55 protein-coding genes and 5 pseudogenes (2 of these 60 cut by a window edge) are annotated in these 55,587 nt (G+C 59.0%); 34 read left to right on the top strand and 26 right to left on the bottom strand.

The genetic code is table 11. The features are described 5' to 3' along the window. A protein-coding gene (locus ACVWVY_RS38790) for an IS110 family RNA-guided transposase (protein WP_456624786.1) crosses the window boundary here: on the bottom strand, window positions 1-1,000 show its 5' portion. The gene continues 53 nt to the left of window position 1, outside the view; only the first 1,000 of its 1,053 coding nucleotides appear in the window; it begins with the start codon at window positions 998-1,000; its stop codon lies off the left edge, out of view. Between ACVWVY_RS38790 and ACVWVY_RS38785 the strand changes: the two genes are divergently transcribed. Then, window positions 999-1,310 (top strand): hypothetical protein, encoded by a 312-nt coding sequence (locus ACVWVY_RS38785; RefSeq protein ID WP_456631332.1) that lies wholly within the window; start codon window positions 999-1,001, stop codon window positions 1,308-1,310. The two genes, ACVWVY_RS38790 and ACVWVY_RS38785, sit on opposite strands and share 2 nt — an antisense overlap. Here ACVWVY_RS38785 and traA read toward each other — a convergent pair. Then, window positions 1,268-4,231, bottom strand: a complete 2,964-nt coding sequence (traA, locus tag ACVWVY_RS38780; protein ID WP_456631331.1) for a Ti-type conjugative transfer relaxase TraA — start codon at window positions 4,229-4,231, stop codon at window positions 1,268-1,270. The two genes, ACVWVY_RS38785 and traA, sit on opposite strands and share 43 nt — an antisense overlap. 172 nt (window positions 4,232-4,403) lie before the next feature. Here traA and ACVWVY_RS38775 point away from each other — a divergent pair. From ACVWVY_RS38775 to ACVWVY_RS38765, 3 genes and pseudogenes are all read left to right on the top strand, one after another. Continuing rightward, a pseudogene (locus tag ACVWVY_RS38775) lies at window positions 4,404-4,729 on the top strand (conjugal transfer protein TraD). Then, on the top strand, window positions 4,641-4,997 hold the full coding sequence (locus ACVWVY_RS38770; RefSeq protein WP_456631330.1) for a conjugal transfer protein TraD: 357 nt from the start codon (window positions 4,641-4,643) through the stop codon (window positions 4,995-4,997). The pseudogene ACVWVY_RS38775 and the gene ACVWVY_RS38770 overlap by 89 nt, the downstream one beginning before the upstream one ends. 202 nt (window positions 4,998-5,199) lie before the next feature. Beyond that, window positions 5,200-5,298: pseudogene (locus ACVWVY_RS38765) on the top strand (DUF1214 domain-containing protein); the annotation flags it as partial. A gap of 264 nt (window positions 5,299-5,562) precedes the next feature. Here ACVWVY_RS38765 and ACVWVY_RS38760 read toward each other — a convergent pair. After that, window positions 5,563-5,862, bottom strand: a complete 300-nt coding sequence (locus tag ACVWVY_RS38760; RefSeq protein ID WP_456631329.1) for a hypothetical protein — start codon at window positions 5,860-5,862, stop codon at window positions 5,563-5,565. A gap of 297 nt (window positions 5,863-6,159) precedes the next feature. Here ACVWVY_RS38760 and ACVWVY_RS38755 point away from each other — a divergent pair, with 297 nt between their 5' ends. From ACVWVY_RS38755 to ACVWVY_RS38725, 7 genes are all read left to right on the top strand, one after another. Then, window positions 6,160-7,593 carry a citrate transporter gene (locus ACVWVY_RS38755; RefSeq protein WP_456631328.1) on the top strand — a complete coding sequence of 478 codons (1,434 nt, stop codon included), beginning with the start codon at window positions 6,160-6,162 and terminating at the stop codon, window positions 7,591-7,593. A 519-nt stretch (window positions 7,594-8,112) separates the two neighbouring features. Further along, window positions 8,113-8,820 (top strand): Crp/Fnr family transcriptional regulator, encoded by a 708-nt coding sequence (locus ACVWVY_RS38750; protein ID WP_456631327.1) that lies wholly within the window; start codon window positions 8,113-8,115, stop codon window positions 8,818-8,820. Between the two features lie 163 nt (window positions 8,821-8,983). Then, complete coding sequence (locus ACVWVY_RS38745; RefSeq protein WP_456631326.1) at window positions 8,984-9,691, top strand: Crp/Fnr family transcriptional regulator; 708 nt, start codon at window positions 8,984-8,986, stop codon at window positions 9,689-9,691. A gap of 753 nt (window positions 9,692-10,444) precedes the next feature. Next, window positions 10,445-10,717, top strand: a complete 273-nt coding sequence (locus ACVWVY_RS38740) for a DUF3072 domain-containing protein (protein ID WP_456631325.1) — start codon at window positions 10,445-10,447, stop codon at window positions 10,715-10,717. Window positions 10,718-10,727: 10 nt separating this feature from the next. Then, a complete protein-coding gene (locus tag ACVWVY_RS38735; RefSeq protein ID WP_456631324.1) occupies window positions 10,728-10,883 on the top strand; it encodes a DUF3072 domain-containing protein in 156 nt (51 codons plus the stop codon). A gap of 420 nt (window positions 10,884-11,303) precedes the next feature. Further along, window positions 11,304-11,666, top strand: coding sequence for a hypothetical protein (locus tag ACVWVY_RS38730; protein ID WP_456631323.1), 363 nt, complete (start codon window positions 11,304-11,306; stop codon window positions 11,664-11,666). 48 nt (window positions 11,667-11,714) lie between these two features. After that, window positions 11,715-11,948 (top strand): hypothetical protein, encoded by a 234-nt coding sequence (locus ACVWVY_RS38725; RefSeq protein ID WP_456631322.1) that lies wholly within the window; start codon window positions 11,715-11,717, stop codon window positions 11,946-11,948. A 697-nt stretch (window positions 11,949-12,645) separates the two neighbouring features. On the opposite strand, the gene ACVWVY_RS38720 is transcribed toward ACVWVY_RS38725, so the two are convergent. Further along, window positions 12,646-12,876, bottom strand: a complete 231-nt coding sequence (locus tag ACVWVY_RS38720; protein ID WP_456631321.1) for a hypothetical protein — start codon at window positions 12,874-12,876, stop codon at window positions 12,646-12,648. Window positions 12,877-13,338: 462 nt separating this feature from the next. Here ACVWVY_RS38720 and ACVWVY_RS38715 point away from each other — a divergent pair, with 462 nt between their 5' ends. Then, entirely contained in the window at window positions 13,339-13,515 is a 177-nt protein-coding gene (locus ACVWVY_RS38715; protein ID WP_456631320.1) for a DUF2934 domain-containing protein, read from the top strand. A 1,020-nt stretch (window positions 13,516-14,535) separates the two neighbouring features. Here the strand turns inward: ACVWVY_RS38715 and ACVWVY_RS38710 are convergent. From ACVWVY_RS38710 to ACVWVY_RS38700, 3 pseudogenes are all read right to left on the bottom strand, one after another. After that, window positions 14,536-15,269 (bottom strand): annotated as a pseudogene (locus ACVWVY_RS38710) (acetate/propionate family kinase). An 83-nt stretch (window positions 15,270-15,352) separates the two neighbouring features. Continuing rightward, window positions 15,353-15,655 (bottom strand): annotated as a pseudogene (locus ACVWVY_RS38705) (acetate/propionate family kinase); the annotation flags it as partial. 16 nt (window positions 15,656-15,671) lie between these two features. Beyond that, window positions 15,672-18,046, bottom strand: a pseudogene (locus ACVWVY_RS38700) (phosphoketolase family protein). A 535-nt stretch (window positions 18,047-18,581) separates the two neighbouring features. On the opposite strand from ACVWVY_RS38700, the gene ACVWVY_RS38695 reads away from it, so the two are divergent. Beyond that, window positions 18,582-20,348 carry a thiamine pyrophosphate-dependent enzyme gene (locus ACVWVY_RS38695; RefSeq protein ID WP_456632423.1) on the top strand — a complete coding sequence of 589 codons (1,767 nt, stop codon included), beginning with the start codon at window positions 18,582-18,584 and terminating at the stop codon, window positions 20,346-20,348. A gap of 77 nt (window positions 20,349-20,425) precedes the next feature. Here the strand turns inward: ACVWVY_RS38695 and ACVWVY_RS38690 are convergent, their stop codons facing one another. Both ACVWVY_RS38690 and ACVWVY_RS38685 read right to left on the bottom strand, forming a co-directional pair. Then, window positions 20,426-21,343 carry an SDR family oxidoreductase gene (locus tag ACVWVY_RS38690; RefSeq protein WP_456632422.1) on the bottom strand — a complete coding sequence of 306 codons (918 nt, stop codon included), beginning with the start codon at window positions 21,341-21,343 and terminating at the stop codon, window positions 20,426-20,428. 198 nt (window positions 21,344-21,541) lie between these two features. Further along, entirely contained in the window at window positions 21,542-22,036 is a 495-nt protein-coding gene (locus tag ACVWVY_RS38685; RefSeq protein WP_456631319.1) for a DUF4142 domain-containing protein, read from the bottom strand. 409 nt (window positions 22,037-22,445) lie between these two features. On the opposite strand from ACVWVY_RS38685, the gene ACVWVY_RS38680 reads away from it, so the two are divergent. Further along, window positions 22,446-24,263 carry an SDR family oxidoreductase gene (locus ACVWVY_RS38680; protein WP_456631318.1) on the top strand — a complete coding sequence of 606 codons (1,818 nt, stop codon included), beginning with the start codon at window positions 22,446-22,448 and terminating at the stop codon, window positions 24,261-24,263. Window positions 24,264-24,459: 196 nt separating this feature from the next. Here ACVWVY_RS38680 and ACVWVY_RS38675 read toward each other — a convergent pair whose 3' ends face one another. Then, window positions 24,460-24,711 (bottom strand): DUF3551 domain-containing protein, encoded by a 252-nt coding sequence (locus ACVWVY_RS38675; RefSeq protein ID WP_456631317.1) that lies wholly within the window; start codon window positions 24,709-24,711, stop codon window positions 24,460-24,462. On the opposite strand from ACVWVY_RS38675, the gene ACVWVY_RS38670 reads away from it, so the two are divergent. After that, the gene (locus ACVWVY_RS38670) at window positions 24,704-24,985 is read left to right on the top strand and encodes a hypothetical protein (RefSeq protein WP_456631316.1); all 282 of its coding nucleotides are present in this window, start codon (window positions 24,704-24,706) and stop codon (window positions 24,983-24,985) included. The two genes, ACVWVY_RS38675 and ACVWVY_RS38670, sit on opposite strands and share 8 nt — an antisense overlap. A 477-nt stretch (window positions 24,986-25,462) precedes the next feature. On the opposite strand, the gene ACVWVY_RS38665 is transcribed toward ACVWVY_RS38670, so the two are convergent. After that, complete coding sequence (locus ACVWVY_RS38665) at window positions 25,463-26,728, bottom strand: putative maltokinase (protein WP_456632421.1); 1,266 nt, start codon at window positions 26,726-26,728, stop codon at window positions 25,463-25,465. Between the two features lie 157 nt (window positions 26,729-26,885). Further along, window positions 26,886-27,320: a maltotransferase domain-containing protein gene (locus ACVWVY_RS38660; protein ID WP_456631315.1), complete on the bottom strand. Its 435-nt coding sequence runs from the start codon at window positions 27,318-27,320 to the stop codon at window positions 26,886-26,888. A gap of 549 nt (window positions 27,321-27,869) precedes the next feature. On the opposite strand from ACVWVY_RS38660, the gene treZ reads away from it, so the two are divergent. The 4 genes from treZ to ACVWVY_RS38640 all read left to right on the top strand — a co-directional run bounded on the left by treZ (window position 27,870) and on the right by ACVWVY_RS38640 (window position 30,943). After that, the gene (treZ, locus tag ACVWVY_RS38655) at window positions 27,870-29,555 is read left to right on the top strand and encodes a malto-oligosyltrehalose trehalohydrolase (protein WP_456632420.1); all 1,686 of its coding nucleotides are present in this window, start codon (window positions 27,870-27,872) and stop codon (window positions 29,553-29,555) included. Window positions 29,556-29,634: 79 nt separating this feature from the next. Then, on the top strand, window positions 29,635-29,907 hold the full coding sequence (locus tag ACVWVY_RS38650) for a hypothetical protein (protein ID WP_456631314.1): 273 nt from the start codon (window positions 29,635-29,637) through the stop codon (window positions 29,905-29,907). 700 nt (window positions 29,908-30,607) lie between these two features. Beyond that, the gene (locus ACVWVY_RS38645) at window positions 30,608-30,754 is read left to right on the top strand and encodes a hypothetical protein (protein WP_456631313.1); all 147 of its coding nucleotides are present in this window, start codon (window positions 30,608-30,610) and stop codon (window positions 30,752-30,754) included. A gap of 21 nt (window positions 30,755-30,775) precedes the next feature. After that, on the top strand, window positions 30,776-30,943 hold the full coding sequence (locus ACVWVY_RS38640) for a hypothetical protein (protein ID WP_456631312.1): 168 nt from the start codon (window positions 30,776-30,778) through the stop codon (window positions 30,941-30,943). A gap of 43 nt (window positions 30,944-30,986) precedes the next feature. On the opposite strand, the gene ACVWVY_RS38635 is transcribed toward ACVWVY_RS38640, so the two are convergent. From ACVWVY_RS38635 to ACVWVY_RS38620, 4 genes are all read right to left on the bottom strand, one after another. After that, window positions 30,987-31,565, bottom strand: coding sequence for a DUF1236 domain-containing protein (locus ACVWVY_RS38635; RefSeq protein ID WP_456631311.1), 579 nt, complete (start codon window positions 31,563-31,565; stop codon window positions 30,987-30,989). Between the two features lie 94 nt (window positions 31,566-31,659). After that, on the bottom strand, window positions 31,660-31,929 hold the full coding sequence (locus ACVWVY_RS38630) for a hypothetical protein (protein ID WP_456631310.1): 270 nt from the start codon (window positions 31,927-31,929) through the stop codon (window positions 31,660-31,662). 94 nt (window positions 31,930-32,023) lie between these two features. Next, window positions 32,024-32,827 carry a DUF2243 domain-containing protein gene (locus tag ACVWVY_RS38625; protein WP_456631309.1) on the bottom strand — a complete coding sequence of 268 codons (804 nt, stop codon included), beginning with the start codon at window positions 32,825-32,827 and terminating at the stop codon, window positions 32,024-32,026. Between the two features lie 112 nt (window positions 32,828-32,939). Further along, window positions 32,940-33,098 (bottom strand): hypothetical protein, encoded by a 159-nt coding sequence (locus ACVWVY_RS38620; RefSeq protein WP_456631308.1) that lies wholly within the window; start codon window positions 33,096-33,098, stop codon window positions 32,940-32,942. 93 nt (window positions 33,099-33,191) lie between these two features. On the opposite strand from ACVWVY_RS38620, the gene ACVWVY_RS38615 reads away from it, so the two are divergent. From ACVWVY_RS38615 to ACVWVY_RS38605, 3 genes are all read left to right on the top strand, one after another. After that, a complete protein-coding gene (locus ACVWVY_RS38615; RefSeq protein ID WP_456631307.1) occupies window positions 33,192-34,277 on the top strand; it encodes a zinc-binding metallopeptidase family protein in 1,086 nt (361 codons plus the stop codon). Window positions 34,278-34,590: 313 nt separating this feature from the next. After that, on the top strand, window positions 34,591-35,136 hold the full coding sequence (locus tag ACVWVY_RS38610; RefSeq protein WP_456631306.1) for a hypothetical protein: 546 nt from the start codon (window positions 34,591-34,593) through the stop codon (window positions 35,134-35,136). A gap of 84 nt (window positions 35,137-35,220) precedes the next feature. Next, window positions 35,221-35,688 carry a metallophosphoesterase family protein gene (locus ACVWVY_RS38605; RefSeq protein WP_456631305.1) on the top strand — a complete coding sequence of 156 codons (468 nt, stop codon included), beginning with the start codon at window positions 35,221-35,223 and terminating at the stop codon, window positions 35,686-35,688. Window positions 35,689-35,814: 126 nt separating this feature from the next. On the opposite strand, the gene ACVWVY_RS38600 is transcribed toward ACVWVY_RS38605, so the two are convergent. The 4 genes from ACVWVY_RS38600 to ACVWVY_RS38585 form a co-directional block, all read right to left on the bottom strand. After that, window positions 35,815-36,330, bottom strand: a complete 516-nt coding sequence (locus ACVWVY_RS38600) for an inorganic diphosphatase (protein WP_456631304.1) — start codon at window positions 36,328-36,330, stop codon at window positions 35,815-35,817. 85 nt (window positions 36,331-36,415) lie between these two features. Then, the gene (locus tag ACVWVY_RS38595) at window positions 36,416-37,498 is read right to left on the bottom strand and encodes a glycosyltransferase family 4 protein (RefSeq protein ID WP_456631303.1); all 1,083 of its coding nucleotides are present in this window, start codon (window positions 37,496-37,498) and stop codon (window positions 36,416-36,418) included. Between the two features lie 43 nt (window positions 37,499-37,541). Continuing rightward, on the bottom strand, window positions 37,542-38,105 hold the full coding sequence (locus ACVWVY_RS38590; RefSeq protein ID WP_456632419.1) for a glycosyltransferase: 564 nt from the start codon (window positions 38,103-38,105) through the stop codon (window positions 37,542-37,544). 19 nt (window positions 38,106-38,124) lie between these two features. Continuing rightward, entirely contained in the window at window positions 38,125-38,784 is a 660-nt protein-coding gene (locus ACVWVY_RS38585) for a hypothetical protein (RefSeq protein WP_456631302.1), read from the bottom strand. 401 nt (window positions 38,785-39,185) lie between these two features. Here ACVWVY_RS38585 and ACVWVY_RS38580 point away from each other — a divergent pair, with 401 nt between their 5' ends. From ACVWVY_RS38580 to ACVWVY_RS38565, 4 genes are all read left to right on the top strand, one after another. Beyond that, complete coding sequence (locus ACVWVY_RS38580; RefSeq protein WP_456631301.1) at window positions 39,186-39,368, top strand: hypothetical protein; 183 nt, start codon at window positions 39,186-39,188, stop codon at window positions 39,366-39,368. 16 nt (window positions 39,369-39,384) lie between these two features. Beyond that, entirely contained in the window at window positions 39,385-39,609 is a 225-nt protein-coding gene (locus ACVWVY_RS38575) for a hypothetical protein (RefSeq protein ID WP_456631300.1), read from the top strand. Next, window positions 39,606-40,112 carry a hypothetical protein gene (locus ACVWVY_RS38570; protein ID WP_456631299.1) on the top strand — a complete coding sequence of 169 codons (507 nt, stop codon included), beginning with the start codon at window positions 39,606-39,608 and terminating at the stop codon, window positions 40,110-40,112. The genes ACVWVY_RS38575 and ACVWVY_RS38570 overlap by 4 nt, the downstream gene beginning before the upstream one ends. A gap of 79 nt (window positions 40,113-40,191) precedes the next feature. Then, window positions 40,192-40,341 (top strand): hypothetical protein, encoded by a 150-nt coding sequence (locus ACVWVY_RS38565; protein ID WP_456631298.1) that lies wholly within the window; start codon window positions 40,192-40,194, stop codon window positions 40,339-40,341. Window positions 40,342-41,071: 730 nt separating this feature from the next. Here the strand turns inward: ACVWVY_RS38565 and ACVWVY_RS38560 are convergent. Continuing rightward, window positions 41,072-41,314, bottom strand: coding sequence for a DUF6894 family protein (locus tag ACVWVY_RS38560; protein ID WP_456632418.1), 243 nt, complete (start codon window positions 41,312-41,314; stop codon window positions 41,072-41,074). Between the two features lie 285 nt (window positions 41,315-41,599). Here ACVWVY_RS38560 and ACVWVY_RS38555 point away from each other — a divergent pair, with 285 nt between their 5' ends. After that, a complete protein-coding gene (locus tag ACVWVY_RS38555; RefSeq protein ID WP_456632417.1) occupies window positions 41,600-43,189 on the top strand; it encodes an alpha-amylase family glycosyl hydrolase in 1,590 nt (529 codons plus the stop codon). 134 nt (window positions 43,190-43,323) lie between these two features. Next, window positions 43,324-45,009, top strand: coding sequence for an alpha-amylase family glycosyl hydrolase (locus ACVWVY_RS38550; protein WP_456631297.1), 1,686 nt, complete (start codon window positions 43,324-43,326; stop codon window positions 45,007-45,009). Between the two features lie 24 nt (window positions 45,010-45,033). On the opposite strand, the gene ACVWVY_RS38545 is transcribed toward ACVWVY_RS38550, so the two are convergent. Next, on the bottom strand, window positions 45,034-45,531 hold the full coding sequence (locus tag ACVWVY_RS38545) for a ferritin-like domain-containing protein (protein WP_456631296.1): 498 nt from the start codon (window positions 45,529-45,531) through the stop codon (window positions 45,034-45,036). Window positions 45,532-45,747: 216 nt separating this feature from the next. Here ACVWVY_RS38545 and ACVWVY_RS38540 point away from each other — a divergent pair, with 216 nt between their 5' ends. Both ACVWVY_RS38540 and ACVWVY_RS38535 read left to right on the top strand, forming a co-directional pair. Then, window positions 45,748-46,788 (top strand): PAS domain S-box protein, encoded by a 1,041-nt coding sequence (locus ACVWVY_RS38540; protein ID WP_456631295.1) that lies wholly within the window; start codon window positions 45,748-45,750, stop codon window positions 46,786-46,788. A 346-nt stretch (window positions 46,789-47,134) separates the two neighbouring features. Beyond that, complete coding sequence (locus tag ACVWVY_RS38535) at window positions 47,135-47,515, top strand: response regulator (RefSeq protein WP_456631294.1); 381 nt, start codon at window positions 47,135-47,137, stop codon at window positions 47,513-47,515. Window positions 47,516-47,589: 74 nt separating this feature from the next. Here ACVWVY_RS38535 and ACVWVY_RS38530 read toward each other — a convergent pair whose 3' ends face one another. Further along, window positions 47,590-47,997 carry an NUDIX hydrolase gene (locus ACVWVY_RS38530; protein ID WP_456631293.1) on the bottom strand — a complete coding sequence of 136 codons (408 nt, stop codon included), beginning with the start codon at window positions 47,995-47,997 and terminating at the stop codon, window positions 47,590-47,592. A 284-nt stretch (window positions 47,998-48,281) separates the two neighbouring features. Between ACVWVY_RS38530 and ACVWVY_RS38525 the strand changes: the two genes are divergently transcribed. The 4 genes from ACVWVY_RS38525 to ACVWVY_RS38510 all read left to right on the top strand — a co-directional run bounded on the left by ACVWVY_RS38525 (window position 48,282) and on the right by ACVWVY_RS38510 (window position 52,727). Further along, a complete protein-coding gene (locus tag ACVWVY_RS38525; RefSeq protein ID WP_456631292.1) occupies window positions 48,282-49,409 on the top strand; it encodes a DUF305 domain-containing protein in 1,128 nt (375 codons plus the stop codon). Window positions 49,410-49,471: 62 nt separating this feature from the next. Further along, complete coding sequence (locus tag ACVWVY_RS38520; RefSeq protein ID WP_456631291.1) at window positions 49,472-50,413, top strand: NAD(P)/FAD-dependent oxidoreductase; 942 nt, start codon at window positions 49,472-49,474, stop codon at window positions 50,411-50,413. Between the two features lie 284 nt (window positions 50,414-50,697). Then, complete coding sequence (locus tag ACVWVY_RS38515; RefSeq protein ID WP_456631290.1) at window positions 50,698-51,483, top strand: SDR family NAD(P)-dependent oxidoreductase; 786 nt, start codon at window positions 50,698-50,700, stop codon at window positions 51,481-51,483. A 377-nt stretch (window positions 51,484-51,860) separates the two neighbouring features. Further along, entirely contained in the window at window positions 51,861-52,727 is an 867-nt protein-coding gene (locus tag ACVWVY_RS38510) for a manganese catalase family protein (RefSeq protein WP_456631289.1), read from the top strand. An 87-nt stretch (window positions 52,728-52,814) separates the two neighbouring features. Here ACVWVY_RS38510 and ACVWVY_RS38505 read toward each other — a convergent pair whose 3' ends face one another. The 3 genes from ACVWVY_RS38505 to ACVWVY_RS38495 form a co-directional block, all read right to left on the bottom strand. Continuing rightward, window positions 52,815-53,669, bottom strand: coding sequence for an MBL fold metallo-hydrolase (locus tag ACVWVY_RS38505; RefSeq protein WP_456631288.1), 855 nt, complete (start codon window positions 53,667-53,669; stop codon window positions 52,815-52,817). A gap of 412 nt (window positions 53,670-54,081) precedes the next feature. After that, entirely contained in the window at window positions 54,082-54,645 is a 564-nt protein-coding gene (locus ACVWVY_RS38500; RefSeq protein WP_456631287.1) for a cyclase dehydrase, read from the bottom strand. After that, a protein-coding gene (locus ACVWVY_RS38495) for a zinc-dependent alcohol dehydrogenase (protein ID WP_456631286.1) crosses the window boundary here: on the bottom strand, window positions 54,638-55,587 show its 3' portion. The gene runs 247 nt beyond the window's last position; the window shows 950 of its 1,197 coding nt (coding positions 248-1,197); its start codon lies beyond the right edge, outside the window; its stop codon occupies window positions 54,638-54,640. The genes ACVWVY_RS38500 and ACVWVY_RS38495 overlap by 8 nt, the downstream gene beginning before the upstream one ends.

The raw sequence follows: 55,587 nt of genomic DNA, 5'->3' as shown, positions 1-55,587 counted from the left end.
CGGAGCCGTCTACCCACATCCGATGCAGGACCACCGCAAGCCTGCGCGCCAATGCAACGATCGCCTTTTTGGCCCCATGTCGTTTGGCGACATTCATCGCCCACGCTTTCAGCCACGACCATTTCTTGACGCGTATCAGCAGGACCTGCGCCGCTTCATAAAGAAGCCCCCGCAGCATGGCGTCGCCGCACAACGAGACATGACCTATTCGTCTGCTCTCGCCCGACTGGTTGAGTACGGGCGTCAGCCCCAATACAGCCCCCACCGCTCGCGAATGCCGAAAGCGGGACGGAATGTCGATCGTCGAGGTATAGGCGAGCGCGACAATCGGTCCGACTCCGGGCACCGTCATCAACTGCCGGCAGATCGGATCGACCCTGGCCTCGCCACGGACCTTGCGGTCCAGTTTGGCGAACTCCTCGCGCAGCTTTTGTCTGGCAGCGAGCAACGGCTCGATGATTTCCGCCAGATCGGGAGCTGCTTCAACGAGCTCGCGTATCCGCTCATCGAACTTGAATGCTCTAATCGTGCCGACCTTCAGCCCAAAGTTGCGCAAAAGCCCACGCATATCGTTTTCCATGGCGATAGCCTTTTCCTGCAACAGCTTGCGGGCCGTCAGCAAGGCGCGGCGCTTCTGGCTCGTGAGCGTCTTCACGTGCACGTCCTTGAACAGACCGACCCGCATCATGTGCGCAATGCCGCGCGCATCGTTGCGATCGCTCTTGTTTGGCTGTTGAGCCTTCAAGAACGCTTTTGTGTGCCGTGTCTCGATACAGAGTACCGCGAATCCGGCCTTCGCCAGCCCCTCGAACAGCCATTGAGACAGCGGCCCGGCTTCGAGCCCGACCCGTTCAAAGTTGAATGCGGGGTCGCTCAGGACAGCGACCAGATCGTCCGGGTGAGATATCACCTTCTTCTCCCGGCAGACATTTCCGCTTTCATCGACAATGCACACGCTCGTTTCTTTGACAGAGACGTCGAGACCCGCATAATACTTCATGCTGCGCTTCACCTTTCTGATGCTTGTGGCTGTTTCGTTCAGACCACGTTTTATCATCAGCCTGAAGCGCAGCACCTTCCTTCCTTTCCGGTCGGCGAAGATGGGGCACGAAGCCGATTACCCCATCTGGTTCGCGCATGGCCGCGCTGTCTCCTGCTGGCTTTTTCTGACGGCCGCTGAGACCAGACAGGACAAGCAGTTGCAGGTGGGCAAGAGGGGTGTTCGACTCGTCATAGTGTGGCGTAGAGACGGCGGCAAATGGATGGATCAAATTCCGATGCCGCGGCCTCTGCCAATGTCGATGCCGTGAGTGAAGGCCAATTCCTGGCCGAGCCGGCGGTCTGACTCAAATGCGATGCCGAGTTCCTGCTTGCGGTTGGCGAGGATGGATTCCAGTTGCGGATCGCGTTCAAGGCTTTTCGCCATGTCGCCCATCGCCGAGCGCGTCGCCTTGTAGCCGGCGACGTCGCCGCCGTGATACTGGCGCTGGCTGGTGTGGTCGAGCTTCTGCCAGCGTTCCACGAAACGGTCGGCGCGCCGGCTCGGATTGGTGCGCAGTTCGGTTTCGAGCTGGAGCGCGCGGATGGCGCGGGCAGAGTTGCCCGAAGCGGCTTCAAGGGCGAGTTCTGGGTTTTTCTTGTAGGCCGCTTCGGCGTCGTGCGAGCCGTAGGGCCGCACCTCCTCGAAGACCTTGCGGGCCTCCTGCAATTCCTTCACCTGCTCGCGACTTGCCTCGCCGCCTTGGTCCTGCATATCGAAGATCGCATTCACAGCTCGGGCATGACGGATGAGCGCCTTCGTGCGGGCCTTGCGCAGCGCCGCTTCCGGGTCTTCCACCACCTTCCTTGTCGGCGCTTCCCGTTGCGGCCTCCGCGCGCCGCCTGTGCCAGGCACAGCTTCGGCAGACGGGCGCAGGCCATCGAACATGTTGCGCACCCTATCGGGCACGACCTTACGCACAATCTCGGCCACGCGCTCGCGGAAGGTGATTCCACGCCGCTCGGCATAGTTTTGGGCCGGATCGCGGTGCTCGTAGTCTGAGGCCATATCCTTGGGCCGGTCGCGTGACAGGGTGCGGACAAGTCGGTCCTGGCTGGCAAAATCGTCGCCGCCATAATGCAGCTCCAAGCCGTCGCGGTGCCGCGACAGGGCTACATAGCTGCCATGGGCGTCCATCCCGGGCGTTGCCAGCACATGGGCGCGGTCTACCGTCATGCCCTGGGCCTTGTGGATGGTTGCGGCATAGCCATGGTCGATCCGATTATAATCCTTGAGGTCGAAGCGAACGGATCGGCCGTCGTCGGTCTGCACGGCCATGGATTGCGCGCTGACCTGTTCGATGATTCCCAGCGTGCCGTTCTTCACGCCAAGGCTGCGTTCATTTTGCAGGAACATGATGCGGTCTCCGCTGGCGAAGTGGCGATCTCCGCGCTCGACCGTCAGGTGTACCTCATCGCCCAGATCACCTGCTGCCCGCATCCGCCTGCGCGCCGCCTCGTTCAGCGCGCGCACCTCGTCGTTGGTGTGTGTGAGGATGATCCGGCTGCGCCCCGGCGCTGACTGCCGGTCGCGGTCCCAGCGCTCGATCAGATCGCCCCGCGCCTGCTCGCGTGTTTGCGCCTCATGCATCATGCCGCGGGAGCGGTAGGCTTCAAGCGCATCGCCGGGCCTGCCGGCCGCCAGATCGCGCGTGGCGTCCCGCTGCCAGTCTTCCCGCTGGCGGCGCACCTCGCCGATTTCCGCGCCGCCATGACGCCCGTGGACCGACCGGAAAGCCGCGCCTGCTTCTATTGCTTGCAACTGCCTGATATCGCCGACCAGCACCACCTTGGCTCCGGCTTCGGCAGCATGGGACAGCACGCGTTCCAATTGCCGTGTACCGACCATGCCGGCCTCGTCGATCACCAGCACATCGCGGGTCGTGAGCAGGTCGCGGCCCTGGTGCCAGCCATGCTCCATGCTGGCGATGGTGCGTGACACAATGCCCGATCCGCTTTGGAGGTTTTCCGCCGCGATGCCGGAAAGTGCTGCGCCCCGGACCTCGTAGCCCGCCGCTTCCCAGACCTCCCGCGCCACGCCCAGCATCGCGCTCTTGCCGGTTCCGGCATGGCCGACGACGATCCCAAGATCGCGCCCATCCGTTATATGCGCCAGCGCGTCGGCCTGCTCGCCCGACAGGACAAGGCCGCGCTGTTCGGCGCCCGCAAAAGCGGCTTCGCGGTCCGCCCCACGCACCTGATGGCGCTCGCGCTCGGCCATCAGTTCGGCGGCGCGGTGCAGGCGCTGTTCGGCCTCGATCATGGTGCGGGTGGTAAACCGATCTTCGCCGCGAGCGTCCCTGCCGAGTTCGACCAGATCGGGTGCGCTACGCATCGCGCCCATTACCTTGTTGAACTGGTCGATCCCGTCGCTGTGCCGATGCGTGAACTTCGCCATGTCGCGGCGCGTGAAGGTCGATTGCTGATGCGTGATCGCGTCCAGCCCAAGGCAAGGATCGGCGATGATCCGCGCGCCATTGCCACGAGCGATCTCCCGGTGCATCTCGGCGCGGTCAGCCTCGGTGATTTCGCCCTCGATGCCCCCATCCTCAATACGTCTGGCGGGCGCCCCGATCTGGCTTTGCGGCTCCAGTGCGATGCCCTGCGCTTCGAGACTCCGATGGTCGATGCGCGCGTCGATGTCGAGTTCGGCCAAGCGCTCATTGGTGATCTCCGCCCAGCGTTCGCGCCAGCGCTCGACCATCTCCGTGCGGTTCCAGTCTCGCACCTTTTGGCCAAAACCGTTCTCGTCTACCGCGCGCATGGTCTGCATGACATGGGCATGAGGTTTGGGCATGCCGTCCTCGGCCATGTCCCAATGCACATTGAGATCGGCGATCATGCCCCGGTCCACGAACTCAGCCTGCACGAAGTCGCGGGCCAGCTCGATCCCCTGAGCCTGGGTCATCTCGCGGGGAAGCGCGAATTCCACTTCGCGGGCAAGCTGCGCGTCCTTGCGTACTTCGAACGCCTCGACATCGTTCCAAAGCCGTTCGCGGTCGCGCCACGCCTCGGGTGCGTTCTCCGGCAGCATCACCTCGGAATGCACGACGCCGCGCTTGGCCGAAAAGTCTTGGGCACGATCGAGTCGCTCGTCACGCAGACGCAAGCCCGAGCGGTAGGCGGCGGATGCCACCGCGCTTGCGCCGGACTTGCGGCCAATGACCTTGACGTGAAGATGATAGATCGCCATCGCGACCGGATCATTGACACGGCCAAGCGCACGTCGGAACGACGTATAAGCGCGCCCTCCCTCGAAAAATTCTCGGGCGGGATTACACCGTCTCAGGCAGTCCCGGCAGCCTTACAGCATTCTGCAGGCTCCTCAACTATCATCACTCCATCGACGGCTGACGGAGGATATGATGCGCAAGCCACGGGACTTCGACACGGAACTGAAAGCGCTCGAAGACAAGGCGCGCGCGCTGAAAACCCGCAAGGTGCGGCAGCTCGGCGAATTGGTCATCGCCACTGGGGCTGACACACTTACCGCCAATGAACTGGCGGGTGCCCTGATCGTGCTGGCCGAGACAAAAGAAGCCGGAAAGAGGGAGGCTTGGACAGGCGCGGGGCCGCGTTCTTTCAGGGACGGTCGCGGCGAAATGCACCGACAACTGACCGCGACGCGGACGGCGCTCCGGCGCAACCGGGCGGCGCGCAACCGGTGTCAGGCCGCAAGGGCGCGACATGACATGCGCACATGGCAGGTCGAGCGCCGCAAGCGAACGCGGCACCTCATCGAACTCGGCGGCCTCGTCGTGAAAGCCGGACTCGTCAACCTGATCGGCGACGATCGCGCCACCATGCTCGGCGCGCTGCTCTGGATCGCCGACAAGCTCCAAAGCGATCAAGGCGAACGGGCGCGAGCGCTGTGGTCAGCAAAGGGGAAGCAAGCGTTCGAGGCGGACCCGACGACACACAAGGGGATAGATCGACCTGATCCAGCAGCTCGTCGTTGAACCACGACAAGGTATGTCAACTATGCGAAGACCGACGGTTGCAAGCGGGCTTTGAAATGGCGCCCAATATTGCCTCTACAGCGCTGCCACAAGTGCGGTCAGCGTCGCCGTGTGAATCGGCGCCCAACATTGACCCTGCACTTGCAAGATCGATCAATCACTTAGGACGCCGATCGGCGTTCGGACCCCACGCCGAATGACACCGAAAAAAGGCTGGTTCACTATCCTCCGTCTTTACAGTCCGCTTGAACCGTTCTTCAGCAAGGAATGGCGGCCAAGTGAGATTGCGCTGGTAAAATAGCAGACGCCACTACTTCGACCCGCGGCTCTTCTTGAGAAGTATAGCATCGGTGGTAGAAGTTGACGCAGACAACCGGATTGATCCATAACGTGCTCGTAGCTTTTCCTCCCGATCTCTTCAAATGAGCTGGCAGTAAACGCCAGATCACATGCGTCACCGAGATCTCAACAGGTTAGCGTTTTCATGGCGGCTCCGTATTTCAGGGAATTCGAAGCAATCTAACAGCTGTTAGACTGATCATATTCATACTGCTTGGTCGTTCGTTCATTGATGTTTTAGCTCTGGGAGCTCTACCGGATACCAATCGGTTGATGTCGTTTTGCAAACCATGCGGACGTTTGCTTCTTTCCGGTACAGATCGCGTGGCGCAAAAACTAGGATGCTGATTGCAGAGTCGCTGTCACCCGCGCCGAATTCCTTTCGCGCCGCACTTTTGTACGATTTATTGATCAGCAGCAATTCCTCCTGACATTCTTGCAGAGGCGCTGCCCCTTTTTTTTCAGTTATTGCTTCGATGAAAGCAACAAATTTGGAGGAATCGTGGGTAGGACTATGGAAAACCACAGCATCCTTAATGTGTCCGGAAAGTTTTGCCGGCGCAGCGCAAAAATCGCAGCACCGATTACGACAATGAAAAAAACAATGGCACCTTTTCTCACGAAATGATCCGGCATTTTTAGGCCACCCAGGCACTATATAAGCAATGACCCGGCTGTCGAAGTCCGTTCACATATCCTACTGACCTTTTGAAATAAGGTTGCCTTCTTGTCGTGGCTGTTTAGAACGGATTTCGGGTGTTCGCTGCATTTGCGGTGACAGGTCAAGCGATGGTCGGGCCGCCACGCGAAAGGCGTGCGCCCAATGGATGATTCACTGTCACTCAAGGACCTGCCCCGATCCCACGTGGACGTGCCACTGCTGCTTACTGCTGCCGCAGCTGCCGTCGCAGGTGTCCTATTCGCAACCCCAGCCGAAGCAGCATCCACGACCGGCGTTTACTCAGCACAGCCCATCTACCTGGTTGGCATCCCGGTTGAATTCATTTTGTTCGGCCTGACGTTGCTGGGTGTAGCGGTGTTCCACCACAGGACACTTGAGGTGGCGCTGACTGGGCTTGTGGCCGTTACACTTCATAAGCTTCTTTTTACGGGATTCCGACAGGGCGAAAGCCTGACGGGCCTGATGCTCCAGCTTCAGCACGAATGGGTGATCCTCGCGAACTTGTTTTTGCTGCTGATGGGCTTCGCTATCCTGTCGCGTCATTTCGAGAAAAGTCGAATTCCGGATGCTATGCCCGCGTTCTTGCCAGATGGCTGGAGCGGTGGCTTAGTTCTGCTTGTGACTGTATTTGTGATGTCGGCTTTCCTCGATAATATTGCCGCTGCTCTTATCGGCGGCACAATGGCGCGGCACGTGTTCAAGGGCAAAGTACATATCGGTTACCTTGCCGCCATTGTTGCAGCCGCCAATGCAGGAGGTTCAGGCAGCGTCGTGGGTGATACCACCACCACGATGATGTGGATTGATGGCATTAGCCCGCTGCGCGTCGTCGAGGCCTACGTCGCAGCCGTCGCTGGCTTCCTGATCTACGGGATACCAGCTTCGCTCTTGCAGCACCGCTATTCACCAATTGAAAAGGATGCGCCTCGTGGCCTGCACATCGAATGGCCTTACGTAGCAATTGTAGTCGCGATCCTAACCATCGCCATCGTGGCCAATGTCACTGCCAACCTGAAATTTCCGACGGTGCTCGATGCCATCCCCGTGATCGGTCTTGCAGTTTGGATCGTCATTCTGGCAACCACGCCGCTTCGTCGGCCTGATTGGGCGATCATGCCGGAAACGTTCAAGGGTACGGTCTTCCTCCTGGCGCTTGTCACCAATGCGTCCTTCATGCCGGTCGAAGAATTGCCGGTGGCCTCATGGAAAACTGCGTTGGGGCTCGGGTTCCTGTCCTCCGTGTTTGACAACATTCCGTTGACAGCGCTTGCGCTCAAGCAGGGCGGCTACGACTGGGGCTTCCTTGCCTACACCGTGGGCTTCGGCGGTTCGATGATTTGGTTCGGCTCTTCTGCGGGCGTCGCGATCTCCAATCTCTATCCGGAGGCCAAGTCTGTCGGACTGTGGCTGCGGCACGGCTGGTTTGTCGTAGTGTCGTATATCGTTGGCTTCCTCGTGATGTTCGCAATTGTTGGGTGGCATCCCGATGCTCCACACAAAAAGCATGTTGATCTGGATATGAATTCCCAACTGGGCGCATCTCAGCAAGTTTGGCATGAGACACTTGCCTTTTAGACCATGGGCAGGCCCTGCAGACTCGCCGCTGCGCGGCCACTGGGAATTGACGCATCCTGCGCAGCTCCGCGCCACGGCGTTAGCAGCATTGGCTCAGGCGCAAGGCGATGCGCGGCCCCGATCTGCTGGCGAGATGATTGCGCTCGCAGGAACCTTCGGGCCGGACGGCTGGCGATGAGGAACCTGATCCAGCGGTCGGCGCTCCCCACCGCGCGAACAATCGAATGAGGCTTAGCTTTGAGTGAGCAGGTGATCCTGAGGAAGCGCATAACTGCGGTGATCTCATTTTGTCAGGTACCGAACAGACAAGGGAAGGAAATAGCCGTTAACTACTTGTCCATTGCCTCCTGACCGGCGCGCGCCTTTGTCGCCGCTAGAGCACAAAAAAGGGAGCCCTAAGTAAGGTACCCAACTTAATTTACGCGTGCTTTGTGTTAGATTACACCATTGCCGGCCACTATAAGGGGCGTCGGTAACTGAGAGTTCTTGCACTCCCGCCTGTCAAACGGGAGTGTACAGATGCTGCAATCCAACGCGATACTCACATCCCTCGCTGAGAGCGACGCAGCCGCTTTGCGACCGCATCTCAAGGCCACTCATCTCGAGCAGAAAACAGTGCTGTTTGAAGCCGGCGACACGATCAGCGCGGTGTACTTTCCGACAACGGCGGTCATCTCTCTCGTCCTCACGTTTGCAAGCGGCGAGATGACCGAGGCCGCAATGGTGGGTCGAGATGGCGCCGTTGGCATCTCTTCCGCACTGGATGGGAAAGTCGCGATGAGCCGAGCGATCGTCCAGTTGGGGGGCAATGCAATGGTCTGTGAGCAGGCGGCATTCAGGAGCGCAGCGTTGCAGTCGGAGCGTCTAATCGCGCTGGTCATGCGGCATGAACAAACACTATTTGCTCAAGCGCAACAATCGACGGCATGCATGGCCCACCATGAAGTTGAGGCCCGGCTCTGCCGCTGGCTGCTGCGCGCACGGGATTTGTCAGGAAGCAACAAGCTTCCTTTCACGCAAGAGTTTTTAGCCGAAATGCTAGGTGTCCAGCGTACCAGCGTGACCACGGTGGCGCGCACTCTGCAGGAAGCCGGAATGATTAAGTACTCGCGCGGCAAAATCGAAATAATCGATGTTGAAGGCCTGCGCGAAGGCGTCTGCGAATGCTACGAGGCGGTCAAGGACCAATACGGCAAGCTGCTGGGCCCGCCGCCTAGCTTGGCATAGCGAACCGTCCTCCTCAAAAATCCGGGCAAAATCGAAACAAACAACCCAGAAGAGTCATCTACCCGACGGACCAACACTCCCTGACGGTCGTAAGGAAGTCTCATCGCAGCATCGGCGTTGGCAATTGGGATTGCTGCATTCGCGCAAAGCGGGAGCGTGTCCGATGGTTGAACGCAACGCCATTCTATCCTCACTGCCGGAAAGCGACGCAGCCTCAATCCGTCCTCATCTCAAATTCGTACACCTTCCGCAGAAGACAGTACTATTTGAGGCCGGCAGCAGCATCAATGCAGTATATTTCCCGATAACCGCCGTCATATCCCTCGTCATCACCCTCGAAGCTGGCGAGATGACCGAGGCTGCAATGGTTGGCAGAGACGGAGCGGTTGGCATCGCCTCGGCCCTGGATGGAAGGATCGCAATGAGCCGGGGGATCGTCCAGCTCGGAGGCGATGCTTTCGTTTGCGATCCGGCTACATTCAAAAGCGTGGCCATGCAATCTGAACGGGTTATTTCCCTCGTCATGCGCCATGAGCAGACGCTGTTCGCGCAAGCCCAGCAATCGACGGCCTGTATGGCAAACCACGACATTGAAGCCCGGCTCTGCCGATGGATGTTGCGAGCGCGGGATTTGTCAGGGAGTGACGATCTGCCCTTTACCCAGGAATTTTTAGCCGAAATGCTGGGAGTGCGGCGAACCAGCGTGACCACGGTTGCGCACACACTTCAGGCCGCCGGCATGATCAAATACAGCCGCGGCAAAATTAATATTTTGGACGTTGAAGGTCTGAAAGACAGCGCCTGCGAGTGCTATAAGGCTGTCAAGGAAAATTATCGCGAATTGTTGGGCATAGTCTATGACAGACCATGAACTGGGCCTTTCGGACTAGGTCCTGCCTCTATGGCAGCGCAATGGATAACGCTGCTCCCTTCACGACTTGCCGCTCAAGGGCGCGGCTCCTCGAAAAGCTCTGGCATCTGGGGCACGTGGACGATGTCAATCGTTTCACCCTGTTCGTCGCTGATAACGAACGCCTTAGGTACCAAGTTCCTGCCGTGCCGAATGGCGTTAGCCAAAATCTCCCTAGCAGAACGTACCGCTACCTGCCTGGCTTCGATCGTCTCTGAGGTACTCCCCTTCCTCCTCAGGCACTCGCTCGGTGCCTCTAATCAAATGAAAGTAGAAGCGGCGCATGGCAAACTCCTTTGTAGCAGTCTAGACCGGGATAGCCGTCCCGTCTGTCTGGTAATGGACTTAAAGTTCAAACACAGTTTCGCGCGCAGCAGCTATGTCGAGCTTCACTCCGATGCACCGACATTTTCTACCTGTAGTAACTACTAAGCCGCTTAGCCACCCGGTGTCGGGATGCCCCAACACCAGGCTGCAAATTCACATCCAACTCACTGCGCCGCCTCGACAACGACCGGCAAGAACAAGAAACCCGCTGTTGCTAAGGTTTTTCAGCAGACTGCTAGGTTCTGGCCGGTATGAACACCGGTTAACTGACTACTCCTGCGTTACCGACTTCGACCGGCGGCGTCATTTCCTCCATCGACCAGCGCTGTTGCGGCGGCGCGGGGCTGGCGTCCCTGGAGCCCGGAAGGACGGCCGGCGTGAACCGCAATGCCCGTGGAGGAACATGAAGAGAACAAAGGCGTTACCTCTTTCGAAAGGAGCGTGGCCATGAGCAATCCGAAAACTGAACCGACCAACAACACGCAAAAGGATCCCGATCAGTGGGTGTCCGGCAACGACCCGATGACCGGCGCCCAAGCGTCCTATTTGAAGACATTGTGCGAGCAGGCTGGTGCGCCCGAGTCGTTTGACGACGAATTGACCAAAGCCGAGGCGTCCAAGCTTGTCGACGAAATGCGCGAAAAGGCAAATGTAACTTAGGAGGACACCGGTGAACGAGCCGATGATGACTGAAGCTCAACGGGACGAGCTCAAGACCCTATGTCAGAAAGCGGACGTGCCGGACAAGTCGGGTGAACTTTTGACACAAGAGGGCGCGCAGCACTTCATTGATGATCTGAAAGAGCAACTGGCCGAGCGCAAGTAAGCTGCTGGCCCAATCATTCAGTTTGTAGAGGATGCCGTAGGTGCACTCGACGCGTGAGTTGATGAACCCACGGCCGCCTGTACATGTTGGCTTTTCGGTCCCCGCCATCGTAGGATCAGCGTAAACAAGCGGCAATAACTGCAATCACCGCAAAGCCAGCCAATATCATTTCCCCCCGGCAGGGAGTCCTGCCGGTTCAGGTTGTTACTGTCGCGCATCCGCCCTTCTACTTACCCTCAAGAAGAGGACCGAACACAAGAGTTCCTGTGTGCCGCTCGCACCAGCCCGAATGGGCAGCTCTGTTTCCAGTGGGCAGTTCCGCAGGTCCGTCAACGACAATGCGCACGGGCGTTTTTCAAAGCGGCGCTGCTTGACGATATTGATGCTTGCAACCCTCGGACCAGGATTTGGTTGTTGTGCATGACCAAACTCATCTGCGATAAACGAGCATCGAGTTCTTCCCCGCCGGCCGGTTATAGACTTGAGCCGGACACGCCGATCGAAACCGCTGAACAATTGCGCATCGCGATCGATCAAGGTAACGCCGGCGACAAGGTGGATGCGAGCGATCCCGCCGCCGCTCCCCTCGGAACGGATGACGAGGCGGGAGGAACCCCGAACAGCGCATCCCAGGTTCGATTGGCTGCTGCACACGAGGTCCGCGCGCGGCCAAATTCAGGAAGGCAACGAAATGCGGGCATCGGTCATGCTTGGTGGCTGATCGGATTTGCCCTGGTCATGGGATTGTCGATCCTCGCTTCCGTATTTTTTGTGGTTCCGTGAGCGGTAGGAACCAAGCGCCTTCCGCTCCGTTGGGCGGAAGGAGATACCATGAGCGATTTCAGAGACACGCGAGGCGGCACCTACGATCGCATAAACGAGTTTGGCAAGCCCCAGCCGCCGCAGGTGAAGGATACGGCGACGCCGCAGCAGAAGGCACAATGGGGTGCGGATGTTCGACCCGAGCCGTCACCCGGTCCGGAAGGCTACCCATTGCCGGAGGGACTGCGTAAGCCACGAATGGGTCCTCTGAACAAAGATACCGCACGGCGGCCGAAAAAGTAATGTGGCATGTGGACGACCAGTGCTCAGATACCTGCCACGTCGCTGGCATGAATAACCTGAGCATCACTTGTGGGTAAATTGTTGAAGGCCAAACGACACAAAAAGTTGGGCAACAAGCGGATGAGCCAGCAATGTGCGCTCCGACGAACCGGCACCACGGGGATTAGTAGATCTTTTACGCGGTACGTCCGCATGGACAAACCCCCGTGTAGAGCGGCTGCACGGTCCAGCTTCACGGATGGTCATGGTGGGGTGCGCGGACTAATTTGCTTTACAGCGTTTTGTGCGTTCCCTCGTTACTCACCGGCACATCGAAGTGGCTTCGCGAGTTCTCCTGTCCGTCGCAAATTGTATTCACTGAGGCGAGAAAAGACCGCTGAGCACAGGGGACACTCAGCGGCCTCTCGAGCATCACGGTTGGTAGGGCCGTGAACCCGCGACCGAGACGATGGCTGAGAGTGGACCGGACTCTCAGACCTTCCAACACGAAGTACCCGCCTACGTTCCTATTTCTTCCGGCGGGTGAACCGATGCCGGTGGAGAGCCGAACGATTGAATTACGTTTTAGAAACGTTCATTGCCATCCGAGGACCCGCACTTACATCGGCGTCAGGGCTGGTAGTCTCCTAGGCTCACTGCCGGCTCTGGCGTCGCGATCCGAGAATGCCCCCTCGGACGCGGCGTTCCGGGCTTCGCGTCATTCAAGCCGGAGCTGCTCCAGCAGCCGGTGCTCCAGCTTGTCCAGATGCTTGATATATCCGCATTGCATCGCTTCAAGCTGCTCAAGGAGAAGAAGGTCTCCCAAGTCTACGATGCCGTTTTGCTCCATCCTGTCGACTAGGTTGCGTTGAGATGTCAAATCCCGCTGACCATCTGCGACGATTTTGCGGGCTTTCTGCAGGTGATTTAACGTCGTGACCAAATCCATCACTGCGGCTCTGGAAAAAGACCGCTGCGCCCAGAAGGCACAGCGGCGCAAGTCATGCACGGGAGGCGACCCATGGTGCAGGAGGCTGCACGTGGGTCGGTGAGAATCGACGCTCACGGGCCGCCAACAACTCGGCCCATGCATCGTTCCTCAGGATTTGCCGACGATGCGATTTGCTACGTCGCTGTGTCGGGGAGCGGACAGATCCAGGCCACGCGCCTCGACCTGGATGCGGCATCGCGTTGCCCTGCGGAATTCCAATCAGCCCGGCTTCGGTCTTTCATTCGGCGTTAAGCAGACAGGTGGACGCGAGCTTGTGGCAAGACTCGTCCAAAGGAACCAGCCTATCGGGATCGGAATTGGTCTGGCGGGTCGGCTTTCCGGTTAACGCTGGCCTGGGCACGGTCTCCCCTCAAACCCCCAAGCTCCCGGGGCGAGACCGTGCTTCTTACGGAGGAGCATATGAGCAAATACCCAGACGAGCAGATCCGGAACTACGCCCATCAGCTTTGGGACAAAGCGGGGCGGCCGGAGGGCAAGGCCAACGAGTTTTGGCGTCAGGCCGAGATTGAGCTGGATGCGGAAAGTGAAAGCGTCGATCCGAGTGACCAGCCGAATGCGAGTACCATCCCTGGCTAGTCATCAAGCCTGTTTCGCACTCGGCTGCGGTGCGAGCCGTGACGACCGGGCATGCGGAAATGATGCTGAGGGATGTGCCAAAAATTCGCCGCCAGGCTCGAAATGCAACTGTCCCGGCGGCGCCTTGTCTCGAACTGAGCCAAGAAATCTCAGTCGATAATTGCTTTGCAACGCCCATGCCATATGGGCGGGCCGCCTCCAGGGCGCGATGGAAGCGGCCCTAATCGGACAGTACCCAGGCGGGACTATTCGCCACCTGCGCGATCTGCCGCCACGCAGGTGCGTTCAGGGTGCTCGCAACTAAATCCGCTTGTTAAGCTTGATGCTGCCGTTCCGGGGGGTTAACAAGCCGGTGCGGCCACAGGCTCACATAGGTTAACGTGAAGCTGGGCGCCGCATCGTTTATGTGGCGTGGTCTCTCCAGGTCGCCGATGCCCCAAGAGTAGCAATTGTCTCGCGCAGAAGCCGTTAAGTTGACGGGCCGTCCGCGTTCAGGTTCTCAGCCGCATGCGCAGCAGATCCTGATTTGTTTGTGTCGCTTGGAACGGGCGCAGGATCAGTTTCGACCGCCTTGTTCCGGCTCAAGGCAAAACCGATGAGCCCGAATAGGACAAGAAGGGCTCCTGCTATCATCAGCCAATGCGGCAGACCCAAAGATGCCATCGATCTCTCCCGGAGGACAAACTGAAGGCCTTTCTCCGATCCGTCTGTCCGGAGCTCGACTTAGCTTGCGGAACGGCTGACGGCTGACCGGGAAACTCCGCGACTTGGGTCTTAGCCGGAGCAAAGGTCGCTAACTGGACAATCAGCAGTATTGCTCAGCGGGTGGGCGGCCAGCAGCTGTTCGTATTGTTCCCTCACCGTTTCGTAGCACTCGCAGGCGCCTCCGGGCAGACCGTCAACAGGTCGACAGAGCCGCTTGAAGGATGGCGCCAACTGCGAAGCCGCCTCAGTAGGCCCGATGAGGGTCGTAGCCGCAGGTGCCTGAGGAATAAACACATGTGCGGAGACCGGATGAGGTCAGCTCATGACATCAATCGTGTGAAGGGCAATAACGAATTCTTCGTCAGTCGGCATTGAACAGACTTCGATTTGACCGATCGCTCCGGTGTTTGCTTCATCAGCCGAGACGCCGAGCCACTCCAATCGTGCGCATACGTTCCTGCGGATCTCGCGACTGTTTTCGCCGATCCCACCCGTGAAGACAAGCATGTCCATTCCGTTCATCGCAGTCGCCATCGCGGCGATTTGCTCAGCGATGCGCGCACAGAACTGGTTGACCGCTTGCCTCGCTCTTTCATCCTCGCTCGCAACAAGTGTCCGCATATCAGCAGAAATATCAGATACGCCAAGCAGCCCTGACTTTGCATAGAGAAGGTCTTCAATTTCGGGCAGGGACAGGCCCCCGGATCGCTGCAGATACAGAATGACTCCGGGATCGACCGCGCCGCTTCTTGTTGCCATCATGAGGCCATCCAGCGGCGTGAGGCTCATGGTTGTGTTGATGCTTTTCCCTTATAGATCGCGCAAAGGCTGCAGCCGCTTCCAAGGTGAGCTACCACCACGCGGCGGTTCGGCTGGTTCAACTGCCGGGCAATGTATTCGAACGAAAGCCCATGAAAGCCGTAGCGACGAATTCCGCTTGCTTCGAAGCTGAGCGGCAGCGCAAACCGACGGTAAATCGGGTGAAGCTCGTGATGGAAGGCGGTATCGAAACATGCGACCTGGCAGAGCTTCGGCCGGGACGACTGGATGCTGTGAACGAGACCGAGACATCCGGCTGGTGCAGCGGTGCCAAAGGTATCAAGCGTTCCAGCTTTCGAATGATTTCGGCATTGATACGCACCGGGACGTAGAAATCCGGGCCGCCGTGAACGATTCTGTGTCCAACGGCGACCACTTCCTTGTCCTCGAGAAGCGGCTCGATGCGGTCGAGCAGGGTGGTCGCGAGATCGGCTTTGAGATCGCCGGATGACGATTCGCTGCCAACGACCGGCTTTCCGGTCGCATCCTTGATCACGAACTGGCTTTCGTGCGTGTGCCTGTCCAACATACCCCGGAACAGAAGCACTGGTGCCGGTTTGCCTACCTCATAAACAGCGAACTTGACGCTCGACGAACCGGAATTGAGCACGAGCATCACATTCCATACGCCCTCAGTCGATCGTGTCTTTGCCCTGCCAATGCCAGTCCTGGACCTCCGGCATATCCTGGCCATGCTCGCGAACGTAGCGATGATGCTCGATCAACTTGGCATGGAACGACTGCCGGGCGGAGGTGCCCTGTCGGCGAGAACGGGGATTTGTTCAATTGCCGCAATCGCCAGATGATAGCGATCGATCCCGTTGAGGACTGCCATGTCAAAGGGCGTCGTCGTCGTGCCTTTCTCGCAAAAGCCGTGAACATGGATGTTGTCGTGATTGGCGCGGTTATACGTCAAGCGATGGATCATATGCGGATAGCCATGGTAAGCGAATATTACCGGCTTGTCGGATGGAAATATCCTGTCGAAGTCCTTGTCGGAAAGCCCGTGCGGATGCTGCTCGCGCGGCTGCAGCGCCATGAGGTCGACAACGTTGACCACCCGGATTCCGAGATCGGGAAACGCGTCGCGCAAAAGAGCAACGGCGCCCAGCGTCTCCACCGTCGGGACATCACCAGCGCACGCCATCACCACGTCAGGAGCCCCGGCTTTTCCCGTTCCGGCCCACGGCCAAATACCGACGCCAGCGGCACAGTGCGCCTCCGCCTCAGCCATCGTCAGCCATTGCGGCCCCGGTTGCTTGCCCGCAACGATGACGTTGATCCGGTCGTAGGTTCGAAGACAATGATCGGTGATCCAGAGGAGACTATTGGCATCTGGAGGAAAATAGATACGAACAATGTCAGCATCCTTGTTGGCGACGAGATCGATAAAGCCAGGATCTTGATGGCTGAAACCATTGTGGTCTTGTCTCCAGACGTGCGAGCTGAGCAAATAGTTGAGTGATGCGATCGGACGGCGCCAAGGCAGCCGGCGCGAAACCTCGAGCCATTTTGCATGCTGGTTGAACATCGAATCGACGATATGGACGAAGGCTTCGTAGCAGTTGAAAAGACCGTGCCGCCCGGTCAGGAGATAGCCTTCAAGCCAGCCCTGGCACAGGTGCTCACTAAGAACTTCCATAACGCGGCCATCTCGGGAAAGGTGATCATCGTAGGATTCTACCGGCTCCATCCAGACCCGATCGGTAACCTCAAATACGGCGTCCAATCGATTAGATGCGGTCTCATCCGGCCCCATCAGACGGAATATCCTTGATTCGGCGTTCAGCTCGATCACGTCACGTAGATATCCGCCCATGATGCGAGTGGCTTCCGCCATCACAGAGCCCGGCGAAACCACCTTCACGGCGCGGGTCCGATAGTCTGGCAGTTCGAGCTTACGTTTCAACAGTCCGCCATTGGCATGTGGGTTGGCCCCCATGCGGCGTGCGCCACCAGGGGCCAGGGCTTGCAGCTCCGGCAACAGGCACCCTTCTTCGTCGAAGAGCTCCTCCGGCCGATAGCTGCGCATCCAGTTTTTAAGGATCTCCAGGTGGGCTGGATTGGTTCTCACTCCATCAACGGGGACTTGGTGGGCACGCCAGAACCCTTCCACTTTTTTGCCGTCGACCTCCTTCGGACCGGTCCAGCCTTTCGGGCTGCGAAGGACGATCATCGGCCAACGCGGCCTCCCTGTCTGGCCGCCATTCCTGGCGCCGTGCTGGATAGTCGCGATGCGATCGAGGGCATCGTCAACAGCCTCCGCCATCTGCTGATGCATCTTACCCGGTTCGTCGCCCTCAACGGCGAGAGGCTCGTGACCGTAGCCTCGCAGCAAGCTGAACAGCTCATCATGGTCGAGGCGGCCGAGGATGGTCGGATTGGCGATCTTGTATCCGTTGAGATGCAGAATTGGTAGAACCGCGCCGTCATGACCCGGGTTAAGAAACTTGTTCGAGTGCCATGAAGCGGCCAGCGGGCCTGTTTCCGCCTCGCCGTCGCCGATCACGCAGGCGACAACGAGATCCGGATTGTCGAAAGCTGCCCCATAGGCGTGAACAAGCGCATAGCCGAGTTCACCACCTTCGTGGATCGAGCCGGGAGTCTCTGGAGCTGCATGGCTGGGAATTCCGCCTGGGAAGGAGAACTGTCGAAATAGCTTTCGTAGACCGTCGGTGTTGCGGCTGATATCCGGATAGATCTGAGAGTAGGTTCCTTCGAGATAAGTATTCGCCACCATACCGGGCCCACCGTGGCCGGGGCCGCAGACATACATCATGTTCAGATCGCGCGCTTTAATGGCGCGGTTGAGGTGGGCGTAGATGAAATTCAGCCCTGGTGTCGTGCCCCAGTGGCCAAGCAGCCGCGGCTTGATATGATCCGGACGCAGCGGCTCCCGCAGCAGTGGATTGTCCAAAAGATAGATTTGACCCACGGACAGCAGGTTCGCGGCACGCCAATAGCGATCGAGCAGTTGAAGGTTGCTGTCAGGGCAAGAGGTGTCCACGGCACAATCCTGGAGACAACCCAAATCGAACGCACGAAGCGCGTTGGAGTTCATCCCGCCTTGTTGAAAGAGTGAATTCTTGGGGCTTCGGTCGCGGGGCCGCAACGCATCTTAATTTGACGGCCGCGGCGGCAAGTCCCTGGTGTTGGCCGGAACAGGTTTGGCTTCAAGATTGGCTATCAGGTTCTCCATTTCGCCGATCTCCCGGACTCGGGCTTCAACGATGTCATCCGCGCCTTGCGATGCTGGTTCCTAGGTCGGCTAAACGACAATTCGCAGTCGGCGGGCCCCGCGCTGCTCTCGGTGCAAAATGTGGCTTGTCGCGTTTTCGTGAAGCCGATTGAAATCCGGATATCCCTGGATTGTTATCCGGTAGCTGTACGTGCCGGTGTCTCAGCCACTCAAGTGATGCGTTTCCGGTGCAGAACGAGGAACAACCATCTTCTCCCCTCGTTGCCTGCGTTATCTCCTCCACCGCGGTGATCCACGCGACGGAAAGGCATCGGTTTAGTCGTGTCATGATCGATTGAAGGAAGTGAAGATGGCTCGAAACGGCGCGGACATCCTGATTGAAAGTTTGATAGCTTGGGGTGTTGACACAATCTTCGGGTTACCCGGAGACGGTATCAACGGTCTGATGGAAGCGATCCGAACTCGCCAGGATCGTCTCCGGTTCGTGCAAGTGCGGCACGAGGAGTCCTCAGCCCTGATGGCTTGTGCGCACGCCAAGATCACCGGCCAGCTCGGCTGTTGCCTCGCAACGACCGGCCCCGGCGGCATCCATCTCCTGAATGGTCTCTATGACGCGGCAGCGGACGGCGCGTCCGTAATCGCGATCACAGGGTTGCCGTACCATGATCTGATCGACACATACACGCAGCAAGATGTCGACCATACCAAGTTGTTCCAGGACGTCGCGCTGTACAGTGCGCGTGTCATGAGCCCCGCGCATGTCGAGAATATCGTAACCATCGCGTGCAGGACCGCATTGGCCGGGCGAGGGGTGGCTCATCTGGCAATACCGGTCGACGTACAGGAGGAGCCTGAAACCTCAGCCAAGCCGTCATCCCGCAATGTCGCCCACCACGCCAGTTTCGCGCCAGCGCAGGAACGTAGAGTCCCACGCGCCGAGGATATCGAACGTGCGGCAGATCTGCTGAATTCGGCGGAGCGCGTCGCAATCCTTGCAGGGCAGGGCGCCAGAGCGGCGCGTAGCGAGCTTCTGAGCGTAGCTGACGTGCTGGCAGCCCCAATCGTCAAGGCGCTGCTCGGAAAGTCCGTCGTACCGGACGAGAATCCGTTCACGACCGGCGGGATTGGACTTTTGGGCACCCGGCCTTCACAGGAAGCCATGGAGCGCTGTGACGCGCTCCTGATTGTTGGCTCGACCTTTCCTTACGTGGAATACTATCCGAAGCCCGGCCAGGCGCGGGGGGTGCAGGTCGATCGTGATCCGGTCCGTATCGGCCTGCGGTTTCCCACCGAGGTCGGGCTGGTCGGCGATGCCCAGGCGACGCTCGAACTCCTGCTTCCGAAATTGCGGCGCAAAACGAACCGCTCGTTCCTTGAGAATATTCAGGGGAGCAAGAAAAGTTGGCGTGAGCTATTGCAGTCCGCGATCATGCGCGTTGGAACTCCGATGAAGCCGGGCCGCATCGCCTATGAACTTGGCCAGCGGCTTGCGCCGGATGCGATCGTAGCGTGGGACTCTGGCCACAACACGGGGCTGCTCGCGCGCTATGTTGATGCGAAGCCGGATCAACTGTTCTTTGGCTCCGGGCTAATGGCAACGATGGCTTGCAGCCTGCCCTATGCGATTGCTGCCGCGCTGGCGCATCCCAATCGCCAGGTGATAGCCTTTACCGGGGACGGCGGGCTCAGCATGCTGCTTGGCGAACTCGCCACCGTGGTTCGCTACAAGCTCCCGATCAAGATCATCGTGGTGAAGAACAATACGTTGGGTCAGATCAAATGGGAACAAATGCAGTTCCTCGGCAACCCGGAATACCAATGCGATCTGACGCTGATCGATTTTGTGAAAGTGGCAGAAGCGTTCGGAATACCGGGCTTCCGTGTCGAAGATCCCGACGCGTGCGGACGGGCTCTGGATCAAGCGCTCTCTCAAGCCGGTCCGGTCCTGCTGGAAACATTGATCGATCCGAACGAGCCGTTCCTGCCGCCCAAGCGGATCGAGAAGTACGCCAAGAATCTCGAAAAGGTACTGCAAACCGAAACGCCAGGTCGGTCCGAAATCAAGCGCGCTCTCAGCGAAGAGCCGTCTCGCACGCTGCTGCAAGACTAAGTTTCTGCAAGGCTGAAATCGCGAAGAAATCGCGGCCGGAAGTCTGCTATGCTGCTGTCGCGGCAACCACGGAGCAATCAAGGCTGTCCGTTGCCACCTGACGATCCATATATTTGGCCGGTCGCAAAAGTCGCATCCGCAGATGCGAGCTGAACATAAATCGATGCCAGTTCGGCCGGTTGTCCGGGGCGTTTGAATACCGTTTGCCCGCCGAACTTCTCGAGCTTCTCCATGCTGGCGCCCCCCGAAACCTGCAACGGCGTCCAGATCGGGCCCGGCGCTACGCCGTTGACGCGGATTCCTTTCGGGCCTAGCTGCTTTGCCAGCGACTTCACATAGTTCATGGTCGCCGCCTTGGTCTGCGCATAATCGTATAATTCTGCCGAAGGATCATATGCCTGCTCGGACGTCGTCGCGATAATGCATGCGCCGGGTTTGAGATGCGGGAGGGCGGACTTGATGATCCAGAACGGCGCGTAGACGTTGGTCTTCATTGTTGCGTCAAAGTCCTCGTTCGATACTTCTAGAATGGACTCGCGGCTCTGCTGGCGCGCAGCGTTGCTGACGATGACGTCGAGGCCTCCCAACCCCTGCAGGGCGTCCTCAACCAGCTTCGCACAAAAGCGTTCGTCGCGCAGATCACCCGGGATCGCAAGGCCAATCCGGCCTTCAGCCTTGATGTAGGAGATCACTTCCTGCGCATCGGATTCCTCGGTGGGAAAATAGTTGATAGCCACGTCGGCGCCTTCGCGAGCAAAAGCGATCGCTGCCGCCCGTCCCATGCCGGAATCGCCGCCGGTTATGAGCGCCTTGCGACCTGCGAGCCTGCCAGAACCACGATAGGTTCTTTCTCCATGATCCGGCGGTGGATCCATTCTCGAAGCGAGACCGGGCCACGGTTGCGACTGGCGTTTGAAGGGAGGCGCAGGATACTTATCGAGCGGATTGTACACCGATTGAGGCTGCTCGTTGTCCTTTGCCTGACCCACGTTCATGGCAAGAGAGCCGGCCAAGCCCGCCGTTCCGGCCAGTGCGCGTCGGCGTGTGATCGGCGATTTGGTCGCTGCCATTGGAGGCTCCTTGATGAGGTTGTCTGAACGGCTCTCTTGCGCTGACCGATCGGAAACCTTTCCGCTCGGAGCATCGACGCGTCCCGGTTGAATTGACGCAGCTCATTACAAATGGCGAGGCCTTTAGCGATTTGACGTCTTGGTTGACTTCAAGGATTTGGCTGCCTGCAGATGGCTCTGCAAAACGTCAATCTGGCCTTTGGCATACTCGCCGGCGGCGTCGGGCTGCTTGGCGCCCTTCTTGTATTCCGCGATATCCTTTTCGTGATCCATCACCATGTGCGTCGCGAAATCGCGATCGAACTGCGCTCCAGACATTTTCGACATCTTGTTGTAGTCGGCTTTTTGCTTGGCGTTTGGCCCGTCCGGCGGAGTCATCCCCATTGATCTGGCGGCATCCATCGCTTTCTGGTTGGCAGCCGAATGATCATCAATCAACGTCTGGCCGAATTTCTTGACGTTGTCATTCTGGCCGTTCTGCTGTGCCAGCTTGCCCATCTCCACTTCAGCGAAATTGCCTTCGATAGCCTTTTTCAGAAAGGCCTGGCTGGGCTTTTCCGCCGCATAAGCAGTAGAAGCGAGAAAGGTCGCAACGAGCGCGAGGGATGTTGAATTCATGACGGGCTCCCTATGTATTGGTTCAAGCCCTCGTCAACCTTATCCGCCCGAGCGAGTTCCTAACTTCAAACATTGCTGCTCCGGTTCAGCACCGCCGCCGGCCAATCGGAGTCAGATTGTCGGGTAGCGGACATAGCTGGCTCCTGTGGAGCGCACTCCGAGCAGCTCACGCAATGTCGGCGTCCTCAGTAACTTCGCCCAATGAAGGGAACGGAATTTCCCATTGAACTTTGTGTTTCGAGGCGACTCTTGATGCTGCTTGGCGCGGCAAAGAATAAGTTTTGCTCCCAACAAATCTGGAGCGGTGCGAAAGCCATCGCCAGGATTACATCGTTCTCGATGTGCAACTCAAACCTCCACCCTTTCGATGGCGTAATGCTGTCGATCATCTGATCTACACGGAGCTATCGTGCAACAATCCATCAGTCCTGACCATCGTGCCGGCCTGACCCAGGTGACTGAGGATGTCTGGGTGTATGATGACGCCCCCATCAGCGCAGCCGGCCTACCGCTCCCGGTACGCATGACGGTCGTGAGGTTGTCCAGCCGCGAACTTCTGCTCCACTCCCCGGTACGGTATTCGCCGGCCTTACAACGAGAATTGGAGCGGCTGGGGTGCATCAGGTATCTGCTCGCACCCAACACCGCGCATTGGATGTTCTTGAAGAGCTGGCAGAGCGCGATACCCGATGCATTGACGTTCAGTGCGCCCGGTCTTGCAGGTCGAAGCCAGGTTCAAACGGCGGGCGTCCGGATCAATCGCGAGCTCGATGACGGAACTCCAACTGAATGGGCGGAGGACCTTGCAGCCGTTCTGGTGAGCGCTCCCTTCTTCTGCGAGGTCGCGATTTTCGACAAACGAAGTCGAACGCTGATCCTGACCGACATCGTACAAAATCTCGATCCAGAGATATTTCTACGGCCAATCCAGCCTCTGGCTCATCTGCTCGGCATCACGAAACCGAATGGCAGGGCACCGGTCTACTTGCGTCTTCTCCTGCAACTTGGCGGCCGCCCGGTGCAGTCGGCCGCGCGGCGGCTGGTAGCGTTCTCGCCGGAGAAGGTCATTTTCGCGCACGGCGAATGGTTTGATAGTCAAGCGACGGAGCGCCTGCGCCGCTCGCTTGACTGGCTTCTTCCTGCGAGCGGCTCCGGCCGTTTCGCCGCGTCGAAGGAAATGGCGGGAACGCGCGTGGTCATAACCGGCGCTTCCAGCGGGATCGGTCGGGCGGCGGCGATGGCTTTTGCTGAAAAGGGCGCGACCGTGATTTTGGCTGCCCGGCGCGGCCAGATCCTCGAACGTCTCGCATCGGAATGCGAAGCGCTCGGCGGGCGTGCGCTGGCGGTGCCGACCGATGTGACCGACGCGGAAGCCACGATGCGGCTCGCCAAAAAAGCAGACGAATGCTTCGGTGGTATTGATGTCTGGATCAACAATGCGGGAACCGGCGTCTTCGGCGCCTACCAAGACGCCGATATCGCGCTGCATCGCCGAACCGTGGAGGTCAATCTATTGGGCACCATGAACGGCTCACATGCGGTGTTGCCGATCTTCCTGCGCCAGAAGCGGGGGATTCTGATCAACAATATTTCGCTCGGCGGGTGGGCGCCGACACCCTTTGCCGCGGCTTACACGGCAAGCAAGTTCGGCTTGCGTGGATTCACGGCGAGCTTGAGGCAGGAACTCGTGGCGCAACGGGACATCCATGTCTGTGGCGTGTTCCCCGCGATGGTAGACACCCCCGGCTTTGTGCACGGCGCGAACATGTCGGGCCGCACACTTGATCCAGGCCCGCTTCTATATCAAGCCGAGGATGTTGCCGGCACTTTTCTAACTCTGGTCAGACAACCCCGAGACGAGGTCGCGGTAGGCTGGCCGGCACGGGCGGGACAGTTTGCCTATGCGGTTGCTTCCCGTCCGACCGAGCATCTTCTTGGCTCCGCATTTCGCTGGCTTTTGTCTCGGGCAGCTCCTGCGCAAAGAAGTGCGGGTACTATGATCGAGCCGGGTTCACAAGGATCGTCCGTCGACGGCGGCTGGCTAATGCGCAAAAGGCTTCCGCCGGCAGCTCAGGTCAGCAAGTTGCTCGTATTCCTCGGCATCGGAGCTCTGGTGTTGGCTTCGGCATCGCGAAGCGCCGGCAAACGACAAAGGAGGCGAGCAATCAAGTCGACCGCAAGACGTACATATCGAGAAATTCCTCCGTCAACGTATGGAAGACGATGATGAAATTGGAAGATTACCACTGGCGGAATTGCACTAGGTAATTGTAGCAGGTCCCACATCGAATTCGGGCCGCAGCTCGACAGGAACGCGTCCGCGCGCCGGACAGGTATGCCGAACTGCTTGCGCGCAAGATCACGGCTCACCTCCGCGTCTCCCAGGCGTTCATCTGTCCTACGCAGGCGCGTTTTTAGATCCCTCAGTAATTCCGGTAGGTCTGCATCCGCCGTTGCTGTCTTCCATATGCGGCGCGTGGATTGATGTTGCAGTAGAGCCCACGCCCAGAGGCCGCTGCCATGCACTGTGCATAGTTCCTGTAGGAGCAGTCGCCGGGAATGCCGATGCCCCGACCCTGGAGGCAATAGCGATAGTCGTAAGCTGCCGCTGGCGAACTGCCCGCTACTGCGGTTATCGCCAAGAGCGCCAGGAAAACCAACTTTCTATTGTACATCGACAACCTCCCGGGTGAAGTAATGGCCGCGTCCTCGACGCAGGATCGCAACACGATCCGCACGATATCGTTCCTAGTGAACAGAGCGGGCTTGCTTGAGAAGACGAAACCGGCTCAGCAGTCGCCAGGAACGAGAGCCAAGCGGCGAGCTTATTCTTCTATGACGGATGAGAAGCCGACCGACAAAACTGGGAACGAACCCGCGCCGTTGCTGCTGGCTGCGGTGGCGATAGTTCCCCTGCTCGCTGTGGCCGGCTGGCTGTTTTTCGGCTAGCTAGCGTTACAGTCCGTGGCCGGGGAATCAGCGGTTTTCGGAGCGAGTGATCTCACTTCGAAATGAGGTGCGTCCCTGGGCAGGCCAAGCAATCGTCTGGAGGGGATAACCCCCCGCCTAGCCGACAGTCCCTGAAACCAAGCCGGTTACAAGAGCATTGTAGCAAATCACCAGCAGTCAGTCGCAGTCGCGGGGAGCGGATAGCGAGCCCCGCCCCGGTACCGGAGGTCGCGCATGTGCGATTTGTGCCGCGAGCTAGACTCTCAATGATGCCGTAGAATAGAAAGATCAGTCCCGGACGAACTGATGCGCGAAGCTGTCGTTGCGCTGATCACGTCTTATGAGGAGGACAAGGCCAAGCTCCATCGCGATCTGAACGGAGAGGTCATCTATCGGCATACAAGCGATAATCCAAAGCAGGAATAGCGCATTGCGCATTGATGCCGGTAACAGTCTAATATGTTCGCCACCGTCCCGCTACAGCCTTTGGTGGGACATCATTGAATAGCAAATATCGGCTAAGCGATGCCGGTCCAGAACGCGCAGCACGCCCTGCAATGGAAGGGAAACCCAAGCCGGTCGATAGGAAAGTTCGTATTCGACCTCATAGAGCGCCTTTTCGAGCAAAAAGAAGTTCAGCATTGCTTTTGCGTCCTCAGCGCCATCTGGCCAGAGAACCGAGGAGCCTATCGTCTCCTGATAAGCGCTCAGGAAGCAATCTGTGGACTGTTCGCGCCATACGAATAGGGCTCTGGATGCTTGGCTGTTGAGCTTTTCTGATCTCTGGCTCTGCTGGAAGGCCATGGTGGAATAGTCCAGTGAGCGGAGCAACCCAGCTACATCGCGCGCGGCGGGGGCCTTGCGCCGCCGGTCTGCCAAGGGACGGCTGGGCTCACCCTCAAAGTCGATGATGACTGCGTCGTCGTTCGCTACGAGTACTTGACCTAAATGCAAATCGCCGTGATGGCGTATCTTGCAGCGGCCAAGCGAAGGACGAATAAGATCGGCGGCGTACTCACGCAGTCCAGGGTGTAGCTGGAGGAGGCGCTCCGCGAGAGAGCGGTCTTTCGCGTTAAGCGACACATGCTCCAATTTGTGGACGATGCGTGTTGCACGATCCGCGATGTCGTCAATCCAGAAACGGAGATCGCTTTCGTCAATCGGCTCAGGCTTGAACGCCGCTGCATCGTCGCGGCTTGACAACGCGCGATGCATCTCTGCGACACGGCATCCCAGACGCCGAACCCACTGAAGATAATCGCGCCGCGCGGTGATCGCTTTATCGCGTTCGTCAGAACCGTTCGCTGTTGCGTCCAGATATATGCCGAGCCGATCGGCCGACCAAGCCCAGGCATCGCCGCGGTTCGGCACATAGGCGTGAACGATGCCGAGGGCATAGCTCGCGGACGCATGAGCCGCCTCAAAGTGGCCAATGAGTGCGGGCGTATGGGAAAAATTCGTCGCCTCCGTAAGAAGCTCTCCCATTTCGACTTCAGGATTCTGGCCAGGCTCGATGTGGCGATACAGCTTGACGACATAGTCCTGGTCAACCAGGGCGGTACTGTTGGACTGCTCACCTTGAATCGCGCGAATAAGGGAGGCGGTATTAAGAGGTTGGCTCCCGAGCTTGCTGGTCGGCTTGAAGTCCAGCCGCCAACCCGCGCTGGCGATGGAAGCCGCGCGCCGAAGGTGGTCCAGCAGATGCCGATGAAAATCGGGTCGGCGGCGACATCCCGCAGCAATCCTTCGCGCCCGCCTTGGTGTAAACGCGTTACGATGGAGCTAGCCAACTCAGGACTCTCATCAACGGACCAGTCGACTCGCAGAGGCAGGAGATGTCCGTGGTTCTTGATTTCGAGGACAAAGAAGTGAGTTGAGTCCTGGGTGAAAGGCAGGCGTGCTATGATCCTTGGCACGATCCGCGTTTCCGAATAGCGGGAACGCGGGTCAGCAGGGACGCTCCTTCCATGGCGTCCAGCTCGGTCGCTACGTTGGCTTTGTGCTTCAATTCAAAACCATGTCGCCAGGTGGCGAATTCGTCCGTCCATGCTTCGATTGCGTAAGTGAAGCGGCCGGTCCTGCCCGGCACGAAGGATCCGACCCAGCGGTCATTGCCTTGATGGGTCATCGGAGCCCGCTGCCAATCGGATTCGGATTCGCCGCGCCAGATCAATTCGGCGGCGACGATCTCGTGACCGTCGCGATAGATATCCGCCCAGACCGCGATGGTCTCACCCACGATGTGCTTGACGGGAAAGCGACCGCAGTCAACCGAAGGAACTATCTCCTCGATCTGAAAAGGCTGCTTTATAGAAGCGTTTACGAGAGCGTTCATCGGACGGCTGGGTACGCTGCAATAGGAGACTTACGAAGAAATGCCGTAAGTGTCTGATTGGTTCCCGGCCGCCGGTCCCCGCGCGGAGGGAACTATTTGGGATCCGTGTCGGCACATCTACCGAGCGAACTTCGTTCGTTGGAGGAGCCGAGAATGCGCCGAGACAAAAGCGCCGGTGGTGATCCGATGTCCAAGTCATCCTATGCGCTGCCGGCGACACAACTCGCCAGCATTAGGAACGGGTGCCGACAGCCTGAATTGAACTCAGGGCGGATGGGGCAAATGTCCGATCCGCAAACTGCCCACGGTTGCGTCAGCACCGTGAAAGTTGCCGAGCGTGGACGAAGGCTCTCGAGGTAGTGGATTTGCCGACAGAAATCGAAGTAAAGGAACTCGCCGAAGGAATGAGAGCCGCCCCCAAAACCCGGCGGTACGGTCCGCAAATTATGGAAAACGGCGTCCTGTTCAATTTGTGGGCGCCCTCCGCGACCTCGGTGAACTACTGGAAGTCGGACAGTCGCCACGCGCCCTGTCGTGCGATGATGATGGCTGGTACCAGGGGTTCAGTCCAACCGCTCTTCCGGCAGCCGCTACCAGTTCAGGATCGACGGCGAGCTCGTTGTTCCTGACCCTGCCTCCCATTTTCAGCCCGACGATGTAAGCGAGGCAGGCGAGGTCATTGACGTCGCTGCATTGCGCGATGGCGTTCCTTACCTTGGTCGCCCGTGGGCGGAAGCCGTCATCTATGAGCTTCACGTCGGCACGTTCTCAGAGGAGGGAACCTATGCCGGGGTGGAGAGGAGGCTGGACTACCTCCGTGACCTCGGAATTACCGCTATCGAGTTGATGCCGCTCAACGATGTGCCAGGTCGCCATAACTGGGGTTATGACGGCGTTCTACTCAATGCACCGAATGCCAGGTATGGCAGGCCGGAAGACTTGAAACGCCTGATTGGTGCCGCTCACGACCGTGACATGATGGTTTACCTGGACGTGGTCTATAACCATTTCGGACCACAGCTCAACTACCTGCACAGCTATGCCGAGAACTTCTTCACCGATCGGCATTCGACCGGATGGGGTCCTGCCGTAAATCTCGAGGGAGAAGAGGGCGCCTTCGTTCGAGAATTTCTTATATCAAACGCGCTGATGTGGCTGCGTGATTATGGCTTTGACGGCCTGCGATTTGACGCCGTTCATGCGCTCAAGGACGACTCAGAGACAAATTTTCTGGTCGAGTTGGCCGAGATCGTTCGGAGCCAATTGGCAGGCAAGCACGTGCACCTCATGCTGGAAAACGAGGCCAACCAGCCGCATCTGCTGGAGCGGACCGATGGACAGACCAAGCTCTACGATGCGCAGTGGGGTGACGATTTCCATAATGCGCTGCACGTGCTGCTGACGGGTGAGAACGAAGGTTACTATAGCGCCTTCGCGGACAAGCCGCTTGAGCACCTTGCCCGTTCGCTCACCGAAGGCTTCGCTTACCAGGGGGAAATCTTTCCGCTCCACAACAAGTCCCGCGGTCAACCGAGCAGTCATTTGCCCCCGGAGGCCACGATCTTTTTTGCTCAGAATCATGATCAGGTCGGCAATCGCGCGCTCGGGGAGCGATTGGCGAAGCTGATCAGTTCCGAGCAGCTGAAGCAAACCATGGTCCTGCTCATTCTTAACCCGCATGTTCCGATGCTGTTTATGGGGGAAGAATCGGCGGCGCAAACGCCATTCCTCTTCTTCGCCGATTGGAAGGGCGAAGCTGCCGATCTGACCAGGGAGGGACGCCGTAAGGAATTTGCCCGTTTCGAAGCGTTCTCCTCACCCGAGCTGCGCGAAAGAATACCCGACCCCTGTGATGAAGCCACTTTCATGGCCTCAAAACTCGATTGGACCGTGCTCGACCATTCCCCGGTCAGCAGAGCATTTCGCGCGCTGACGCAGGAGCTTTTGAGAATTCGCCAAGATAAAATTGTGCCACTCATCCAGGACGGATTCGTGAGCGCTAAAGCCGAGTTGCTCAGGGCGCCTGCGGCTGCAACGGGCGGCATAAACGTGCAATGGCAGACCGCCAAAGGCGAGGTGCTGCAAATCATGACCAACTTTTCTGCGCAGGCGTTACCGCGGCCGCCTTTGATCATGGGCGAAACACTGTGTCGCGCCGAACAAACGTCCGGACATCTCTATCTAAGCCCGGCGGAAATTCTTGTGAGGCGCGGTGCGGCTCTCACTACCAGATGAAATGTTGCCGCCGAGCCGCGACAAGCCAGCGTAGCAAGCGGGGCGCTCAGCAAATGTTAGACAAACCGAGGAGCTTGAGATGTCGTTGAATTCATCAGCCGGACGAACGGCAGCAAAATTTGCGGCCATTTTTATGTTGGTCATTCTCATTCCTGGCGAGCTGGCAGCGCAAGGGCAGCCTGTCAAAACAGCTTCTCACCTTCCAGTGGCGCTTTGGTTCATCGGCGCGGGCGTTCTGGGTCTCGTGCTGGCCTATGGCATCATGCGAAACCGACAACGAACCCGAGCCGAAAGGCAGATCACCGAACAGGCGACCAAAGATCTCTACGGCAGGGAGAGCCGAAAATCCTGACGCCACGTGCCCTCGTGCCGCAGCCGTTCGCGCTTGGCGTCAGGCCCGGGCGGGCCGAGGCGGCCAGTATGCCGCGTCACCGCCCTTGGCGTCAGCGGCTCACCTGACCCCACTTGAGCCAAATACTCCACTCCGATCTACATGCCTGATGCGCGAAAAATGCTGGCGCATAAGTCGCCCGCCCGACGAACGCCGTTCGATCCGTTGAGTATTGTTGATCATTCTCGCGCGGCCGGTTGTCGGGTTTGAGAACACCGTTCGCGCTCCCATTTCATCTTGCTATGGACCTGCGCATGATCGTCAAGCGTCGCCGTTTCAAACAGACCAAATCACTCGAAGAACGATTGGCCGAGGATACGGCTCGGCTGCGTAAGCAAGCCACGATGCTGCCCGCGGGTCGTATGCTCGAGCTAGTTCAACGAAGGATCGTGCAGAATGAGGCTGCGTCCGATTTGTGCGAACGACTGCGCTCACCGTGACGGTGCCTCACCCGCTTTCGGCTGAATTGTCTGCGTCGCCAATGCCGATGAAGAGCGCTTGGCTGATGGTCGAGGACGAAAACTGCCTGCCGTCATTATGACGATATTGCGGGACGACTGCACGCATAGCGGCTTATTTGATCCGAGGCCTGCGCTTTGATCCTGCCATCGCAGGAACCGGCGCTCTCTTGTGGTGTTTTAATCGGGCATAAGGAGCGGACATGGAAAAGCCTACGCATGAGCAGCTCGAAGAACTCAAGAGACTGAGCAGGGAAGCGCGCGTCAGTGATTGGTCTGAGATAGTTCGATCAAAGGAAGAGGCGGAGATGCGGATTCGCGACCTGAAGGAAAAATCACGGATGGAATGAAAAATCACGGATGGAATGAATATGCCCGATGATCCCATCAACGGCCGAGAGCCGAACTTCTCTGAAGACGATATTCAGCGCGATCAGCTTGGACCGCGAGGCGTTCCGGGAAAGCAGGATCCTGCAAAGATGACGCCGCAGCGGGAGAAGAAGACGCCAAAGGACATCGATCCGGGCCACCCGGCCTAGAGAATTGTCGTGCGGCCCGACGAGCGGTGTACCGCAAGTGAGCTTATCTCTGCACGCCGGCAATAATTGCGGCGACGCGCCGCGAATGCTGGTCCACAACGACCAGGTCCTTCCCGGCTATCAGATACTGGCTTCCCCAATATCCGTTCAGCACTTCGGTTGCTTCCGGCGGCAGGTCGGCCAACTCGGTTTGGCGCGGCACAGCGGTCCCGATCATCATCTCAAAATTAGGCCGATCCACCTTCGGCCCTTTTGCATCCGCGAAAACAGCCAGCAATTTCTCCCGTTTCTCCTGATCGAGCGAGACAGGCTGAGAACTCTGCTTGATGTTCCGGGCCCGGCCGCCCGTCCTGTCTTCTAATCCAGCAGGGTCGCTTTTAGCGACGGCGCTCTCTGCTTCGCGCTGTGTCGGCACACCCGTGCCGATGGTCGTAGCTGCCGTGCCGCGGTCGGCGCCGCTGGGGGGCCGGCCGAGGTTGTCGGCCGTTCCGAAGAGATGCGGTGTCGCAAACCAGCCAAGTAGCCCAACGAACAAAGCGGCCGCCACGGCAGAGCCGGCAAGCATTATCCGTCGCGTGCCACGACGTTCATCATCACGGGATAAACCCTTGACCATCGGCATCTCACTCCATTCAGTCTTGCTGAAAATGAAAGGGGGCGCCCGTTCGTTCCTATAGTACCCGTTATTTGCCGCGGTGAGTCTCGAAGGGTGGAAGCTATGACGGCTCACCTTCGGTAATTTCGGAATGCGAGTCCTGCGTTTTGTGGTCGAAAGAGCGATCCTGCTCCATCGCCCAATCAAGATCGTCGTCGCTCTTGTTATCGACGTCCGGCGCACAAGGCCTGATGGTCAGGTTGTCTTCGAGAGTGGGCTCGCCGCTGCCGCTATCGACCAGGCCGGCTTCGTCGGCCTTCTTCAGCGCCTGTTCCCTGGTCGGAAAAGTACGGCTTATCTTCTCCTCATCCTTGAAGACGGCATAGGCCATGTTCCTGCTCCTTTCGACCGGGATATGCGCTCCGTCGCCCAAATGTTCCAAGGGCTCGCTTGCTCCCAGCCGTTCTGCAGCGCGGTTGGTGGCTCTAGCTCTGTCTGGAAGAGCGCCGATTCCCTGGAAAAACTGGTACGTAGCAGCCGAACCAGGAGGCGCTGGTCACCAGAAGGGCCCCTTTTGCGTAAAGATGGGCATCGCTCCAAGGCGGCAGATCGATGATCATGATTTCTCCGCGGGGCGCGCTCCAGATCACCCGTCCGCCCGCGTCGGCCACCGCTACGAATGCTTCCGCCGCATTCATGCTGTCCTTGAAGATGACGGCGGTCGCAGCGCCACCGAGAGGCAGCGCCGAGAAAGCGCCGGCAGTCGCGACGGCAACGCTCAGCATAGCGCGCGACCGGCCAGCACCATCGGTGCCAATCTGCGCTGCGTTCCTGAGGAGGACACCGGCGATCAGAGGCAATATCCCAAACGCGACGAGCCATCCGATATCCCATGGCAGCGGGTCGGGAACATCGACCCGAACCCGATGCAGCCCGATCGCCCAGTGTACCACTATCACGTCGACAAACTGCCAGGCCGCGAAACCGAAAATGGCCCACGCGAGAATGATTCGGTCTGGTGATGCTGTTCGCCGGCTCCGCCAGAGCAACAGCGTGCCGGCGGCTGCGAGAAAGTAGCTGGCCAGATGAAAAATGCCATCCGCGAGTATCTGTACCCGCATGTCCCTGAACGCCTCGCCCTGGACGAGACTCAACAAATGATGCCACTGCAGAACCTGGTGCAGCAGAATGCCGTCGAAGAAAGCGCTAAAAGCGAAGCCGAGGATGAATGCGCCGGTGATCGGCAGCCCGTTGCCGCCGCCTTGTTGCCTGTTGCTGACCATGGACATGAGCACGTTCCGGGAGAGCTCGTTCAGGTAGTCGGAACAAGGTCGATGATCGATCGTTCCTGCGCTCCGCAAAAGAGGAACGTCGCCAGATTTCGCGCGTTGCCCCGACATGTCACTGTCTCAAATCGCAAAACCGCTCGCCCGCGCGATCAACATTTACCGCTCCATGACCAGGCACGATCTGGACATGCAGACGCAACGCGATCTCGCGAGACATATCAAACGGGTCGCCGAACAGGAAACGCAGGATCCGGGGCGTCTTACCGTTCATGGCCTAAGCTTTTTACGTGCGCGCGAGCGGAACTCAAGAGCGAGGTAGGTAGAAGCACGTCTCCGCAGTTCACATTCCATACCAGAGAAGACCTTGCGCTTATTCGTCTGCTCCGCCTGCGACAACATCGTATATTTCGAGAGCCGCCATTGCGGTCGTTGCGGACGTCGTCTCGATTATGTCACGGAACAATGCGTCATGCGCGCAGTGGCGCCTGAAGGCGAGTGCTGGCGCTCGACGGGCGATCCAGGCCGCCTGTATTCCTTCTGCGACAACGCGCGAACCGATGCGTGCAACTGGCTCGTACCGCCAGGCTCGCAGGATGCCGTTTGCGCGGCCTGTCGGCATAATGGGACGGTCCCCGATCTGTCCGACCCCGCACGGTTGAAGGCATGGCGCGAAATCGAGGATGCCAAGCACCGCCTGATCTATTCGCTGACGCGCTGGAGACTGCCGCTGCACACGCGCGCAGAGGATCCGGAGCATGGCCTGATATTCAATTTCCTGGCCGATGAGCCCGAAGCGGGCCGCAAGGTGATGACCGGGCACGACAACGGTGTGATTACGATCGCCCTATCGGAAGCCGATGACGTTGAAAGAGAACGGCGTCGCTTGCAAATGGGAGAACCTTACCGAACCCTCCTCGGCCATTTCAGACATGAAGTGGGCCACCATTACTGGGATCTGTTGGTGCGTGATGGCGGGCAGCTCGATGCTTGTCGGGAAATTTTCGGCGACGATACGATGGATTACGGCGCAGCATTGCGCCGCTACTACCATGACGGGCCGCCCTCAAATTTTCAGGAGGGCCACGTTTCCGCCTACGCCACAGCCCATCCGTGGGAAGACTTTGCCGAGACGTGGGCCCATTATCTACACATCGTCGATACGCTGGAGATGGCGGCCAATTTCGGCATGCAGATCGCGCCGGGCGCCGACCGGATTGGTGGCTTGCGTGCGACCGTGGATTTTGATCCTTATACAATAGAGGACTTCGATGCGGTGGCCAGAGCGTGGCTTCCTTTCGTGCTCGCGATGAATAGCCTGAGCCGTACCATCGGCGCCCGAGATATGTATCCTTTCGTATTGACCTCACCGGTGATCGGAAAGCTGACGTTCATCCATCATCTGGTTCAGCGGCAACGGTCGTCTGACCTGTCTCGCGCGGTAACGGGGTGAGTGATCGGCGCCTTGCAGCACAGCCGAACGACCAGCAGCTTGGGAAAAGAGCAGGCGCCGCTCCGGTTACAAGTCGGGCGATTGGTAAATTTCAATGATCCCCGGTCCCGCCCGAAGCGGCCTGCGGAGCCAAGTGATCGCCATGCGACAGCGTCTCGCTCTCCCCGGGATGATCGCCTCTACCTGCTCGACCATCTGAAGCTCACAGCCAGTCCGTCGCGCGAATTGTTGTTGCATAACGCCATTAAACCAGCGAGCGCTTCGATAGGAAAGGCCAGAACTCGGCGGGTTGTTTGCCAAGGGAGATCGTCCAATGCTGAATAGATCACGTGCAGTTGTGATTGCTTCGCTGCTCCTCATTCCCATGGGAGCCATTGCTCAAAGTGGCGGAGGAGGGGGTGGCTCGGGCGGTAGCGCCGGAGGCGGTAGCGCCTCCTCGTCCGGCGGTGCGGCGAGTGGGCCTACGGCTGGGACTTCGAGCGCTGCAGGTACCCCAAACGCAGGTTCCGCGGGAGCTGGCTCTGCGGCAGTCAGCGGCGTACCTAACGGTCCGGCAAATCAGGGCGGAATCAATAATTCCGTCAACGATCCGAGCGGCGCGGGCAATTCGGCAAAAGTTCCGACCGCGCCCGGGACCAATAATCTGGGCACCGCCCAATCTGCGGGATCCACTAATGGTGCATCGGGAGAAGCTGGTTCCACGACGACCACCGGTGTCGCGCGCAATCAAGCCGGCGTGAGTGGCAGCCGCATCGATGGTACGGTTCAAAAAGGGCCGGCCATGCAGGGCGACGCCGAAATCAGCGCAGAAAACGCGCAGGTCGATAAGAAGGTCAAGAGTATTTGCAAGGGATGCTGATCTGAGCGCATCCTCTTCGCCGGCGCTTTAGAACCTTTCCGTAAGGGGCGCTTGACCGCCCGGCCGAAGAGGAGCGCTAGCGCTGTGCATCGCATTGGAATCATTTCCGACACTCACGGCCTTCTGCGCCCTGAGGTTAAACAGCGGCTCGCAGGCGTTGCCCATATCATCCACGGTGGCGACATCGGTAAGCCAGATGTAATTGCTGAACTACTGCGGATTGCTCCTGTTACTGCGATCCGGGGGAACATCGACACCGGCCAATGGGCCGAAGAATACCCCGAAACCGAAATGGTGAGATTCGGTGGACGCACCATCTATGTGCTGCACGATGTGCAGGAACTGCGGCTGGACCCCGTAACGTGCGGAGTGGACGTCGTCGTTTCCGGCCACTCGCATCGGCCCCGGATAGAAACGATTGGAGGGGTGCTCTATCTGAATCCCGGTAGCGCCGGGCCGCGGCGTTTCAACTTGCCCGTCACTCTGGCAACTCTCGATCTGACAGCATGTGGCCCTCGGCCGCTCATTCACGATCTTGGCGCGGGCGCGTGACATCTAAAGCTGCAGGAGGGTAGGCGGAAGTGCGGGGAGAGCCGCATCGATCGAATGTGGCACGAGTCACTCTGCCGCGGGCCGACTTGGGTGCTGCCTACCGGGCTGCGTGTTCGCGTTTGCCTACTATCGGGACAGTCGCTTAATGGTCTCGATAGCGTGAACGGGGCCATGCCAACCAAGGAACTCGAGCGACTTGTCCTCGAGCGCGTTCGTGGCGCGGAAGAACTGCTCCAGCTGCTGGCGCGCCTGCAACGAAAGGTGACGGACGTCCTGCAAGTCGGCCTCAAGCGGCGAGCGGTCAGGCACGGCGAACACGCGGTCATTTCTCTCGGTCTTGCCGTTGGAGTTCTGCTCGACTTCCAGAATTCCGACGGGCCTGCAGCGAAGTACCACGCCGGGATAGGTCTTCGCATCGTGGAGGATCAGAACGTCGAGGGGATCGCCATCTTCCGCCTCGGTCGATGGGACGAAGCCCCAGTCGTACGGATAGGAAAGTCCGGTCATTAAAGGCTTGGCAAGTGTAAACACGTGCAGCACTGGATCAAAGTCCAGCTTGCAGGTGCTGCCGCGCGGGGTCTCGACGACGGCATAGATATATTGCTCGTCTGCCCATGTCGGTATCGTCAGAAGGTTCGTCATGTTCAGCCTACGCTGCAACTTCGGTGGTGTTCGTGTCACGCGCAGCCGTAGCATTCCAGCTGTCGTGATCCTGATCAGCCGGCGATCAGGGAACTAAGCCTGAGGCTCGACGGTCCTCGTGCCGGCCTGAACCTCGGAGGGCGCTCGGTTGGACGAGGGCCTCGTATTGGCGGAGATAATCCGGCGCCATGCGCGTCGCGGTGAACCGTTTCTCAAAATGACGGCGTACCTTGCGTCGGTCGAGCTCGGAGAGTCTCCCGATCGCTTCAACAGCTTCTGCTTCCCCCGGCACGACAAAGCCAGTTACGCCATCATCGATGACCTCCGGCACCGAGCCGGACCTGAAGGCAATGACGGGCGTTCCGCAAGCCATGGCTTCAATCATGACGAGACCGAACGGTTCTGGCCAATCAATGGGAAACAGCAACGCCGCGGCGTTCGCCAGAAACTGTTGCTTCGTCCTGTCATTGACCTCGCCGGAGAGCTGAACGTGCTTTCCATCGATCTGCGGCTCCAGCTTTTCCTTGAAATAGCCTCGTTCGCCCCGTGGCACCTTTGCGGCGATGCGAAGCGGCATTTTGGCGGCGCGCGCGATCCGGATGGCAGCTTCCGGTCCTTTCTCCGCCGTCAACCGGCCCAGAAAGGCGAGGTAGGAGCCGGCCTCGAACGAAGGGCGGAACAGCCCGGTCGGCAGTCCATGATAGACCGTGCTCAGCCAGTTTGCCTCACGCAGGGGCAGGCGCTGATTATCCGATATTGAAACAAAAGGCGCATCGGGAAAGCTGCTGACCACCTCAGGAAAGCCCGGCAAGTCCATGCGTCCGTGGCAGGTTGTCAAAAAAGGCACGCCGAGCCTGCTCAGGAGCGGCAGGTGCAACCAATCGATATGCACATGGATGACGTCGAAATCGGTCGCGCGCCGGGCCACGGCTTCCATCAGTGCTGCCTGGACGGCCATCGGGTCGGTCCGGCGACGGCCAAGGCGCAGAGCCTGAGGCCACACGGCATGTAGCTGGGCGGAGGTTTTCGAATCCCCGCTGGCGAACAGCGTCACCTCATGCCCCAAGCTTCCCAGTTCATCGACCAGCCACGCCACCACACGCTCCGTGCCGCCGTAAAGTTGCGGAGGAACACTTTCGGCCAGAGGCGCTACCTGGGCAATTCGCATCGACTTTCCACCATCAGGACATCCAGGCTCAAGCACAAATCGGTCACGTCACCGGCCGTTCGCATTTGGACAGCAGGTCGACCCAATCCTCTAATAGCCGGCTCATCAGAAAGTTCTGCCGCACGCTTTCTTTCGCCCGCGAGCCGATCCGGTCTCGTAGCCCAGGGTCCTTCAAAAGCTGGACTATTCGTGCCGCGGCCTGATCGGGCGTATTCACAAGAAACCCGTTCCACTCATCCCTGATCTGGTGCCGGATGCCCCCCACGTTGCCGCCGATCACCGCGGCGCCTTTCCACATCGCTTCGGTCACCGTAAGGCCGAAACCTTCGCGGGTCGACTTCTGCAGGACGACTGCGGCTGACCGCTGCAACGCATTCACCAATGTCGGATCATCGACTGCAAGAACGATGATGTCCTCATCGGCAATGCTCTCGATGGTCTCGAGGATTGTTCCGCCCTCCGGATCATCGGAGGCGTTGTTGCCGATGAGCACGAGCGTACAGTCCACCTGTTGTCTTGCCTTCCGGAACGCTTCGATGACGCCAACCGGGTCCTTCCATCGGTCGAACCTGGAGATCTGCGTCACCAAGGGACGATCGGCGGGAATTTTGTAGTTGCGCAGGAATTCACCGATCTCCCGGGCCGATAACTCGCGGTTTTTCGCGGAGAACGGGTCGATCGCCGGCGTGACAAAACGCTGGCCGATATCGAGTCGCTGGCCGTAATTCAGGAAGCGAGAAGATGGCGGCATCATACTGTTCGACGAAGCGACGCAGATAAGTCCATACCTGAGCGTATGGCGACGAAAGATCGATGTGACATTGCCAGAGCCATGGCATTTCCCGATCAGGAAAATGCGTGATCAGCGGCAGAGGCTGAGGGTCGTGCACGATGACCGCGTCGCAATCGTCAAGATGAAGCCGCATGGCGTTCTCGAACACAACCTGCTCGTAGATCGTCCTTTCGTCGTCGGAGAACGCCGCGCTCTCGCCCTGAAGCGTATTGTGAAGCTTCTTGGTGCAGCCAAAGAAGCCGGGTGTCCCTTGTATCAGATGCCAGTCGGTTTCGATCCCCGTCGCGTTCATCATCAGCGTGAGCGGCGTGAGCAGTTCGGTGACGCCTCCACCATAGAAGGTCGAACTGATATGGGCGACGCGCATGGTGCGGACGAGATCGGTCTTCGCGGCTATACGCTGAACCGTAGCAGCGCCGATGAGCGGTTCATATTGTTCGAGCGTGTGAAGCCCAAGGGTCGATCGTTGGACGGCGGAGCTCGGCATGGACATTGAAAGTCCCTTACAGTTCCGGTTGCGGTAAAGCAGCCCCGTCAGATCTTACGAAACTTCAAAGATGGGCGATCGCGCAGTTTGGCGCGCTGCCAGACGCTTTTCCATTTTTTCCTGCTGGTAGTAAGTCGAAAAGCGCCCGGAAGTTGCCTTCGTTCGGCGGGGAGAATTTTGAATCAGATGGACGTTCATTCCTCCCTGGGCGTCGGCTGACGACTATTGCTTCCGGTTCCTTCGATTTTGCGCCGCATTAAGAGGCGGGGTTCTGGACCCGCGGTGTCGATGCTCGTCGCCGGGAAAAGCCAAGAGACCGCGGTTCCGGAAATCGAAAAGAAACCCTCGCGTTCACCCCGCGTTGTCCGGTGGCAAGCACAACGGAGCCAACCACAACGGAGCCAACAATGACCCAACCCCCGCCCGTGCCGCCCGACAATCAAAGCCACAAGGGGACCGGTGATCCCAAAACCGGCAATGCCCATCAGGCCCAGAAGGGCCGCAGCCACATCGAAAACCCCCGAGAGCAGGGACAGGCTGGCAATACCGCGCAGAACACCACTCATCAAGGCTATCAGCAGGATCGCTAGCAAGGAGCGAGCAACCATGTCGACTTCGACAAAGACGCCAGCGAGCATCCGTCAGGGCGGGCCGGGCGCTTCTCATGAGAATGCCAAGGAGCCGCTCCACGTCGATAAACCGCCGGCCGACGATCCGCAACGCCGGCACAGCAAAGTATCCGGTGGTGGCGGCGAACACGACAGCCATCATACTCATCACGCGGAAAGAAAAGGTGGCGGTACCCATCCAGCTTCAAAGGACAGGTCATGAGCACCAAGCATGTGAAACTGAATAGGCCGACGAACGTCGATCTTGTTCGTAATCCGCTGATCGGGGGCTCCAAGGGAACGACGATGGCGGGAGTAACGCCGGACGAACTGGAGGAATTCGAAGGCGCGAACACCTTCGAAGGCGATATCGAAAACGATACCAATCCGCAGGGCGGGATCGATAAAGCCGAGGTTCGAAATCGGCGCCGTGGCCCTCCGCAGAACGATCGGGAAAGCGGTCCACGAAGGGCGGCGCAGCAGGGAAAGAAGACGCACGAGCAGCAACTGCGCATCCTGGAAAGGAAACCTGATGTTCCCGATGCAAGGCAGATCGAGGAGGAGACCGCGCGCACGCAACACGATGGCGGCGGCAAGACCGCGAAACGGGGCGGACGCCAATCGGAGTTTCCGGTGAGCCGTGGCGGTCTCAATCAGGAAAGCCAGCATAACAAGCATAATGATCCGGGGCAGTCCGGGCATAAACCTCAAAAGCCAAAGGGATGAAATCATGACACGTGGAGCGCACGGAGACGGCAAGCATCTCGGGCCTGGAGCGAAGGGCAAAGGCGCCGGGACTGGCGCCATGACGGACGTTCAGAATGATCTGATCGGCGATAACATGGTGCTCTCCAATCGCGACAAAGCGGAACATTCACGCGATCGGGGCCAGGACGGTAAGTGGACCCAAACCGAACAGTTGAAAGATCACGCGGTCAACAAGGGCCGTGGATAGGCGCGAGCCGGCTCGCGTCGTGGCGTTTTCGAGGTGATTACGCCTACGTGGCGGACGCCACGCCGTCAGCTGGCCGATAAATCCGTTTCGCCAAAAGCGAGGTCGTTGAGATTCCCGGCGCTGAGCTGGCTGGCCAGCGGCAGAAATCTTGCGCAACCCAAAAATCATCGTCGATGAGTCGCCGAGTAGACAGACGAAATGCGCCGAACATGCTTTCGTCAGCTTTCGTCCAGGGCATGCCACGGCAGGTTTGTGCAAGCATCCTGGTGAGGCGGAGTGCATGGCCTAGGTTTCCGCCTGCGTTTTTTCATGCCATCGCGTTTCTATACTTAATCTATGTGGTGGTTGCCTTTGTTTAAACTCGGTAAAGGTGTGCGCGCGCGTTGTTAAACAACGCTATCTGCAGCGCCGTGGATTGATCGATGATGACCGAGATTGATTGTGTTCGGTTGCAGTGCCCATACCAGCAATATTGGCCGTTACAAGCGGTTGCTTGAAACCGAGCTGTCCGAACTAGAACGAAATTTCATCGAGAGGCGGCTTTCCGAGGAGCGCTCACGACTTAGCTCGCTGGCCGAACTCCGCGCCGGTAGCCGCAACAATCAACCGCTTCCTGCCGCGCGACATACCGAGTTATGATTCCACAGCGACTGGCTACATCGGTAGCTTGGGCGGAGGCAACCGCGGCGAACATAAACTTGGGGCATTGAGGCCCCATCCGCAAGCAAGACTACTCGCGGCCAGAAGGTGCATATTTGGCACTGATACAGATGACGTACAGTGCATTTGAAGACTCGTCGGTTACCTCCATCCGCCAATCACAGCCGGGTCGCAATTTTCCGTCCAAGCTCTGCAGGATTTGCCCGGCAGTGATTGTCGCCTCCTTCCATGCTGCCTGGCGGTCAGGTAGCACTTCCCCGAGATCATCCGGCTCGGAACGTTCATGATAGACGTTGAAGAAGTATCTTGGCATTCGAACCCAACGCGAGCCGTTATGTCTGGTTCCTGACATTAGGTGAGGCAGAATGGCGGCCCTTGCCTGGGCCAGAATGCTTAGCCGGGCAAGAGCCATCGACGAAGGCTCCGAGCCAGCCCTTCAGACAATGATTCCCGCACGGCAATATCCACGCGGGAACCACGTTGTGTGCGAGGAATTGTTGCTCCCGTTGGGGGCGTCGCAACTACCAAAGGGTTGGTGCAGGTTGCGGCTATGCATCTGTCTCGCGCCTTCGTCCGCAAAGCGAAATGGTTGACTGCAATGACTGGAACCAGGCCATGGTGGGAATCCGCCGTCATCTATCAGGTGTACCCAAGGTCCTTTCAAGATTCAGACGGCAATGGTGTCGGGGACCTAAACGGAATTACCGAGAGATTGCCCTACTTCGTTGAACTGGGCGTCGATGCGATCTGGATTTCACCTGTTTTTCGGTCGCCGATGATGGACTTCGGTTATGACATTTCGGATTACATCGATATCGATCCTGTCTTCGGCAACATGGCCGATTTCGATCGCTTGGTTGCAAAATCCCACGCACATGGGATCAGGGTGATCCTGGATTTCGTCCCGAACCATTCGTCTGACCAGCACCCCTGGTTCATCGAAAGTCGCAGCTCGCGCGCCAGTCTCAAACGCGATTGGTACATTTGGGGCGACCCCGCGCCTGCCGGAGGGCCACCTAATAACTGGTTGTCCGAGTTTGGTGGCAGCGCGTGGGAGTTCGACGAGGCTTCAGGGCAGTACTATTATCACGCCTTTCTGAAATCCCAGCCGGATCTGAACTGGCGAAATCCCGAAGTGGTGGAAGCAATGCGCGACGTGCTTCGCTTCTGGATGCGAAAGGGTGTCGACGGCTTTCGGGTCGACGTGATCTGGCATCTGATCAAGGATGTAGCGTTGCGCGACAATCCGCCCAATCCGAATTATCAGCGGGGCAAGCCGCCGAATGAAGCGCTCATTCCACTCTACACGACCGACCTCCCGGAAGTGCACGACGTCATCGCGATCTTGCGTCGCACCGTCGACGAGTTTTCAAACCGCCTGCTGATCGGGGAGATATACCTTCCGGTGGAGCGTCTGATTGCCTATTACGGACGTGATCTGGGCGGGGTCCACCTGCCGTTCAATTTTGCGCTGCTTGGCGTCCGCTGGGACGCCAAGTGCATCCAGGCCCAGATAGCCGAGTATGAAGGCGCATTGCCAAAAGGGGGGTGGCCAAACTGGGTCCTTGGCAATCACGATCGGCCGCGTATCGCTAGCCGGGTCGGCAAAGGACAGGCCGCGGTCGCGGCCATGTTGCTGTTGACCCTGCGAGGCACACCTACGATTTACTACGGCGACGAACTGGGAATGCGTCAGGTTGATATTCCCGGCGACCGCGTGCGCGATCCGTTCGAGCGCAATGTCCCTGGAATCGGCGTAGGGAGGGATGGCTGCCGGACGCCCATGCAGTGGGACGCGAGCGAGAATGCCGGTTTCAGCAAGGTCGATCCATGGCTTCCGATGGCAGGGGATTGGCGATCGGACAACGTAGCAAACCTGCGTGAGGATGCGACTTCAATCTGGAATCTTCATCATCGCCTGCTGCGCCTTCGCAAGAAGGTGCCCGCGCTTTCAATTGGTTCCTATAGACCGCGCTTTGTTGACGAGGATCTGTTGGTGTACTTCCGCGAACTCGATGATACCACGCTGCTCTTAGTACTCAACTTGACCAGCCAAGCCCAGATTCTCAGCTTCGAGCCAGCCATCCGTGGAAAAGTGCTGGTGTCTACCGGAGCCGACCGGGACGGAGAGCGAGTGGCTGACAGCATCACGCTTCGCGGCGACGAGGGACTCGTCATTGAGCTCTGACGTCCATTCCCCGTACCGTCTCGCGGTGGTCACTGCTTGTGACATGTCGGGAACTCTTAGGAACAAGGTAAACCGCACCGGAGTTTAACGCCCGCTTGAGGTGGGGTGATTATGCTGACGGAGTCTATTGTCCGGTGAGTACGAACGAAAAGTCAGAGCACTCTCCGGCTACTTCAGATGAAGCGTGGTGGCGCAGCGCCGTCGTCTACGAAATCCCTGCTATTTCGTTTCAGGACAGTGACGGGGATGGTCAAGGCGACCTGCCAGGACTTCTGCAACGCATCGACTACCTCAAATGGCTTGGCATCGGCGCCGTATGGCTCACCCCCATCTATAGAAGCCCCAATCAGGATTTCGGCTATGACATTGCCGATTTCTGCTCGGTCGATCCCCGCGCCGGCACCCTGGAAGATTTCGATAAAGTCGTGAAAGCGCTGCACAATGCCGGCATCCGGCTTATTCTCGACTTGGTCCCTAATCACACTTCCGACCAGCACGCCTGGTTTCGGCAAAGCTGCGTCTCTCGAAACAATCCGAAGGCCGATTGGTACGTTTGGGCGGAGGCCGGCGCGAATGGTGGTCCGCCGAATAACTGGCTCAGCCGCTTCGGAGGCAGCGGTTGGGAATGGTGTGAGGCGCGCCGGCAGTTCTATTACCATTCCTTTCTGCCGAGCCAACCGGATCTCAACTGGAGAAATCCGGAAGTCCGGGAGGCGATAGGCGACACCATGCGTTTTTGGCTCGACCGAGGCGTCGACGGCTTCCGGGTCGACGCCAGCGCCGTGTTGATCAAGGACGACCTGCTGCGCGACAACCCGCGCGATCCCGAAGCTGACGACAAGACCCCACCGCCTCAGGTCTACATCCCGGTGTTCACGGACGACCGCCCGGAGGCCATGGAGTGCATCGAATACATCAGAGGCGTTTTGGATCGGTACGAAGGAAAGCTCCTCTGCGGCGAGGTGCAGGGTAAAATTGATCGGATCGGTCATTTTTACGGAAGCAGCAAACCACGGCTGCACCTGCCGCTGAACTTCGCGCTGCTTGATACGGAATGGAATGCAATCTCGCTGCAGGCGACCATCGACGCCTATCTCAATGCCGTCCCGAATGGCGCCTGGCCCAACTTTGTGATCGGCGGCCATGACAAGCATCGCGTTGCCAGCAAGATCGGCCAGGCCCAGATGCGGATTCTTGCTATGCTGCAGATGACCATCAGGGGAACACCATTCCTGTTTGCGGGAGATGAGATCGGATCCGAGCAGGTGCCCATTCCACCGGATCGAGTCCAGGACTCCTTCGAAAAGCTTGTGAAGGGATTTGACCTCGGCCGCGACCCCGAGCGGGCGCCCCTGCGGTGGGACGATACGGACAGAGGCGGATTTACCTGCGGCGAGCCCTGGTTGCCAATGAGCCCGGATCGTTCGCGCAATATCATGGCGCAGCAGCGCGACGAGCGGTCCCTGTTGAACCTCTACCGTGAACTCATCGCTTTGCGGCGTCGGGAGCCTTGCCTGATACAAGGAGAGTATCGGCCGCGGCGCGCGCAGAACGACGTCTTTTCATTTGTACGAACGCTGAAAGAGACAGAAATCCTGGTGGGCCTCAATATTTCAGGAGAACCGCGCCTTTGGGAATGGCAGGGGTCCGGAGTACGATTGTTGTCGACGACGCTGGATCATGCATCAGCAAAGGCGGAGGGACCAATACACCTGAAGCCGAATGAGGGCGTCGTGCTTAAAGTCACTCCTTACGAGTGCCAAGCGGGCTGCACGAGAGCTTCTTCTGCTGTCTACGCGACAGAAACAGCGTCGCCCTGAGCGGCCCCAAGGCGACGCATAATTCTACGCTGCCGCGCGTTCTCGGTCCAGGTAGGCAAGTGTCACTTTCGGGATATTGTCATCGACCCATGCCGCCATTGCTTCCTCCTCCTTCAAGGACTGCTCCAGCAGAGCGCGGGCGCTGTCGGCTCCCGCGGGCCCACACAATGTGAGCAGGGATTTGTAGGCGGCGATCTCGAAATGCTCGAACGCGTTGTTGGCAAAGGTATTTTTGAGGATTTCGTCTCCGGCCATCGAATGGCCGAGCGCCATTATGTTCCCCATCACGGACTGCGTCGTATCCTTGAGTGTCGACGAACTCTCACCCATCAATGAGAGGCATTGTTCCAATCGATTCAACTGACCTTCGGTTTCTCGCAAATGCGTCTGCGCTCTGGCCTGGACCTCCGGGTAGTCGGACAACCGTTCCGATTGCCGTTCCATGAGTTCTCTGGCTTGTACTTCCATCGCGTGAGCATTGCGTAGTCCCACTAGAAATATGTCTCGTGCTGTCGATGCCATTTCGCTTCTCCATATGCCGCTCGGCTGAAGCACCAAACCGCTGTGTGCGTGACTCGTTCCTAGCGTCCGATAGAGCGACACGCAGCTCTCCTCTGCTCACCCAAGGCCGGAACCGGAGCCCAGGTCAGGCCCAATGCGTCTCCTCACGCTGTCCGGGCTAAGTACGCTTTCGCACATAGACGGGAATTAGCGATATCGAACTTTGCCGGGAATTGGATGTTGGCTTCCTTTAGGTACGAGGAACAGATTGTGGAGTGGAGCCCCGGAAAAGCAGCAGCGGAAGACAGCGATCTCTTCCGCCACATTGTCGAGAGCGCCACTGACTTCGCCGTATTCGCCGTGGACGCCAGTGGAAACGTCGCTGCCTGGAATGTCGGGGCCGAGCGCCTCACGGGGTACTGCGAATCCGAAATCCTGGGGCGGACCGGCGATTTGATTTTCACCCCTGAGGACCGCGCGGCAGGCGCTCCGGAGCGCGAACGCTCGACAGCGGCTCGGTCGGGTCGCAGCGAAGACGAGAGATGGCATCAGCGCAAGGATGGCTCCCGGTTCTGGGGATCCGGGTTGATGATGCCACTCCGGAGCGGCGATGGGTTTGTCAAGATCATGCGCGACCGCACCGCACAGCGGCTCAAGGAACTTGAGCTTAGCGAAAGTGAAGGTCGGTTCCGGATGCTTGCCACCTCGATTCCTCAGCTCGTGTTTCGCTCGGCGGGTGACGGCACACGTACTTGGGGAAGCCCGCAGTGGGAAATCTATGCCGGACTATCCGACGCCAAAAGTCGTGGCTTCGGTTGGCTCGACGCCGTTCACCCTGACGATCAAACAATGACTCGCGACAAGTGGCGGGAAGCTCAGCAATCGGGCGAGTACTATGCCGAACACCGGATTCGCAGGCATGCGGACGGTGAATACCGTTGGCACCAGACGAGAGCGAAGCCCATCGATGGCACAGCGGGAGAATGGGTGGGCACTTCGGCTGATATCCACGAAATGCGAACCTTGCAGGACCGTCAGCAGGTGCTGCTGTCGGAACTGCAGCATCGTACCCGTAACCTGCTGTCTTTGGTGCAGGCGATTGCCCGTCAAACGGTACGGTCAAGCACTTCCCTTTCCGAATTTTCGGGTCACTTCGAAAGCCGGCTCGCTGCACTGTCTCGCGTGCAAGGTGTGCTGGCCCGCACCGATCATGGTTCGATCAAGCTGGAGCAGATTGTGCGCGCCGAGCTTGAGGTCATGGGGCAGACGAGCGAGTAGAAGTTGGCGGACCGGACGTCGAGCTTGCTCCCAATGCGGCCCAGGCGCTGGCGCTCGCTTTGCACGAGCTTGCGACCAACGCCGTAAAATACGGCGCGTTGCGCCAGCATTCGGGAACACTGAGCGTAAAGTGGGACCTTCGGGAGAATGACCGTGGCCGCCTGGTCAAACTGGACTGGCGAGAGGCTGGCGTGTCCTTACCCCCTGGTCCGCCCCCGCGGAAAGGATATGGACGCGAGCTCATTGAACGAGCGTTGCCCTACCAGTTGGATGCGGTAACCAAATTCGAAATCGCAGCGGACGGTGTGCGCTGCTCTGTCGAGTTGCCTTTGGGAGGGATGGCAACATGAACCGGGCTGCTGACATACTGAACGGCGCTCGGCTATTGATCGTGGAAGATGAATACCTGTTGGCTCAGGAGATGGCGGATTATTTCGAGAACCTCGGGACTGAAGTCGTCGGTCCTGTCGGCACCGTGGCGCGTGCGCTTGACCTTATCGCCTCGTCTCGCATTCAAGTTGCGGTCCTCGACGTGAATCTCAGGGATGAGCGGGTGTACCCGGTCGCCGAAGCTCTGACGCTGAAGCAAATTCCATTTGTATTCGCATCCGGATACGGCAGCGAACTCGAACCGGGCGTCTATGCCGACGCTCCCAGGTGCATCAAGCCAATCGAATTTGCCGCACTGGCCAGGACGCTGGGGGAGCAGATCAAATCGAGCGAGTAGGGAAGCCGTATCACTGGACGCCGTGAGCCTCTCGGCATCGAGGAGTGCATGTTCCAAAGCTGGACTGCCGGGAATCACCAACGATCGCTTAAGCTCTTTATCGCTCGTCGCAATCCCGATTTTTTGACGAGCTTGGCAGCTTTCCGAGCAGCCACCCACATCCGCCTACGCTCTCCCTTTTCCGGCCAATCACCCTGTTGGCGGGTTACCTCCAGCGGGAAAATTTCGACTTCACACAACACCGATTGTAGTTTGCGTCGCCTCCGCTTTGTGAAGCGGCCGATTTGCTTGCTGCCGATATCTCCCCGGACACCTGCTTCTTCGTAGGCTTCAATCTTGGCGGTCGTCTGCGGCGTGCTGTGCTTGATAGGCCAGCCTTTCGGTACCGACCAGCGGTGCTTCTTTCGCGTTGTGATGAGCAAAATCTCAACGTCATCATCGCGCATCCGATAGGGTAGCGCTGCAAATTGCTTGAATTTCACGGTCAATCCTCCAGCCGTGAAACTCGCTGCGTCAGCCACGGTTCCTAGCCCCCGTGGTCCATTGCCGGAGCACGCCGGCTGCCTTGCCAGGAAGACTTCTGGTCCGGCGTGCGACCCGGCCCAGCAAGCGTCCTGCCTCGACTTGAAGAAGCTTCCGGGATGCGAAAGCCTCAGAAGGCAACTGCGCCGCTGGATGTCGTGTCAGGGACTGAGGTCAATCTGGAACTTCGATGCGAGCGGAGCAGTTCTCTGTCCGGGGATGTTCCCAAGTGAGGCTATCGGCGTTGACTGCTCAAGAAATTTCCGGGCTGGCTCAGCGGGGCTATCTGACGAACTGGTCGAACTGGCGAGCAGCGATCGTTCTCGGCTTGATCAGCAGTAGTTACTCGACGGTGATCAGCCAGCTCGCCGCCGCGCAGGTCGGACGTGACGCTGCCGTCGACTGGATGTCCGTCGCGGCCATCCCTGGCAGAGACGCGATGCTGCAGACAGAGCCAACCTGGATCTCGATCGCGGTCGGGATCGGCTTCCACCAGTGGGCCGATTTTTCCTGGGCGCTGGTGTTCTTCGGCTTGCTCGGCCGCTGGACGGCTGGCTTTTCTCCGCGCGCCCTAGCAGTGATCGCGGTTCCATGGGCTGCGCTGACGTCGGCCCTCGAATGGTTGCTTCTGGTGCCGGTCTTTCCGTTTGCTCAGCCCATCTTCACGTTGCAGCAGCCTTACTGGATCGGGTTTCTGGTGCACACGTCGTCGGCCATCATCTATCCGTTTTTCCCCTGGATTCGGGGGACCCAGTCGAAAGCGGCAACAGGGAACAGTATCTTTCTCAGACGGTGGGCCGTCGGCGTCCTGCTTGCGATCGCAGTTCCCGGAGGCGCGGCCTTGGCAAGATCGGCAGGATACGAACTCCCCTGGTTCGGAACAGATGTTGCCTCCGACAAGAACTATATGAGGCACATGCGGACGCATCACGAACAGGGAGTCGAGATAGCCGGGATCGCGGTGCAACGTGCCCAGGACCCGCATTTGCGGGCGTTAGCCCGCTTGATGGTCGCAAGCCAGGCCGGTGAGAACAGGGTTCTGCAATCCTGGTGGCAGGGCTGGTTCGACGAACCGATGGCGCTGTGTTCAGCGGCGGAGCGCGCTGAGATGCCCGGCCTTCTGAGCCCCGAGCAAATCGGCAGGCTGAAGATAGCTGAAACTCATTCCTTCGACGCAGTATTTGTTGAGCTCATGACGTTCCATCACGCAGGTGCCGTGGCGATGGCTGACAAAGAACTGCGGGGAAGCGGCGATCTCCGTTTGCGGCTGATGGCGCATTCGATTCGCCATGAGCAGCAGGGTGAGATCGCCCTGATGAATGGCGTTGCTGGCTTTGCTGCCGTAGCCCAAGCGGTGCAAAACATGCTCTAGGATGGCGCAAACCATGAACGGAGAGAAAAGTAGATCAACTTGACCGCCTCGAAGCCAACCGCTTGCCCGGCATTCTGCTAACAAGGAATCTAATGTCGCAATCTGGATCGCAGCACGTTGATACGCTGATAATCGGTGGAGGGCCGGCCGGATTGACCTGTGCCATCTACCTGGCGCGCTATCGCCGAAACGTGATCGTCGTCGACAGCATGGAGAGCCGGGCGGCCCTGATTCCAGAAACGCATAACTATCCGGGTTTCGCCGATGGAATTGCCGGCCCGCAGCTGCTCGATGCGCTTACGACGCAGGCCGGGAATTACGGCGTGCCGATCGTTCGCGACAGGATAGCAACGTTACAGGTTCGGGATACCGCATTCGTCGCAACTCACTCTCAAATTGTCCTGAGCGCTGAAAAAGTCGTGCTTGCGAGCGGACTGATCGACCGTAGTGGTCCCGTTGCCGGGCTGGAAGAGGCGGTAGGGGAGAGGCTCGTTCGATACTGCCCGATTTGCGACGGCTTTGAAGCGTCCGATCTTCGCATCGCAGTCCTGGGCAAAGCTGACGACGCGGTCAAGAAGGCATTATTTTTACGAACGTACTCGCGAAACGTCACGCTGCTGGAACTGAACGGCAGTGGTCCTTGGAAACCGCACGCTGATGAATTGTCGAAGGCGGGTATACGCCTTCCGACCTCGCCACTGCAGGACTTGCGCCGTCAGGGTCGGCAGATAATAGCGGGCATGAGCGACGGGACGAGTGAAGTCTTCGACGTCATCTATCCAGTTTTGGGCTGTGATGTGCGTTCCGATTTGGGTAAGACGCTGGGCGCGCGCCACAACGAAACGGGATGCCTGGAAGTCGATGCGCATCAACAGACGAGCGTAGCCGGATTGTACGCCATCGGCGATGTTGTATCAGATCTGCACCAGATCGCGGTCGCGACCGGCCATGCTGCGGTTGCGGCGACGCACATTCATAATTCGCTGCCGCGGAATCTCCGGTGAGGCTATAGCCGTTGAGAGTCTTGACGTAACCTGTGAGCGTCTCCAACTCGGGCTCCCGGCTGGCTGCGTCCACTCATCGGGCGCGATCTATGGATGGAACCCACATGCTCCGTCCGGAACCGAAATCGAGGAACACTGCCATAGCAACTCCGCAAGGATATTCAGGTGGGGGTACTCGCAAAGTGAAAGCGCCCTTGCAGGTTCGGCTAATGATAAAATAGGAACGCTGCGGGCTTGCGTTCATTAGCGGCGAGAACCTGAAGGCAATCAGCTGGAGAAATAGCATGGCTGGACAATTCGCGATCGTGACCGGGGCGTCGACAGGCATTGGCCTTGAGCTTGCGCGCCTGTGTGCCCGTGAAGGGTTTGACCTGTTGATTGCTGCGGACGAGCCTGAGATCCACGACGCGGCACAGAGGCTGCGCGAGGAGCAAGGCGCAGGTGCCGTCGAAGCCGTGCAGGCCGATCTGGCCACCATAGAGGGTGTCGATCAACTTTACGCAGCAGCCAAGGGCCGGCCGGTCAGCGTGCTGATGGCCAATGCAGGGCGTGGGCTAGGGCATGCGTTCCTGGACCAGGAATGGCCGCGGGTCCGGAAAGTCATCGACACCAACGTGACCGGCACGACCTATCTGCTCCACAAAATCGGCCGTGATATGCGTCGGGCCGATCAGGGCCGCATCCTGATCACGGGCTCGATTGCCGGATTCACGCCCGGAAGCTTCCAGGCCGTCTACAACGCCACCAAGTCCTACCTGAATTCGCTCTCCTTTGCGCTCCGCGAGGAATTGCGCGAAACGAAGGTAAGTGTCACGTGCCTGATGCCGGGCGCCACCGAGACCGAATTCTTCGCGCGCGCCGATATGCTCGATACCAAGGTGGGATCGGAAGAAAAGGATGACGCCGCCATGGTCGCCAAAACAGGATTCGAGGCGTTGATGAAAGGTGAGGGCGACGTTGTCAGCGGGTGGAAGAACAAAATACAATCTTCTGTCGCCAATGTGACGCCCGCCGAGTCGTTGGCCAAGCAACACCGCAAGATGGCGGAGCCCGGCACGGCCAAATCCTGACGCGCAGATGTAGCACCGGGGATCGACTGCGGTCGCGCGAGGCTATCGCGGCAATGGATCTGCTCGGCGCCGTTCATTTCGGTTACCAGCAAGTCCGGCAGATGAAGTCGTGCCGGTCCGGGCAGGACACGCGGGGCCCGTGCATCGGTCTTTCCGGACGGATCTTCTTCGGCCGCCTCTCTATTTATTGGATGCTGCTTCTCACCCGGCAGCGGACCGGGTCTGGATCGCCAAAGCCGGTGTCCTTCAGCTTGTAGTCTTTCAAAAACGAGCGGCGCCTCTTTTTAGGAACGGCCAACTCGCGCGCACGTTGCGCGCAATGACCGCGTTGCGGCCTGCGAATAAATATCTCACGCCATTCCACAAAAGGAGACACCATGTTCTTGCGTCAACGAAAACTTCAGTATCACGCCAAGCCGGACAAGCCCGATGCGATCTTTGCAAAAATGCTTCAGGAGCCGCTTGGCGGCCAGTGGGGTGAGATCAGCGTCATGATGACCTATCTCTTTCAGGGCTGGTCCTGCCGCGGTCCCCAGAAATATCGTGATATGATGCTCGATATCGCGACCGAGGAGATTGGGCACGTCGAAATGCTGGCGACCATGATCGCGCGGCTGCTCGAGAGCTCGCCGGTGGAGGCGCAGGAAGAGATGGCGAAGAATTCCCTGGTCGGCGCCATGATGGGTGGTGCGCGCATCGAAGACGCCATCGTGGCTGGTATGAACCCGCAGCATCTTATCGTCGCGGGCTCCGGTCCCCGGATGGCAGACAGTATCGGCAACCCTTGGAATGCCGGCTACACGATCGCGAGTGGTAATCTGCTGGCTGATTTCCGCTTCAATGTGACCGCCGAAAGCCAGGGGCGGCTGCAGGTGTGCCGGCTTTATAACATGACCGAGGACAAGGGCGTGCGCGACATGCTGTCGTTCCTCATCGCGCGCGATACCATGCATCAGAACCAATGGCTGGCGGCGATCAAGGAGTTGGAAGAGGAGGGGCTGGACCGCACGCCGGTCCCGGCGAACTTCCCGCAGGAACTGGAGAAGCAGGAGGTCGCCTATCAGTTCCTCGACGCATCCGAGGGCTCGGAGAGCCAGCAGGGGCGCTGGGCGCGGGGGCCATCTGTGGACGGCAAGGGCCAGTTCACCTACGCCAGGATCGAGGCACTCACGGACGACGAAGGCCTCTTGGGCCAGGTTGATCCGAGGACCTATGGAACGCCGGCGTCTCCGCTTCCCGCATAAGCGGCTGAGTAGAATAAACACCAGGGTCCGACCGGACGATCGCCGTTGGAAGCTGCTACAATTCTTCCAACGGCGATACAGCGCGCATCACAGCACGTAGCGCCCGTGCTTTGGAACGGCGACCTCATCAAAGCGCTCGGCCAGTTCCGCCAGTGCCGACCTCATCTCGGGCCCTTGCATGGCCTGGCCATGTCCCGTCACGACAACGTCCGGTGCCAGTGCGGCCAAATTCAGCACGGATTGCTTGGCGCTCGGCCAATCCGGAGTGAAATACATCGGCGGGCCGTGCATTTCGGGAGCTTGCGTTGCCGCTGAATAAATCGACTCCTGTTTCGTGGTAACGAAGGCGTCGCCCGCAATCAACAGCCCGTCGGCGCTGCGCCAGAGCGAAACGTGTCCGGGAGAGTGGCCGGGCGTATGAACCCAGCGCCAGCCCGGCATGTCCGGCACGGAATGATCGGCGGCTAAGGCCCGTAACTGCGGGCCTACATCGACGGGGTGCGTCGGATACAGCGGGGAGAGCAGAGCCATGACGCCGCCGCCGACGGTTGGGTCGGCCGGCGGATAGGAAGCCGTTCCATTGAGATATGGATGCTCCAGCCCGTGGGCATAGACGGGTACGTCCCATTCGGCCGCCAGTGTCTCAAGCGCGCCGACATGGTCAAAATGGCCGTGGGTGAGAATAATCGCCGATGGACGAGCACCCTGTCCAAATCGTGCCTGGGCTGCGGAGCGTATCGCGGATGCCGATCCCGCAATACCGGCATCGATCAGTACCCATCGCCGGTCTCCCGCGTCAGGCCGTCCAAAGAAGATGACGTTGACGATTGCGATCTGGCGGTAAGCCACATCAACGGCTATCTGACGGGTTTTATCGTCGCGCCGCTCGTCGGCTTCGGGATGCTCGGCGCTGGCGCTTTGGGAAATCGGAATTTGCTTCATTGCGCTTCTCGACTGTGGGACGCACCGGCAGGAACGGCAGCCCGCTTGGTGGCTCCTCCAACATTCGCATAATCGAGTGGTTCCTAAATCAGGATCCGGTACTGCACCTGGACAAGAATAGGAACGACGAATTTTTGCTCGGGTTAAGCCGACGACGTTCACTAACGGCAAGCGAGAAACTTCAATGAATGAAATGGAGCAGGCTCGAAAGGCAGAGGGGAGCCGCAGACCGTTTACAGCAACAGTGGTGCTGGCCATCGTCGCTTGTGCCGCGGTGTTTGTCTGGCGCTTTCTCTTCTGAAAATGGACCTGCCGACCCCGCAACTGGCGCACAGATACCGTCCGGGGCGGCTTCTGCCCTTCAGAAGCTCGCGCCCGGACGTCGTCACCGGTAGGCGCAGCTCCTCTCGAGCTAAGTGCGTCGCCCGCCTTTGGCTTCGTCCCAGGGACGCAGCAATTCCGGCGTCTTCATGTCGTCCGGGACCTTGAAATCCCGAGCGGCTCCTCTCGCGGCGCGCAGGCCCTGCGGAAAGCCGCTGCGGCCGGCGTAATCTCTTCTGGCAGTCTTGCGACTGCCTTTCTCGGAATTCAGTCCGTTGGCACAGGCCAGATCGACCAAGGTCACGGCCGCGAGAGTGGCGAGCGTAACGGCGCTTCGGCTCCTGCTCTGGTTATCCTGCTGAACGCCGGCTGCGACGGTCGCAACATCGGCAAGATCACCGGCCACTCGGGCCCATATCCACGGTTCCGGATCGTGGCTGTTCAAGATGGCAACACCGGTGGCGATTTCGCGCGCGCCGTAGCCCCGCACGACCGGCTCAAGACCTCGGACGCCGGCCGCCCTGCAGATCGCTCCCGGCGCAACCAGTTCGGCCACGCCGAGTGCAATGGAGAAATAGCCAAGGCCTCTGGCGACTTTGTCATGGGATGATTGAGAGCGCCCGGAAAGGGCGGTTCTCCGAACCACGTCATGCATGGAGTCCTCCATTCGTTCCCGGCTTCAACACGACCTTGATGCAGCCGTCCTGCTTGTCACGAAACGTCTTGTACATCTCCGGGCCGCTTTCCAGCGGCTCGGTGTGAGTGATCACAAAGGACGGATCGATCTGGTTTTCGAGCACCCGGTTAAGCAGGTCATCGGTCCAGCGATTCACATGCGTCTGCCCGGTTCGGATCGTCAGGCCCTTGTTCATGACGGCGCCAAGAGGAATTTTGTCCAGCAGGCCGCCATAAACACCAGGTATCGAGAGAACGCCCGCGGGACGGCACACATACATCATCTCGCGAAGTACGTGCGGACGATCGGTCTCCAGCATCATGGCCTGCTTGGCGCGGTCGTACATCGAGTCGACCGAGCCGGTGGCATGAGCCTCAAGGCCAACAGCGTCAATGCACTTCTCCGGACCCTTGCCTCCCGTCAGCTCGTTCAGTCTCTCTACGACGCTTTCCTCTTCGAAGTTGATCGTAATGGCGCCGCCGGCTTTGGCCATCGACAGGCGCTCTGGAAGGCGGTCGATCGCGATGACCTGCCTGGCGCCGAGCAGCACGGCGCTTCTTATCGTCATTTGGCCGACCGGTCCGCAGCCCCAGATCGCCACAGTGTCTGTCGGCTGGATGTCGCACTGAACCGCCGCCTGCCAGCCAGTCGGAAAAATGTCAGACAGAAACAATAGCTTCTCGTCGGGGATGCCGTCGGGCACCTTGATATGCGTGGTGTCCGCAAAGGGGACACGCAGATATTCCGCCTGGCCGCCGGGATACCCGCCGGTCAGATGAGTATAGCCAAACAATCCCGCGGTGGTGTGGCCGAACGCCTTGTCCGCGAGACCCTTGTTGCGGTTTGTCGTTTCGCACACGGAAAAGTTTCCGCGCTTGCACTGGTCGCATTCGCCGCAAATGATGGTGAAGGGTATGACGA

It is taken from the genome of Bradyrhizobium sp. URHC0002 (assembly GCF_054059515.1).
Note: the sequence above shows the minus strand (reverse complement) of the source record. Positions and strands in the feature narration are given on the sequence as shown.

Bases quoted from the DNA above. Each gene is read 5' to 3' on its own strand.
- ACVWVY_RS38785 (WP_456631332.1), top strand. From the start codon at position 999: ATGCTGCGCTTCACCTTTCTGATGCTTGTGGCTGTTTCGTTCAGACCA.
- traA (WP_456631331.1), bottom strand. From the start codon at position 4,231: ATGGCGATCTATCATCTTCACGTCAAGGTCATTGGCCGCAAGTCCGGC.
- ACVWVY_RS38770 (WP_456631330.1), top strand. From the start codon at position 4,641: ATGCACCGACAACTGACCGCGACGCGGACGGCGCTCCGGCGCAACCGG.
- ACVWVY_RS38755 (WP_456631328.1), top strand. From the start codon at position 6,160: ATGGATGATTCACTGTCACTCAAGGACCTGCCCCGATCCCACGTGGAC.
- ACVWVY_RS38750 (WP_456631327.1), top strand. From the start codon at position 8,113: ATGCTGCAATCCAACGCGATACTCACATCCCTCGCTGAGAGCGACGCA.
- ACVWVY_RS38745 (WP_456631326.1), top strand. From the start codon at position 8,984: ATGGTTGAACGCAACGCCATTCTATCCTCACTGCCGGAAAGCGACGCA.
- ACVWVY_RS38740 (WP_456631325.1), top strand. From the start codon at position 10,445: ATGCCCGTGGAGGAACATGAAGAGAACAAAGGCGTTACCTCTTTCGAA.
- ACVWVY_RS38730 (WP_456631323.1), top strand. From the start codon at position 11,304: ATGACCAAACTCATCTGCGATAAACGAGCATCGAGTTCTTCCCCGCCG.
- ACVWVY_RS38725 (WP_456631322.1), top strand. From the start codon at position 11,715: ATGAGCGATTTCAGAGACACGCGAGGCGGCACCTACGATCGCATAAAC.
- ACVWVY_RS38720 (WP_456631321.1), bottom strand. From the start codon at position 12,876: ATGGATTTGGTCACGACGTTAAATCACCTGCAGAAAGCCCGCAAAATC.
- ACVWVY_RS38715 (WP_456631320.1), top strand. From the start codon at position 13,339: ATGAGCAAATACCCAGACGAGCAGATCCGGAACTACGCCCATCAGCTT.
- ACVWVY_RS38690 (WP_456632422.1), bottom strand. From the start codon at position 21,343: ATGAACGTGGGTCAGGCAAAGGACAACGAGCAGCCTCAATCGGTGTAC.
- ACVWVY_RS38685 (WP_456631319.1), bottom strand. From the start codon at position 22,036: ATGAATTCAACATCCCTCGCGCTCGTTGCGACCTTTCTCGCTTCTACT.
- ACVWVY_RS38675 (WP_456631317.1), bottom strand. From the start codon at position 24,711: ATGTACAATAGAAAGTTGGTTTTCCTGGCGCTCTTGGCGATAACCGCA.
- ACVWVY_RS38660 (WP_456631315.1), bottom strand. From the start codon at position 27,320: ATGAACGCTCTCGTAAACGCTTCTATAAAGCAGCCTTTTCAGATCGAG.
- ACVWVY_RS38650 (WP_456631314.1), top strand. From the start codon at position 29,635: ATGTCGTTGAATTCATCAGCCGGACGAACGGCAGCAAAATTTGCGGCC.
- ACVWVY_RS38645 (WP_456631313.1), top strand. From the start codon at position 30,608: ATGGAAAAGCCTACGCATGAGCAGCTCGAAGAACTCAAGAGACTGAGC.
- ACVWVY_RS38640 (WP_456631312.1), top strand. From the start codon at position 30,776: ATGCCCGATGATCCCATCAACGGCCGAGAGCCGAACTTCTCTGAAGAC.
- ACVWVY_RS38635 (WP_456631311.1), bottom strand. From the start codon at position 31,565: ATGCCGATGGTCAAGGGTTTATCCCGTGATGATGAACGTCGTGGCACG.
- ACVWVY_RS38630 (WP_456631310.1), bottom strand. From the start codon at position 31,929: ATGGCCTATGCCGTCTTCAAGGATGAGGAGAAGATAAGCCGTACTTTT.
- ACVWVY_RS38625 (WP_456631309.1), bottom strand. From the start codon at position 32,827: ATGTCCATGGTCAGCAACAGGCAACAAGGCGGCGGCAACGGGCTGCCG.
- ACVWVY_RS38620 (WP_456631308.1), bottom strand. From the start codon at position 33,098: ATGAACGGTAAGACGCCCCGGATCCTGCGTTTCCTGTTCGGCGACCCG.
- ACVWVY_RS38610 (WP_456631306.1), top strand. From the start codon at position 34,591: ATGCTGAATAGATCACGTGCAGTTGTGATTGCTTCGCTGCTCCTCATT.
- ACVWVY_RS38600 (WP_456631304.1), bottom strand. From the start codon at position 36,330: ATGACGAACCTTCTGACGATACCGACATGGGCAGACGAGCAATATATC.
- ACVWVY_RS38595 (WP_456631303.1), bottom strand. From the start codon at position 37,498: ATGCGAATTGCCCAGGTAGCGCCTCTGGCCGAAAGTGTTCCTCCGCAA.
- ACVWVY_RS38585 (WP_456631302.1), bottom strand. From the start codon at position 38,784: ATGTCCATGCCGAGCTCCGCCGTCCAACGATCGACCCTTGGGCTTCAC.
- ACVWVY_RS38580 (WP_456631301.1), top strand. From the start codon at position 39,186: ATGACCCAACCCCCGCCCGTGCCGCCCGACAATCAAAGCCACAAGGGG.
- ACVWVY_RS38575 (WP_456631300.1), top strand. From the start codon at position 39,385: ATGTCGACTTCGACAAAGACGCCAGCGAGCATCCGTCAGGGCGGGCCG.
- ACVWVY_RS38570 (WP_456631299.1), top strand. From the start codon at position 39,606: ATGAGCACCAAGCATGTGAAACTGAATAGGCCGACGAACGTCGATCTT.
- ACVWVY_RS38565 (WP_456631298.1), top strand. From the start codon at position 40,192: ATGACGGACGTTCAGAATGATCTGATCGGCGATAACATGGTGCTCTCC.
- ACVWVY_RS38560 (WP_456632418.1), bottom strand. From the start codon at position 41,314: ATGCCAAGATACTTCTTCAACGTCTATCATGAACGTTCCGAGCCGGAT.
- ACVWVY_RS38555 (WP_456632417.1), top strand. From the start codon at position 41,600: ATGACTGGAACCAGGCCATGGTGGGAATCCGCCGTCATCTATCAGGTG.
- ACVWVY_RS38545 (WP_456631296.1), bottom strand. From the start codon at position 45,531: ATGGCATCGACAGCACGAGACATATTTCTAGTGGGACTACGCAATGCT.
- ACVWVY_RS38540 (WP_456631295.1), top strand. From the start codon at position 45,748: ATGTTGGCTTCCTTTAGGTACGAGGAACAGATTGTGGAGTGGAGCCCC.
- ACVWVY_RS38535 (WP_456631294.1), top strand. From the start codon at position 47,135: ATGAACCGGGCTGCTGACATACTGAACGGCGCTCGGCTATTGATCGTG.
- ACVWVY_RS38515 (WP_456631290.1), top strand. From the start codon at position 50,698: ATGGCTGGACAATTCGCGATCGTGACCGGGGCGTCGACAGGCATTGGC.
- ACVWVY_RS38510 (WP_456631289.1), top strand. From the start codon at position 51,861: ATGTTCTTGCGTCAACGAAAACTTCAGTATCACGCCAAGCCGGACAAG.
- ACVWVY_RS38505 (WP_456631288.1), bottom strand. From the start codon at position 53,669: ATGAAGCAAATTCCGATTTCCCAAAGCGCCAGCGCCGAGCATCCCGAA.
- ACVWVY_RS38500 (WP_456631287.1), bottom strand. From the start codon at position 54,645: ATGCATGACGTGGTTCGGAGAACCGCCCTTTCCGGGCGCTCTCAATCA.